At 60.8% G+C, this 54,604-nt stretch carries 57 protein-coding genes and 1 tRNA gene (2 of these 58 cut by a window edge); 33 read left to right on the plus strand and 25 right to left on the minus strand.

Annotated features, from left to right (window positions below; translation table 11 throughout):
* A protein-coding gene (locus IF204_RS01940) for a copper chaperone PCu(A)C (RefSeq protein ID WP_194094233.1) crosses the window boundary here: on the plus strand, positions 1-481 show its 3' portion. 26 nt of this gene lie to the left of the window's left edge; 481 of the gene's 507 nt are visible here — the last part of the coding sequence; its start codon lies off the left edge, out of view; the stop codon is at positions 479-481.
* A gap of 72 nt (positions 482-553) precedes the next feature.
* Positions 554-973 carry a low molecular weight protein-tyrosine-phosphatase gene (locus tag IF204_RS01945; protein WP_194094235.1) on the plus strand — a complete coding sequence of 140 codons (420 nt, stop codon included), beginning with the start codon at positions 554-556 and terminating at the stop codon, positions 971-973.
* On the opposite strand, the gene IF204_RS01950 is transcribed toward IF204_RS01945, so the two are convergent.
* Together IF204_RS01950 and IF204_RS01955 are read right to left on the minus strand one after the other, a co-directional pair.
* Entirely contained in the window at positions 960-1,268 is a 309-nt protein-coding gene (locus tag IF204_RS01950) for an arginine transporter (protein ID WP_194094237.1), read from the minus strand. The two genes, IF204_RS01945 and IF204_RS01950, sit on opposite strands and share 14 nt — an antisense overlap.
* Positions 1,269-1,402: 134 nt before the next feature.
* A complete protein-coding gene (locus tag IF204_RS01955; protein ID WP_194094238.1) occupies positions 1,403-2,011 on the minus strand; it encodes a YdeI/OmpD-associated family protein in 609 nt (202 codons plus the stop codon).
* 142 nt (positions 2,012-2,153) lie between these two features.
* Here IF204_RS01955 and IF204_RS01960 point away from each other — a divergent pair, with 142 nt between their 5' ends.
* The 4 genes from IF204_RS01960 (at position 2,154) to IF204_RS01975 (ending at position 7,451) form a co-directional block, all read left to right on the plus strand.
* Positions 2,154-3,305, plus strand: coding sequence for an MFS transporter (locus IF204_RS01960; protein ID WP_194094240.1), 1,152 nt, complete (start codon positions 2,154-2,156; stop codon positions 3,303-3,305).
* 112 nt (positions 3,306-3,417) lie between these two features.
* Positions 3,418-5,217, plus strand: a complete 1,800-nt coding sequence (gene lepA / locus IF204_RS01965) for a translation elongation factor 4 (protein ID WP_194094242.1) — start codon at positions 3,418-3,420, stop codon at positions 5,215-5,217.
* A 67-nt stretch (positions 5,218-5,284) separates the two neighbouring features.
* Positions 5,285-6,145 carry a hypothetical protein gene (locus tag IF204_RS01970; protein WP_194094244.1) on the plus strand — a complete coding sequence of 287 codons (861 nt, stop codon included), beginning with the start codon at positions 5,285-5,287 and terminating at the stop codon, positions 6,143-6,145.
* A gap of 146 nt (positions 6,146-6,291) precedes the next feature.
* Positions 6,292-7,451, plus strand: a protein-coding gene (locus IF204_RS01975; protein ID WP_194093722.1) for an IS3 family transposase whose coding sequence is annotated in 2 segments (ribosomal slippage) — positions 6,292-6,544 and positions 6,544-7,451 — 1,161 coding nt in all. Because the reading frame shifts where the segments join, the coding sequence is not laid out codon by codon here.
* Between the two features lie 28 nt (positions 7,452-7,479).
* Here IF204_RS01975 and IF204_RS01980 read toward each other — a convergent pair.
* On the minus strand, positions 7,480-7,797 hold the full coding sequence (locus tag IF204_RS01980; RefSeq protein WP_194094246.1) for a hypothetical protein: 318 nt from the start codon (positions 7,795-7,797) through the stop codon (positions 7,480-7,482).
* Between the two features lie 257 nt (positions 7,798-8,054).
* Here IF204_RS01980 and IF204_RS01985 point away from each other — a divergent pair, with 257 nt between their 5' ends.
* A complete protein-coding gene (locus IF204_RS01985) occupies positions 8,055-8,237 on the plus strand; it encodes a CTP synthetase (RefSeq protein WP_194094248.1) in 183 nt (60 codons plus the stop codon).
* Between the two features lie 176 nt (positions 8,238-8,413).
* Here IF204_RS01985 and IF204_RS01990 read toward each other — a convergent pair whose 3' ends face one another.
* Positions 8,414-8,920, minus strand: a complete 507-nt coding sequence (locus IF204_RS01990; protein ID WP_194094250.1) for a pyridoxamine 5'-phosphate oxidase family protein — start codon at positions 8,918-8,920, stop codon at positions 8,414-8,416.
* Positions 8,921-9,048: 128 nt separating this feature from the next.
* Between IF204_RS01990 and IF204_RS01995 the strand changes: the two genes are divergently transcribed.
* Positions 9,049-9,267: a hypothetical protein gene (locus tag IF204_RS01995; RefSeq protein ID WP_194094252.1), complete on the plus strand. Its 219-nt coding sequence runs from the start codon at positions 9,049-9,051 to the stop codon at positions 9,265-9,267.
* A 118-nt stretch (positions 9,268-9,385) separates the two neighbouring features.
* On the opposite strand, the gene IF204_RS02000 is transcribed toward IF204_RS01995, so the two are convergent.
* Together IF204_RS02000 and glyA are read right to left on the minus strand one after the other, a co-directional pair.
* A complete protein-coding gene (locus tag IF204_RS02000) occupies positions 9,386-10,129 on the minus strand; it encodes an alpha/beta fold hydrolase (RefSeq protein WP_194094253.1) in 744 nt (247 codons plus the stop codon).
* A 194-nt stretch (positions 10,130-10,323) separates the two neighbouring features.
* On the minus strand, positions 10,324-11,613 hold the full coding sequence (gene glyA / locus IF204_RS02005) for a serine hydroxymethyltransferase (RefSeq protein ID WP_167637696.1): 1,290 nt from the start codon (positions 11,611-11,613) through the stop codon (positions 10,324-10,326).
* A gap of 212 nt (positions 11,614-11,825) precedes the next feature.
* Here glyA and IF204_RS02010 point away from each other — a divergent pair, with 212 nt between their 5' ends.
* From IF204_RS02010 to IF204_RS02020, 3 genes are read left to right on the plus strand one after another with little or no spacing between them, the layout of a single operon-like run.
* The gene (locus IF204_RS02010; RefSeq protein WP_167637697.1) at positions 11,826-12,584 is read left to right on the plus strand and encodes an NAD kinase; all 759 of its coding nucleotides are present in this window, start codon (positions 11,826-11,828) and stop codon (positions 12,582-12,584) included.
* The gene (gene gloA2 / locus IF204_RS02015; protein WP_194094255.1) at positions 12,584-12,997 is read left to right on the plus strand and encodes an SMU1112c/YaeR family gloxylase I-like metalloprotein; all 414 of its coding nucleotides are present in this window, start codon (positions 12,584-12,586) and stop codon (positions 12,995-12,997) included. The genes IF204_RS02010 and gloA2 overlap by 1 nt, the downstream gene beginning before the upstream one ends.
* A 55-nt stretch (positions 12,998-13,052) precedes the next feature.
* Positions 13,053-13,256: a CsbD family protein gene (locus tag IF204_RS02020; RefSeq protein WP_167637699.1), complete on the plus strand. Its 204-nt coding sequence runs from the start codon at positions 13,053-13,055 to the stop codon at positions 13,254-13,256.
* A gap of 127 nt (positions 13,257-13,383) precedes the next feature.
* Here the strand turns inward: IF204_RS02020 and prpE are convergent, their stop codons facing one another.
* Both prpE and IF204_RS02030 read right to left on the minus strand, forming a co-directional pair.
* Positions 13,384-15,276 (minus strand): propionate-CoA ligase PrpE, encoded by a 1,893-nt coding sequence (prpE, locus tag IF204_RS02025; RefSeq protein ID WP_194094257.1) that lies wholly within the window; start codon positions 15,274-15,276, stop codon positions 13,384-13,386.
* A 202-nt stretch (positions 15,277-15,478) separates the two neighbouring features.
* Positions 15,479-17,758, minus strand: a complete 2,280-nt coding sequence (locus IF204_RS02030; protein ID WP_194094259.1) for an NADP-dependent malic enzyme — start codon at positions 17,756-17,758, stop codon at positions 15,479-15,481.
* A 177-nt stretch (positions 17,759-17,935) separates the two neighbouring features.
* On the opposite strand from IF204_RS02030, the gene IF204_RS02035 reads away from it, so the two are divergent.
* The 6 genes from IF204_RS02035 (at position 17,936) to IF204_RS02060 (ending at position 23,976) form a co-directional block, all read left to right on the plus strand.
* Positions 17,936-18,328, plus strand: a complete 393-nt coding sequence (locus IF204_RS02035; RefSeq protein ID WP_194094260.1) for a cytidine deaminase — start codon at positions 17,936-17,938, stop codon at positions 18,326-18,328.
* On the plus strand, positions 18,328-19,629 hold the full coding sequence (locus tag IF204_RS02040) for a thymidine phosphorylase (RefSeq protein ID WP_194094262.1): 1,302 nt from the start codon (positions 18,328-18,330) through the stop codon (positions 19,627-19,629). Before IF204_RS02035 ends, IF204_RS02040 begins: the two co-directional genes overlap by 1 nt.
* On the plus strand, positions 19,626-20,816 hold the full coding sequence (locus IF204_RS02045) for a phosphopentomutase (RefSeq protein ID WP_194094264.1): 1,191 nt from the start codon (positions 19,626-19,628) through the stop codon (positions 20,814-20,816). The genes IF204_RS02040 and IF204_RS02045 overlap by 4 nt, the downstream gene beginning before the upstream one ends.
* A complete protein-coding gene (locus tag IF204_RS02050) occupies positions 20,813-21,799 on the plus strand; it encodes an adenosine deaminase (protein WP_194094265.1) in 987 nt (328 codons plus the stop codon). The genes IF204_RS02045 and IF204_RS02050 overlap by 4 nt, the downstream gene beginning before the upstream one ends.
* Positions 21,796-22,428, plus strand: coding sequence for a uracil phosphoribosyltransferase (upp, locus tag IF204_RS02055; RefSeq protein ID WP_167637706.1), 633 nt, complete (start codon positions 21,796-21,798; stop codon positions 22,426-22,428). The genes IF204_RS02050 and upp overlap by 4 nt, the downstream gene beginning before the upstream one ends.
* A gap of 99 nt (positions 22,429-22,527) precedes the next feature.
* Positions 22,528-23,976, plus strand: a complete 1,449-nt coding sequence (locus IF204_RS02060) for an SPOR domain-containing protein (protein ID WP_194094267.1) — start codon at positions 22,528-22,530, stop codon at positions 23,974-23,976.
* On the opposite strand, the gene IF204_RS02065 is transcribed toward IF204_RS02060, so the two are convergent.
* The gene (locus IF204_RS02065; protein ID WP_194094269.1) at positions 23,977-24,996 is read right to left on the minus strand and encodes a hypothetical protein; all 1,020 of its coding nucleotides are present in this window, start codon (positions 24,994-24,996) and stop codon (positions 23,977-23,979) included.
* 65 nt (positions 24,997-25,061) lie between these two features.
* Positions 25,062-26,699 (minus strand): AMP-binding protein, encoded by a 1,638-nt coding sequence (locus tag IF204_RS02070; protein WP_194094270.1) that lies wholly within the window; start codon positions 26,697-26,699, stop codon positions 25,062-25,064.
* A gap of 168 nt (positions 26,700-26,867) precedes the next feature.
* On the opposite strand from IF204_RS02070, the gene IF204_RS02075 reads away from it, so the two are divergent.
* Together IF204_RS02075 and IF204_RS02080 are read left to right on the plus strand one after the other, a co-directional pair.
* Positions 26,868-27,527 carry a sulfotransferase family 2 domain-containing protein gene (locus tag IF204_RS02075; protein WP_194094272.1) on the plus strand — a complete coding sequence of 220 codons (660 nt, stop codon included), beginning with the start codon at positions 26,868-26,870 and terminating at the stop codon, positions 27,525-27,527.
* 147 nt (positions 27,528-27,674) lie between these two features.
* Positions 27,675-28,322 (plus strand): Hint domain-containing protein, encoded by a 648-nt coding sequence (locus IF204_RS02080; protein ID WP_167637733.1) that lies wholly within the window; start codon positions 27,675-27,677, stop codon positions 28,320-28,322.
* Between the two features lie 2 nt (positions 28,323-28,324).
* On the opposite strand, the gene IF204_RS02085 is transcribed toward IF204_RS02080, so the two are convergent.
* The 7 genes from IF204_RS02085 to IF204_RS02115 form a co-directional block, all read right to left on the minus strand.
* Positions 28,325-28,921 carry a hypothetical protein gene (locus tag IF204_RS02085; RefSeq protein ID WP_194094274.1) on the minus strand — a complete coding sequence of 199 codons (597 nt, stop codon included), beginning with the start codon at positions 28,919-28,921 and terminating at the stop codon, positions 28,325-28,327.
* A gap of 154 nt (positions 28,922-29,075) precedes the next feature.
* Positions 29,076-31,274, minus strand: a complete 2,199-nt coding sequence (locus IF204_RS02090; protein WP_194094276.1) for a 3-hydroxyacyl-CoA dehydrogenase NAD-binding domain-containing protein — start codon at positions 31,272-31,274, stop codon at positions 29,076-29,078.
* A gap of 172 nt (positions 31,275-31,446) precedes the next feature.
* The gene (locus IF204_RS02095; RefSeq protein WP_194094278.1) at positions 31,447-32,658 is read right to left on the minus strand and encodes an acetyl-CoA C-acetyltransferase; all 1,212 of its coding nucleotides are present in this window, start codon (positions 32,656-32,658) and stop codon (positions 31,447-31,449) included.
* A 399-nt stretch (positions 32,659-33,057) separates the two neighbouring features.
* Entirely contained in the window at positions 33,058-33,270 is a 213-nt protein-coding gene (locus IF204_RS02100) for a hypothetical protein (protein WP_167637737.1), read from the minus strand.
* A gap of 57 nt (positions 33,271-33,327) precedes the next feature.
* Positions 33,328-35,100 (minus strand): acyl-CoA dehydrogenase C-terminal domain-containing protein, encoded by a 1,773-nt coding sequence (locus IF204_RS02105; protein WP_194094280.1) that lies wholly within the window; start codon positions 35,098-35,100, stop codon positions 33,328-33,330.
* 30 nt (positions 35,101-35,130) lie between these two features.
* A complete protein-coding gene (locus tag IF204_RS02110) occupies positions 35,131-35,526 on the minus strand; it encodes a MerR family transcriptional regulator (RefSeq protein WP_194094282.1) in 396 nt (131 codons plus the stop codon).
* Positions 35,527-35,805: 279 nt separating this feature from the next.
* Positions 35,806-36,174: a MerR family transcriptional regulator gene (locus IF204_RS02115; protein WP_194094284.1), complete on the minus strand. Its 369-nt coding sequence runs from the start codon at positions 36,172-36,174 to the stop codon at positions 35,806-35,808.
* A 134-nt stretch (positions 36,175-36,308) separates the two neighbouring features.
* On the opposite strand from IF204_RS02115, the gene IF204_RS02120 reads away from it, so the two are divergent.
* From IF204_RS02120 to IF204_RS02130, 3 genes are read left to right on the plus strand one after another with little or no spacing between them, the layout of a single operon-like run.
* Positions 36,309-36,755, plus strand: coding sequence for a PaaI family thioesterase (locus IF204_RS02120; RefSeq protein ID WP_194094286.1), 447 nt, complete (start codon positions 36,309-36,311; stop codon positions 36,753-36,755).
* The gene (locus IF204_RS02125; protein ID WP_407658937.1) at positions 36,755-37,255 is read left to right on the plus strand and encodes a PaaI family thioesterase; all 501 of its coding nucleotides are present in this window, start codon (positions 36,755-36,757) and stop codon (positions 37,253-37,255) included. Before IF204_RS02120 ends, IF204_RS02125 begins: the two co-directional genes overlap by 1 nt.
* Entirely contained in the window at positions 37,248-38,546 is a 1,299-nt protein-coding gene (locus IF204_RS02130) for an MATE family efflux transporter (protein WP_194094290.1), read from the plus strand. The genes IF204_RS02125 and IF204_RS02130 overlap by 8 nt, the downstream gene beginning before the upstream one ends.
* A gap of 64 nt (positions 38,547-38,610) precedes the next feature.
* Here the strand turns inward: IF204_RS02130 and arsC are convergent, their stop codons facing one another.
* The 3 genes from arsC to IF204_RS02145 are packed head-to-tail and all read right to left on the minus strand — an operon-like array spanning position 38,611 to position 40,327.
* A complete protein-coding gene (arsC, locus tag IF204_RS02135) occupies positions 38,611-38,946 on the minus strand; it encodes an arsenate reductase (glutaredoxin) (protein ID WP_194098120.1) in 336 nt (111 codons plus the stop codon).
* Entirely contained in the window at positions 38,943-39,995 is a 1,053-nt protein-coding gene (locus IF204_RS02140) for a quinone-dependent dihydroorotate dehydrogenase (protein ID WP_194094291.1), read from the minus strand. The genes arsC and IF204_RS02140 overlap by 4 nt, the downstream gene beginning before the upstream one ends.
* Positions 39,992-40,327, minus strand: coding sequence for a DUF952 domain-containing protein (locus IF204_RS02145; protein WP_194094293.1), 336 nt, complete (start codon positions 40,325-40,327; stop codon positions 39,992-39,994). Before IF204_RS02145 ends, IF204_RS02140 begins: the two co-directional genes overlap by 4 nt.
* A gap of 182 nt (positions 40,328-40,509) precedes the next feature.
* Here IF204_RS02145 and IF204_RS02150 point away from each other — a divergent pair, with 182 nt between their 5' ends.
* The 4 genes from IF204_RS02150 (at position 40,510) to IF204_RS02165 (ending at position 43,567) form a co-directional block, all read left to right on the plus strand.
* Positions 40,510-42,072: a bifunctional metallophosphatase/5'-nucleotidase gene (locus tag IF204_RS02150; RefSeq protein ID WP_194094295.1), complete on the plus strand. Its 1,563-nt coding sequence runs from the start codon at positions 40,510-40,512 to the stop codon at positions 42,070-42,072.
* Positions 42,073-42,144: 72 nt separating this feature from the next.
* Entirely contained in the window at positions 42,145-42,594 is a 450-nt protein-coding gene (locus IF204_RS02155) for a GFA family protein (protein WP_194094297.1), read from the plus strand.
* The gene (locus IF204_RS02160; protein ID WP_194094299.1) at positions 42,594-42,893 is read left to right on the plus strand and encodes a DnaJ family domain-containing protein; all 300 of its coding nucleotides are present in this window, start codon (positions 42,594-42,596) and stop codon (positions 42,891-42,893) included. The genes IF204_RS02155 and IF204_RS02160 overlap by 1 nt, the downstream gene beginning before the upstream one ends.
* Positions 42,893-43,567 carry an SOS response-associated peptidase gene (locus IF204_RS02165; RefSeq protein ID WP_194094301.1) on the plus strand — a complete coding sequence of 225 codons (675 nt, stop codon included), beginning with the start codon at positions 42,893-42,895 and terminating at the stop codon, positions 43,565-43,567. Before IF204_RS02160 ends, IF204_RS02165 begins: the two co-directional genes overlap by 1 nt.
* Here IF204_RS02165 and IF204_RS02170 read toward each other — a convergent pair whose 3' ends face one another.
* Positions 43,568-43,957 (minus strand): cupredoxin domain-containing protein, encoded by a 390-nt coding sequence (locus IF204_RS02170; RefSeq protein ID WP_194094303.1) that lies wholly within the window; start codon positions 43,955-43,957, stop codon positions 43,568-43,570.
* Positions 43,958-44,103: 146 nt separating this feature from the next.
* On the opposite strand from IF204_RS02170, the gene IF204_RS02175 reads away from it, so the two are divergent.
* From IF204_RS02175 to IF204_RS02185, 3 genes are all read left to right on the plus strand, one after another.
* Positions 44,104-44,177, plus strand: a tRNA-Gly gene (locus IF204_RS02175).
* Positions 44,178-44,263: 86 nt separating this feature from the next.
* Positions 44,264-46,057 (plus strand): ABC transporter transmembrane domain-containing protein, encoded by a 1,794-nt coding sequence (locus tag IF204_RS02180; protein ID WP_194094305.1) that lies wholly within the window; start codon positions 44,264-44,266, stop codon positions 46,055-46,057.
* Positions 46,058-46,155: 98 nt separating this feature from the next.
* Positions 46,156-48,045 (plus strand): acyl-CoA synthetase, encoded by a 1,890-nt coding sequence (locus IF204_RS02185; RefSeq protein ID WP_194094307.1) that lies wholly within the window; start codon positions 46,156-46,158, stop codon positions 48,043-48,045.
* Between the two features lie 175 nt (positions 48,046-48,220).
* Here the strand turns inward: IF204_RS02185 and metG are convergent, their stop codons facing one another.
* Positions 48,221-49,933 (minus strand): methionine--tRNA ligase, encoded by a 1,713-nt coding sequence (gene metG / locus IF204_RS02190; RefSeq protein WP_194094309.1) that lies wholly within the window; start codon positions 49,931-49,933, stop codon positions 48,221-48,223.
* A 129-nt stretch (positions 49,934-50,062) separates the two neighbouring features.
* Between metG and IF204_RS02195 the strand changes: the two genes are divergently transcribed.
* Positions 50,063-50,521, plus strand: a complete 459-nt coding sequence (locus tag IF204_RS02195) for a hypothetical protein (RefSeq protein ID WP_194094311.1) — start codon at positions 50,063-50,065, stop codon at positions 50,519-50,521.
* Between the two features lie 34 nt (positions 50,522-50,555).
* Here IF204_RS02195 and IF204_RS02200 read toward each other — a convergent pair whose 3' ends face one another.
* A complete protein-coding gene (locus tag IF204_RS02200) occupies positions 50,556-51,302 on the minus strand; it encodes an SDR family NAD(P)-dependent oxidoreductase (protein WP_194094313.1) in 747 nt (248 codons plus the stop codon).
* Between the two features lie 186 nt (positions 51,303-51,488).
* On the opposite strand from IF204_RS02200, the gene IF204_RS02205 reads away from it, so the two are divergent.
* Complete coding sequence (locus tag IF204_RS02205) at positions 51,489-52,526, plus strand: aldo/keto reductase (protein ID WP_194094315.1); 1,038 nt, start codon at positions 51,489-51,491, stop codon at positions 52,524-52,526.
* Here the strand turns inward: IF204_RS02205 and IF204_RS02210 are convergent.
* A complete protein-coding gene (locus tag IF204_RS02210) occupies positions 52,523-53,206 on the minus strand; it encodes an NUDIX hydrolase (protein ID WP_194094317.1) in 684 nt (227 codons plus the stop codon). The genes IF204_RS02205 and IF204_RS02210 overlap by 4 nt on opposite strands.
* A gap of 12 nt (positions 53,207-53,218) precedes the next feature.
* A complete protein-coding gene (locus IF204_RS02215; protein WP_194094319.1) occupies positions 53,219-53,617 on the minus strand; it encodes a DUF983 domain-containing protein in 399 nt (132 codons plus the stop codon).
* Between the two features lie 213 nt (positions 53,618-53,830).
* Here IF204_RS02215 and IF204_RS02220 point away from each other — a divergent pair, with 213 nt between their 5' ends.
* The gene (locus IF204_RS02220) at positions 53,831-54,391 is read left to right on the plus strand and encodes an EF-hand domain-containing protein (protein ID WP_194094321.1); all 561 of its coding nucleotides are present in this window, start codon (positions 53,831-53,833) and stop codon (positions 54,389-54,391) included.
* A gap of 73 nt (positions 54,392-54,464) precedes the next feature.
* Positions 54,465-54,604, plus strand: the 5' portion of a protein-coding gene (locus tag IF204_RS02225) for an RNA polymerase sigma factor (RefSeq protein WP_194094322.1). 448 nt of this gene lie beyond the right edge of the window; the window shows 140 of its 588 coding nt (coding positions 1-140); it begins with the start codon at positions 54,465-54,467; the stop codon falls past the right edge of the window.

Consider the following 54,604-nt stretch of genomic DNA (forward strand, 5'->3'; position numbering starts at 1 on the left):
TGCCGCAACCCTTTTCGCATCGGCCGCTGCCGCTGACATCGAAGTGCACCACGCCTACGCGATCCAGTCGAGCCCCGTTGCCCCCGCTGGCGCAGCCTTCATGGTCATCATGAACACCGGCGATGCGGACGACCAACTGATCGCGGCGACCTCCGAGGTCTCGGCCCGCACCGAACTGCACACCCACATCATGGAAGACGGCGTCGCCAAGATGCGTCAGGTCGAAGGCGGCTTCACCATCCCCGCGCAGGGCCATCACGAGCTTGCGCGCGGCTCTGATCACGTCATGTTCCTCGGTATCAAAGAGCCGTTCGAGGACGGCGATATCCTCCACGTCACGCTGACCTTCCGCGATGCGGGCAACGTTGAGGTCGACATTCCCGTGGACCTTGGCCAGCTTTCGAACATGAACAGCATGAGCCATGACGAGATGATGGAAAGCGAAGAACACGAGATGGAACACGGCTCGGACAGTCACTAACCATCACGAGCGGCGGGGGTGACCCCGCCGTTTCCGTTTGCGCCCCGCGCCGCCGCGATTATGGTGCGGCACATGACCCAGCCTTCCGTTCTTTTCGTCTGTCTCGGCAACATCTGCCGCAGCCCCGCCGCCGAAGCCGTCGTCCGTTCGCTCGCGCCCCATTGGACGCTGGACAGTGCAGGGACGGGCCGCTGGCATATCGGAGAGCCGCCCTACACCGCCATGCAGGACGCCGCCCGCAAGCGCGGCATCGACATGAGTGACCTACGCGCCCGCCAGTTCACCCGCGCGGACTTCGGCCGGTTCGATCTGATCCTGTGTATGGACAGCGATAATCTGGAAACCGTGCTGGACATGCAGCCGAAAGGCGACACCACCGAGGTGCGCCTTTTTGCAGATGGTCCCGTGCCGGACCCCTATTATTCGCGTGATTTCGAAGGCTGCCTGAACATCATCCAGCAAGCAGCCGAAAAGCTCGTCAGCGGCAGATAGCTTCGGCGGTCGCAACGAACGCCTTATAGCGCAGCCAGAACGCCTCGTGACCCGAGTTGTCCGACTGGCGCATGTCCTGCGCTTTCTGCGGATCGGCAAAGAACTCCGCCGCGCGCGCCTGATCCGACCCGCGCAGGGTCACGTTGGCAGCGCGCTGGACGCAGGAACAAAGCTCAGGATTGGCTTGCGACCGGCCCGCGCTCATACACGCTTTCCCGACATCACCACTGACGCGGCTTCCGCCACATGAGGTCAGAGTCAGTACAGCTAAAGCCGCAAAAATGAAGCGCGTCATGGATCGTCCTGCTGATGTCGTGACCTGCGCCCGAGTTATCCGGTGTCATCAGGTCTGGTGCCTTACTTAACACTGCCAGAACGTGTGACCACTGTCTACGTGCGCAAAAGGATGCCTCACATCCGCGCGAGCGCTCAGCGATCCTGCATTCCTTTGCCAGCGCGGATCTTGTCTTCGTACTTGTCTATTCTATTTGTGCGGGTCTGCGATTGCTTCGCCCCGACGAAAAAGATCAGATACCCACGCTTCCGGCCGGGCGTAAGTGCTTCGAACGCCTCGGCAAAATCGGGATCGGCTTCCATTTTTGCGATCAGCTCTTCGGGATAGTCGACCTCGCGGTGCTGCTGGAAGTCCACCTTCTTCCCATCGCGGTGCAGCCCGAAAACCTCCTGAATCGTTGCGCGGATCAGCGCGTCATTTTCACGGATCGCCTCCAGACTCGTGAAGCGCAGAAAACGACCGGCGCGCGAGTGCTCGCCCGGCACGATCAGCACGCCTTCGGGATCGGATAGCAGCGCCCCGCGAAACAGGTTCAGCGTCGCCCCGTCCTTGAAGCTGCTCACCACCATCATATTGGTGCCGTCAGGGTCCCACGTAAAACACGGCTGCGACCACTTCAGCGCCTCCGACACAGGCTCGCCCTCGGCCTCTTCCTGAACGATCTTGTAGAGCGCCAGCATCTCTTCGCGCCACGTTGTCGCTTTCTCGAAATACGCGTCGATGCTCTTGATGGACCTGTCCATGAGGCTCCCCCCTGTCTCTCGCCGTACAATGATCGCCAATCAGGGCCAAAGCAACAGAACGCTGTGCGGTTCTGTGGATTGACAGAATCCGGCCTTTGTCTACCACTGGTTGCCGCGCCCGTTGCCAGGAGGGGGCGGAGCTATGACGATGACCGCCCCTATGATGGACGAAAGCGCCGTCCGCCGCCGTATGCTGATGGTCTTTGCCGTGCAGGGCATCATGGCCGCTGCGCTCAACATGCGTATCCCCGATATCCAACTGTCGCTCGGCCTGTCGGAATCGCAGCTTGGCTACATCCTCGCCTTCGGCACCATCGGCGCGGTGATCGTCTTTGTGCTGTCGACATCGCTGGTGGACCGGTTCGGCACCCGACGCCTGATTATCGGCACCAACCTCATCATGCTGGGCGCGATCCTCGGTGCGGCTATAGCGACCTCGGGCGCGGTTCTGGCCGCGTCGCTGCTTGTGTTCGGCGCGATGATGTCGCTCTCCAATATCGGCATCAATGTCGAGGCTGACAGGGTAGAGGCCGCCACCACCGGCCGCCTCATGAACCGCTGCCACGGGCTCTGGAGCGTGATGTTCTTCGCCTCCACCGCAGCCTCCGCTGCGATCCGCGCGCAGCACATCTCTCCGTTCATCCATTTTCTGATCTTCGGCGCGATCTACGCGGTCCTCACCGTTGCCCTCGCCGGTCCCATGACCGAATGCCCACCGCGAGAGGTCCAGTCCGGCCCCAAGCGCCGCTTTGTCCTGCCCACGCTCGCGGTCTTCGGCCTTCTGGCCTACGCGGTCGGCGGCGACCTTCTGGAAGGCGCGAGCCGCACGTGGTCGACAATCTACATGCGCGACGAATTCGACATCTCCCGCGCGCTGGAAGGCGTCGCTGCCCCGACCGTTGTCCTCGCCATGGCGCTCGTTCGCCTGACCGCCGACCGTCTGGTTGAACGGATGGGCGCGCCCGCGATGGGCCGCCTTGCTGCAATCACCGCTTTCGTAGGCCTCCTGATCGTCACCATCGCTCCGAACGCCTACATCGCGATCCTCGGTTTCGCCCTTGTCGGCATGGGCATCGCGCCGGTTTATCCGCTGACCATTTCCGCCGCCGCACGGCTTGGCGATCGCCCCGCAGCCGACAACGTGGCCGCCGTCGCCCTGGTGTTCCAAGGGGTCATGCTCTTCGCGCCGCCGGTCATCGGTTTCGTCGCCGAAGGCTTCGGCATCCGCACCGCTTTCGGCCTCTTCCTGCCGCTTCTGCTGCTCAGCATCCTTATGGCCCGCCGCCTGAAGTAAGGGCAGGGGAGGACTGCGCGTCACCGCGTCCGTATTCCGCGTTCACCCCTTGCAAAAAGTGGCGTTCGGCCTCATAGGAAGCCGTTAATCCACCCCTATAGGGCTGACTACGATGACCGAGCTGAAGAACATCCGCAACTTCTCGATCGTTGCGCACATCGACCATGGTAAATCCACTCTGGCAGACCGTCTGATCCAGATGACTGGTACCGTGGCCGAACGCGACATGAAGGCACAGATGCTCGATGCGATGGACATCGAACGCGAACGCGGCATCACCATCAAGGCGAACTCCGTCCGTATCGAATATCCTGCCAAGGACGGTGAGACCTACATCCTCAACCTGATCGACACTCCTGGTCACGTCGACTTTGCCTACGAAGTCTCCCGCTCCATGCAGGCGGTCGAAGGCTCGCTGCTGGTTGTCGATGCCTCGCAGGGCGTCGAGGCGCAGACCCTCGCGAACGTCTATCAGGCGATCGACGCTGGCCACGAAATCGTGCCCGTCCTGAACAAGGTCGACCTTCCCGCCGCCGAGCCCGAGCGCGTGAAGGAAAACATCGAGGACGTCATCGGCATCGACGCTTCCGAAGCGATCCCGATCTCCGCCAAAACCGGCCTCGGCATCCCCGAAGTGCTCGAAGCCATCGTCCAGAAGCTGCCCGCCCCCACCGGCGACCGCAACGCGCCGCTCAAGGCCATGCTGGTCGACTCGTGGTACGACCCGTACCTCGGCGTTGTCGTCATGATCCGCGTCATGGACGGCGTCATCAAAAAGGGCGACCGCATCAAAATGATGCAGACCGGTGCCGTCTACGGCGTCGACAAACTCGCCGTCCTCAAGCCCAAGATGGTCGACATCCCCGAGCTTGGACCGGGCGAGATCGGCATCTGGACCGGCTCCATCAAGCAGGTCCGCGACACCCGCGTCGGCGACACCATCACCCACGAGAAAAAAGGCACCGACAAGCCGCTGCCGGGCTTCAAACCCGCCCAGCCGGTCGTCTTCTGCGGCCTCTTCCCCGTGGACGCCAACGACTTCGAAGACCTGCGCGACGCGATCGAGAAACTCGCCCTCAACGACGCCTCCTTCTCCTACGAGATGGAAACCTCGGCCGCTCTGGGCTTCGGCTTCCGCATGGGCTTCCTCGGCCTCCTCCACCTCGAGGTCGTCCGTGACCGCCTCGAACGCGAATACGACCTCGACCTGATCACGACCGCCCCCTCGGTGGTCTTCAAGATCCACCTGCGCGACGGCGAGGTCCGCGACCTGCACAACCCCGCCGACATGCCCGACCTCACGCTGGTCGAACACATCGAAGAGCCGCGCATCAAGGCCACCATCATGGTGCCCGACGAATACCTCGGCGACGTGCTCAAGCTCTGTCAGGACCGCCGCGGTGTGCAGCTCAACCTCACCTACGCGGGCACCCGCGCCATGGTGGAGTACGATCTGCCGCTGGCCGAGGTCGTGTTCGACTTCTACGACCGCCTCAAGTCGGTGACCAAGGGCTACGCCTCCTTCGACTACCAGATGCTCGAATACCGCGAGGATAACCTCGTCAAGATGTCGATCCTCGTGAACGAAGAACCCGTGGACGCGCTGTCGATCATGGTCCACCGCGACCGCGCCGAATCCCGTGGCCGCGTCATGTGCGAAAAGCTCAAGGACCTGATCCCCCGCCACATGTTCAAGATCCCCGTGCAGGCCGCCATCGGTGGCCGCGTCATTGCCCGCGAGACCATCGCCGCCATGCGCAAGGACGTGACGGCCAAGTGCTACGGCGGCGACGCCACCCGTAAGCGCAAACTGCTCGACAAGCAGAAGGCCGGTAAGAAGAAAATGCGCCAGTTCGGCAAAGTCGAAATCCCGCAGGAAGCCTTCATCAACGCGCTGAAGATGGATAATTGATCCACCTCCAGTTGTGATGCTACAAAAAGCCGTCCCGATGTGGGGCGGCTTTTTTGTTTGGGTTGGCATGATTGAACTTATTAGCCAGAGTTTGTCGTATGGTTTGCAAGATTTAGATTTGCACAGTCCTTCGTCTTGGGTCCTCTCAGACGCAATTATAGATAATGAAAGAATAAACTATTGGGATTGGGCTGCGGCCAATGCGTCTGCCTTCGGTGGGTTCTTCTCAGGTTTGGCATCCGGGGCTGCAGCATATTTCATTTTCCGCCAAGGTATAAAAACAGAAAGAAAAAAACAGTCTATTGCGGAAAGAAAAATTCAATCTCAAAAAGCGCTTTCGGCATTTATGAAAATTAGGAAATACGTAGACAGCGCAGTCAAAATTCGTCACCAGCAAAGTCTTGAATATCCAGTAAATATAATGGGGCCAAGCGATATTCCAATGCGACCTTTTTCGGTTTTGCCGGCTGAAAATCACGATTTTCAGTTTGAGCAAATATTAGTTGATGAGGTCATATTTTTGGCAAAGTCTTCATCCAGCGAGTTTTTACTGAACGATGTATTCGATTTAGAGGCTTGGGCACGTCGGAGAGCTGCGCTTTGTTCTGAGTATAGCAAGCTCCGGCATGAATGGGATCAATGGTTTTCAAATCTAATCCCATTGCAGGCATACTTATTGGGCAACAAAAAAAGTCCACCGGGATTGACCGGTTCGATGATATTAGAAGCAAAAATACGTATGTCGAAAATGAATAGTCTTCTAAGCGGAATTCTTGATGATCACCTTGGTGCAGATAGACAATATGTTGAGGTCTTGGAGCAATATCACATACATGCTTCGGCCGAGTTTGAGGGTGATTTCCCCCTTGGTATGGAGATCAGCGAGCTTTTGGCTATGGTGTTGCGGATCGAAGGCGCCCCTAGCTAGGGCGCCGCTGCGTCGTCGGGTTTCATGCCGATCGACTCACTCCCCACTCAAAGCCTGTCGCACCCTGTGACCTGCCCCCAAGAAACTGGGCCATTCAAAAGGAGAGTTTGTTCTCGTAACGTTCGAAGCAACGAGGAGAACAAAGAATGCGTAAATCACGTTTCACGGAAGAACAGATTGTCCGGATTTTGCAGGAATATACGGCCGGGGCGAAGGTCGCGGAGCTGTGTCGCAAGCATGGCATGTCGGATGCGACGCTCTACAAGTGGAAGAGCCGGTATGGGGGCATGCAGGTTTCCGAACTGCGCCGCCTGAAAGATCTGGAAGCCGAGAACGCTGAACTCAAGCGGCTTCTGGCGGATGCCATGCTCGACAATTCGGGTCTGAAAGGGCTGCTGGCAAAAAACTCCTGACGCCTGCACACCGCCGGGATGCCGTGAAGACGCTGATGGCGGATCATCAGTTCACGGAGCGGCGGGCGTGCAGGCTGGTCGGGATTTCGCGGTCGAGCCTGGCCTATCGGGCACGGCCAGACCGCCATGTGCGACTTCGAGAACGCCTGATCACTCTTTCAGGCAAACACAGGAGGTATGGTTATCGCATGCTGCATGCCAAGCTTGTCCGCGAGGACTTCAAGGTGAACGTGAAGGTCGTCGAGCGCCTCTATCGGGAGGAGCGCCTATGGCTGCGCCGGACGAAGCGCAAGAAGATCCCGCGCGAGGCGCGTGAGGGCAGTTGGTGCCCGATCGCTGCCAACCAGCGTTGGTCGCTCGACTTCACCAGCGATGCGTTGGCCAATGGCCGGAAGTTCCGCACCGCCAATCTCAAGGACGATTGCACCCGCGAATGCCCGGTGATCGAGGTGGACTTTTCTCTGCCTGGTGAGCGGGTTGTGGAAATGCTGGAGCGGGTTGCCCGGGAGCGAGGATACCCCGATATCCTGGTCGTTGATAACGGCCCGGAACTTCGTGGTCGGGCCATGGACAGATGGGCCGATGATCACGGCGTGCAGCTGTATTTCATCGACCCGGGGAAACCTACGCAGAATGCTTACATCGAGAGCTTCAACGGGCGGTTCCGCGAGGAATGCCTGAACCAGCACTGGTTCACGAGCATCGGTGAAGCCCGAGAGATTATCGAAGAATGGAGGGCCGATTACAATACGGAACGCCCGCACAGCAGCTTGAAGTATCAGACGCCGGAGGAGTTCGCCGCAGCGCGGCCCTTCGACAAAACGCAATGGGCACCGACGCTTGAGCTACCTGATGGCTCCGCGCCTGCGCCCATTGCTCACGCAGCCGAATGATGGCACACAAAAGGGGAACAGGCTCTTCTCACAAGTGGCCCTGAGAAAAGGGGCAGGTCAGTAGGACTCTCTCGGCCTCTTGGGTTAGTTCGTAGTGTTCGATGTGGAGTTTGGCGAAGCGCCAGTCCTGTAGGATGCGTTCCATCTCGCTTTCGTGCTGGTCCATCGGTTTGCCCATCATCCGGTCGAGCGCGCGCATGTGGTGGGCGGGGACGACGCCTGCGGCGGGGCGGCCGTGTTTGAGCAGCCAGATGTGGGCGTTGTTCTCTATGACCCAGTTCACATTTTTTGACGCGTGGATGCGAAAATCTGTGAGGGAAAGCTTGCGTAACGGTGCCACGCCCATGGGCATCTCCTTTTTGCGGCGGTGATCGCACCTTTTTCTGGGGCGGTTAGGGTGCGAAGTGCGGAATTCAGGTGCAATCGCCCGATTCACAAACCTTCCGATCGCACCCTTTTCGCGCCCCGATAGGGTGCGGACTCAAGCTATCGCACCCCCGCGAAAACGCCCTTAACGCACCGTCCGCAGGGGTGGTTGACCTACCTCAAGGCGGGCTCTGTTAATTTATGAGATTATCGGGATGTAACAGGAAAGGGCCCCAAATGCTCCGTCTCGCATCCGTTTTGTACTCCCTGATCTCCACCACACTCGCCGGCACCTTCGTCGTGGCGGCCTTGGTGATGGGGCAGGACACCCTTCAACCCATTGTAATCGCAGCAGCTTTGGGTTTTGTCGCAGCACTGCCAGTTACGTGGCTCGTCGCCAAAGCGATGGTCGAGCGCTGACCCGCGACGGAATCCCCGCGCACGTCCGTATTACTCCCAAACCAAAGGAGTTAACGATGACCTACGTCTCAGCCACCTACCTGATTTTCCTGGGATTCCTCACCGCTACCGCACTAATTTCGGGCGTCGGCATCTAAAAAGGCCGCCCCAGTGGGACGGCCCTTAAAAGGTAAATGTTAAGCCGCGAAGCGGAAGGTCTTGTGGACCCCGACGTCCGGCAGATGGTCCTCATCCATGTTCGCCCGCGCGATCTCAAAACCGAAACGCAGGGAGCTTTCGGTCGAGCCCCAGACCGAGGCGTCAGCCAGCGTCAGGCGCAGCAGCGTGACCTTCGGATCCTCGCGGCCCTTCTCGAACCACGCGCCGGCAACGGGCGACCACAGCTCGTCCAGTTTCGCTTGGTCCTCGACCTGCTCAAGCGTACCTGCGAGGCAGGCGTGGAAGTCCTGATCCTTGCCGACAATGCAGTAATGCGCGCGGCCACCAAGGCCCACAGCGCGGACCAGATCGGTGTCCGAAGAGGTAATGAAATAAAGGGTATTGGTGTCCCAATCGGTGAAGTGGGTCATCGGCTGCATGTGCTGCGACGAGCCTTCGACGCCCAGCATACCAACGCGGACATCGTCCATTTTCTCGATGAGAGCGTGGCGCGGATCGTGTTCGATTTCTTTGCGGATAGACATGGTTTTGCATCCTTTCAATTGCTTGCCAATCCAACGCCGTAGGCGGCGCGCGGTTCCGTCACGAACACGTCACGGAACGAAGCCCGCCTTTTGCACGTTACTCTCCAAAGCTTAATGAGGAGCAAGTTATGCGTGCTTTACTTTGGGTCGTCGCCCTGATGACCGCTTCCGCCCTCGCCGGCGCCGCCATCATCATGGTTCTCGCTCTGGGATTTTATACGGGCTACGCGTTAACGCTGGCTGTAGTGACCGGCCTGATCATTTCCATTCCGGTAAGCTGGGTCGTCACCCGCGCCATCGGCAAATCCGACCCGCACTGGTCGGTCAAACGCGATGCAAAGATCTAACACTATGAAGACACTGTATTTTAGCTACATCATCGCCATGGTCGGCCTCACCAGCCTCGCACTGATGACATCGAACTTCATCTAAACGAAAGGGCCGGATCACTCCGGCCCTTCGCTTCTATGCATTCAGGAAACTGCGCACCGCTGCCTCGAATTCCCGAGGCTTCTCGGCATGAAGCCAGTGTCCCGTGCCCGGAATTTTCGCGAAAACGGCGTTCGGGAACAGCTCTTTGATCCGCGCACGATACTCCGGCAGAACGTAAGTCGACTCGGCGCCTGACAGGAAAAACGCAGGTCCCTCGAAACGGCCGCTGACCTCAGGAAAACCGATGATCGCATCCATGTTCGCTTCCAAAGCGTCAAGGTTCAGCTTCCAGCGTTTCTCTTTCAGATCAAGGCTCTGGAGGAAGAACGCCTTCAAACCGTCGTCGATATCACCAAACTGCGCGACCGCATCAGACCGCTGGTCGACCGTCGATAGATCCACCCCCCGCATCCGCTCGATATTGTCACTCTGGGTATGCGCATAGCCCACAGGCGCGATGTCAGCGACAATTAGCTTGCGCACTTTCTCGGGGTGTTTCAGCGCCAGCATCATCGACGCCTTGCCGCCCATTGAGTGACCCAGAACATCCCACTGTCCGTCGATCACCTCGGCCAGATCGTCCGCCAGATGCGGGTAATCATGCACGTCCGACCATTCGCTGCTACCGTGGTTGCGCATATCAACAGCCACAACGCGCCGCTCATCCGATAGCCGCTTGGCAATGACGCCCCAGTTGCGGCCCGATCCGAACAGGCCATGGGCGATCAGCAGATCGGGATTGCCGGTTTTTTCACCGTGGAGAATGGTATTCAGCATCGTTCACCTCTTCCCCGCAGCTATACCAGCCACAGGGCAAAGCAACACCCCGCCGCTTTTCATTCTGATTAAAATACCTCGGGGGTGAATGCCCGCAGGGCAGAGGGGGCAGCGCCCCAATGCGCCGCGCCAGCGGCCAACGAAAAAGGCCGCAGCGCGATGCTGCGGCCCTATTCAATTCAGTCCGAAACAGATCAGAGTGTCGGGTAGACCGGGAACTGCTTGCAGAGGGCTTCGACCTCGGCTTTGACCTTTTCTTCGATCTCGGCGTTGCCTTCAGCGCCGTTGGCAGCAAGGCCGTCGACAACTTCGACGATCCAGCGGGCGATCTGGCGGAACTCTTCTTCCTTGAAGCCGCGGCTGGTGGCAGCCGGCGAGCCCAGACGGACGCCCGAGGTAACGGTCGGCTTTTCGGGGTCGAACGGGATGCCGTTCTTGTTGCAGGTGATGTGCGCACGGCCCAGAGCTGCCTCGGTCTCGTTGCCCTTCACGCCTTTGGGGCGCAGGTCGACGAGCATCAGGTGGCTGTCGGTGCCGCCGGTAACGATGTCGAGGCCACCCTTCATCAGCTCGTCAGCCAGCGCCTGAGCGTTGGCGACAACCTGCTTCTGGTAGTCGACGAATTCCGGACGCAGCGCTTCGCCAAAGGCAACGGCCTTTGCGGCGATGACGTGCATCAGCGGGCCACCCTGGATACCCGGGAAGATGGCCGAGTTGACCTTCTTCGCGATGTCGGCGTCGTTGGTGACGATCATGCCGCCACGCGGACCGCGGAGAGTCTTGTGGGTGGTGGTGGTCGCAACGTGAGCGTGCGGGAACGGCGACGGGTAGATGCCTGCAGCGACGAGGCCGGCGAAGTGCGCCATGTCGACCATGAGGTAGGCGCCGACCTTGTCAGCGATTTCGCGCATACGGGCGAAGTCGATGATACGCGGGATGGCCGAGCCACCTGCAACGATCAGCTTGGGCTGGTGCTCTTCTGCGAGGGCTTCGATCTGATCATAGTCGATCTGCTGGTCCTGCTGGCGAACGCCGTACTGGACTGCGTTGAACCACTTGCCCGACTGGTTCGGACGTGCGCCGTGGGTCAGGTGACCACCAGCGTCGAGCGACATGCCGAGGATGGTATCGCCCGGCTTGATGAGCGCCTGGAACACACCCTGGTTGGCCTGAGAACCCGAGTTCGGCTGGACGTTGGCGAATTCACAGCCGAACATCTTGCAGGCACGTTCGATCGCGAGGTTCTCGGCGATGTCGACGTACTGGCAGCCACCGTAGTAGCGCTTGCCCGGGTAGCCTTCGGCGTACTTGTTGGTCATGACGGAGCCTTGGGCTTCCATCACGGCTTTGGAGACGATGTTCTCCGAAGCGATCAGTTCGATCTCGTGACGCTGACGACCCAGTTCCTTCTGGATGGCGTCGAACAGGTCGGGGTCGCGGGTTTCAAGGTTTTCGGTGAAAAAGCCGTTATCGGTGGCGGTCATGAAGCGGGACCTCTGACAAGCGTTGCGTTGGGCCTGTGTTTAGTGGGGCGGCGTCGTTACGTAAATGCGCGAAAGCGTCATAATGAATATGAAAACGAAGCGAATAGGTGTTCCACCGCCGAACCGGCGGATTTTTCGCTTTGAAAGGGTTTTCGGCACTGTACCTTCGCTAAACCTTTGTTACCCATAGGGGCGAAGACACGGAGTGCCCGATGAACAGGATCGCGTTTGTTGCCAGCGAAACGCCGACCGCGCAAAACGCGCTGGACCGGCTTGTGGGGCGTTACCGTAACCGACCGATGGAAGAGGCCGAGGTCATCGTTGCCTTGGGCGGTGACGGTTTCATGCTGGAAACGCTCCACGCGACCGAGCATCTGACTGTGCCGGTCTACGGGATGAACCGCGGCACGGTCGGATTTTTGATGAACGAATACCACGAGGAAGATCTGTTGTTCCGTCTAGCGGCGGCGGAGGAGGAGCACTTCAACCCGCTCTCCATGACCGCTTGGAACAACAAAGGCGAGGTGCGCAAGGCGCTCGCTATCAACGAAGTGTCTCTGCTGCGGGAAGGCCCGCAGGCCGCGCGTCTGCGCATCACCGTCGATGGGCGTATCCGTCTGCCTGAACTGGTTTGCGACGGCGCGCTGGTTGCCACGCCTGCAGGCTCGACCGCCTATAACTATTCCGCGCACGGGCCGATCCTGCCGATCGGTGCCGATGTTCTGGCGCTGACCGCTGTGGCCGCGTTCCGTCCGCGCCGCTGGCGCGGTGCGCTGCTGCCGAAAAAGGCTGTGGTGCAGTTCGATGTGCTCGACCCCGTGAAGCGTCCCGTCATGGCCGACGCCGATGGCCGTTCGTTCCGCGATGTCAGCCGCGTCGAGATCCGCAGCGAGAACAGCGTGACCCACCGTATCCTCTTCGATCCCGGTCACGGGTTGGAAGAGCGTCTCATTCAGGAGCAATTCGTCTGATGCTACGCGGCGTCCACCATATCGCCATCATCGTGTCCGACTACGAACGGTCGAAGGTTTTCTATAGTGAAAAGCTTGAACTGCGGATCGTGGCCGAAACCCACCGCGCGGAGCGGGACAGCTGGAAGCTGGACCTCGAACTGCCCGACGGCACCCAGCTGGAGATGTTCACCTTCCCCGGCGCGCCCGAGCGCCCGAGCTATCCCGAAGCGCAGGGCCTCCGCCACATCGCATTCCGCGTCGGTGATGTCGCCGCCACCAAGGAATGGCTGGAGGCAAAGGGCATCGATGTCGAAGATGTGAGAATTGACCCAGTCACCCGTAAACGCTTTGCTTTCTTTGCTGATCCTGATGGTTTGCCGCTGGAAATCTATAGCGACGAGAAGGCGTTCGACGGAACCATTGCGCCCTGAAACGGTTGTCTCTCCAAGCGCGGCAAGGAGCCGCAATAGCATTGGAGGATCAGTTATGAACTGGAACCAGATCGAAGGTAATTGGAAGCAATTCAAAGGTTCGGCCAAAGCCCAGTGGGGCGACCTGACCGACAACGAGCTGACCGAAGCCGAAGGCAATCGTGACAAGCTCGTCGGCAAAATTCAGGAGCGTTACGGTATCGCTCAGGAAGAAGCCGAGCGTCAGGTAGATAGCTTCGCAGCTGGCCTGAAGCACTAACGCTTCCGTTCCCAGAATAGAAAAGGCCTCCCGGTTCGCGCTGGGAGGTCTTTTTGTTTGGCGGGGAGGGGGCTCTGCCCCCGCGGCTATGCCGCTCCCCCGAGATATTTTTTGGCACAAAGGCAGGTTAGCCCTTCGCGTAGCCGAGGCCTTGGAGCGAGAGTTTGATCTCGTCGAGGATGGCGGGATCGTCGATCGTGGCAGGAACTTTGAAGTCCTGATTGTCGGCGATTTTGACCATCGTGGCGCGCAGGATTTTGCCCGAGCGGGTTTTCGGCAGGCGGTCGACGACGGTTGCCAGTTTGAAGGCCGCGACGGGGCCGATCTGCTGGCGGACCATGGTGACGACTTCCTTGACGATCTCGGCATGCTCGCGGTTGCAGCCTGCGTTGAGACACAGGAAGCCGAGCGGAAGCTGGCCTTTGAGGTCGTCGCCCACACCGATCACCGCGCACTCGGCGACGTCGGGGTGGGAGGCGAGGACTTCTTCCATTGCGCCGGTCGAGAGGCGGTGGCCCGCGACATTGATGACGTCATCGGTGCGGGCCATGATGTAGAGGTATCCGTCCTCGTCGATCATGCCTGCATCGCCGGTCTCGTAGTGGCCTGCGAAGTTGGTGAGGTATGCTTTCTTGAAGCGGTCCTCTGCGTTCCACAGCGTCGGCAGGGTGCCGGGGGGGAGGGGAAGCGGGGTGACGATGGCGCCAAGTTCGCCGCGCGGGAGTTCCTTGCCTTCGTCGTCGACGATTTTGAACGCATAGCCGGGAAGCGAGACCGACGGGGAGCCGATTTTGACGGGTAGCAGTTCGATGCCGACGGGGTTGGCGACGGCGGGATAGCCCAGCTCGGTCTGCCACCAGTGGTCGATGATTGGCTTGCCCAGCTTTTCCTGCGCCCACTTGATCGTGTCGGGGTCTGCGCGTTCACCGGCGAGATAAACTGTGCGCAGGTTCGACAGGTCGTATTTCTTCACATACTCGCCGGTCGGGTCTTCGCGTTTGACGGCGCGGAAAGCGGTCGGGGCGGTGAAGAACGAGCGGACTTTGTATTCTTCGATGATGCGCCAGAACGTGCCCGGATCGGGGGTGCCGATGGGCTTGCCCTCGAACACGATGGTGGTGTTGCCGTGCACGAGCGGGCCGTAGGTGATGTAGCTGTGGCCGACGACCCAACCCACGTCTGAGGCGGCCCAGAAGGTCTCGCCCGGATTGATGTTGTAGACGTTCTTCATAGTCCAGTTCAGCACGACGAGGTGGCCTGCGGTGTCGCGGACGACGCCCTTGGGCTGGCCCGTCGTGCCGGAGGTGTAGAGGATGTAGGCGGGGTGGTTGCCTTCGACGGGAACGCACTCAGCGGGCTCAACGCCATACTGGAAGCCGTGCCAGTTGTAGTCGCGGCCTTCGACGAGCTGGGCGACTTCCTGTTCGCGCTGGAAGATCACGCAGAAGTCGGGCTTGTGCGAGGCCTGATCAATTGCGGCGTCGAGGAGCGGTTTGTAGTGGACGACACGGCCCGGCTCGAGGCCGCAGGAGGCCGCGATAATCGCTTTCGGCTTTGCATCGTCGATGCGGACGGCAAGTTCGTGCGCCGCAAAGCCGCCGAAGACGACCGAGTGGATCGCACCGAGGCGGGCACAGGCCAGCATGGCTTCGAGTGCTTCGGGGACCATCGGCATGTAGATGATGACGCGGTCGCCCTTTTCGATGCCTTTGGCGCGCAGCGCACCGGCGAGGTTGGCGACGCGGTTGCGCAGTTCCACGTAGGAAATCTGGCGCTTGGTCTGCGTGATCGGGCTGTCGTAGATGATCGCGGTCTGTTCACCGCGGCCGTTTTCGACGTGGCGGTCCACGGCGTTATAGCAGGCGTTCACCTTTGCATCGGCGAACCATTCGTACATCGGAGCATTGTCGTCCCAGAGAGCCTTGCTCGGTGGCTCGACCCAGTCGATGGCCTTGGCCTGCTCCATCCAGAACCCCTCGGGGTCCGATTTCCAAGCGTCGTAGACGTCCTTGTATCCCATGCTTCGAGCTCCTCCTCTCGTTACCTCATAGGTTTAGGCGACGAGCGAAGAGGCGGGCAACATTGTTAGCGATAAGTGTGGCGCTTTGAGCCAAAAAATTTGCATAAACTCGCTTTCCGGTCTGCAAATTTTTGCAAACCGGCGCGATCTATGCGGAATTACAGAAAAAAGGCCCGACTTTGCAAAGTCAGGCCTTGGTGTCTTAGCTGTAGTGGGCGACCGGCGTGCCCGCGATGGCCGACATATTCAGGAGGCCGCGCGGGGTGATCGAGGGCGTCACGATGTGCGCCTTGTTCTGCATGCCCATGAGGATCGGGCCAACCTCGAGGCCGCCGCCCTTCATCTTGAGGATGTTGCGCACGCCCGATGCCGCGTCGGTGTTGGCGAACACGAGCGTGTTGGCTGGACCGGTCATGCGGCTGTCAGGGAAGATGCGTTCGCGCAGAGCCACGTCGAAGGCCGCGTCGATGTGCATTTCGCCCTCATAGCAGAAGTCTCGCGGCTGGCTGTCGAGGATTTCGAGAGCGGCGCGCATGTTGCGGCCCGACGCGGTGTCGAGGTTGCCGAACTGCGAGTGCGAGCAGAGCGCGATATTCGGGTTGAGGCCGAAACGGCGGACGTGACGGGCACAGCCGACAACGGTTTCCGCGATCTGCTCTGGGGTCGGTTCGGGGTGACATTGAGTGTCTGCCACAAACAGCGGGCCGTCTTCGAGGATCATCATCGACAACGCGCCAACGGGGTGGCGACCTTCGCGGCCGAGGATTTCGTTGACGTATTTGAGGTGCCACAGGAACTGGCCGAAGGTGCCGCAGATCAGGCTGTCGGCTTCACCGCGCTGCACCATGACCGCGCCGATGGCGGTGGTGTTGGTGCGCATGATGGCCTTGGCGAGGTCGGGGGTCACGCCGCGGCGGGCCATCAGGGTGTGATAGGTGGTCCAGTAGTCGTAGTAACGCGGGTCGTTTTCGGGGTTCACGACCTCGAAGTCGATGCGCGGGCGGATCTTCAGGCCGGCACGTTCGCAGCGGGTTTCGATAACCTCGGGACGACCGATCAGGATCGGCGAGTCCGTGGTTTCCTCGATGATCGCCTGAGCGGCACGCAGCACGCGCTCGTCTTCGCCTTCGGAGAATACGATGCGGCGGGTGACTGTGCGGGCGGCTTCGAAAACGGGGCGCATGAGGAGGGCGGACTTGAACACCGAGCCGTCGAGCGACTTCTTGTATTCGGCCATATCCTCGCGCGGACGCTCGGCAACGCCGGTTTCCATTGCGGCCTTGGCCACGCTGGAGGCGACGACGCCCATGAGGCGCGGGTCGAACGGTTTGGGGATCAGATAGTCTTCGCCAAACGCCAGCTTTTCACCTTGGTAGGCGGCGGCAGCTTCGGCAGAGGTCGTCTGGCGGGCGAGGGCGGCGATGCCTTCGACGCAGGCGATCTGCATGTCATCGTTGATCTCGGTCGCGCCGACGTCGAGCGCGCCGCGGAAGATGAACGGGAAGCACAGTACGTTATTCACCTGGTTCGGGTAGTCAGAACGGCCCGTGGCGATGATGGCGTCAGGTTTTACCGCGCGGGCCTCGTCGGGCAGGATTTCCGGCGTTGGGTTGGCGAGGGCGAAGATGATCGGACGGTCCGACATCTTGGCGACCATCTCGGGCTTCAGAACGCCAGGGCCGGAGAGGCCGAGGAACAGGTCAGCGCCTTCGATCACATCCAGCAGGGTGCGCGGCTCGGTGCCTTGCGCGTACTCTGCCTTTTGCGGCGTCATATCGAGTTCGCGGCCATTGTAGACCAGACCCTGAAGGTCGCAGAGGAAGACGTTTTCACGCTTCACGCCGAGTTTGAGTAGCATGTTAAGGCAGGCGATGCCCGCCGCGCCGCCGCCGGTGGAGACGACTTTGACGTCTTCGAATTTCTTGCCCGCAACATGCAGCGCGTTGGTCGCTGCCGCGCCGACGACGATAGCGGTGCCGTGCTGGTCGTCGTGGAATACGGGAATATTCATGCGCTCGCGGCAGATCTTCTCGACGATAAAGCAGTCGGGTGCCTTGATGTCTTCGAGGTTGATCGCGCCGAAGGTCGGCTCTAGCGAGCAGACGATTTCAGCGAGCTTATAGGGGTCGGGCTCGTTCAGTTCGATGTCGAAGCAGTCGATGTTCGCGAACTTTTTGAACAGGACAGCCTTGCCTTCCATGACCGGTTTGGAGGCGAGGGCGCCGATGTTGCCAAGGCCCAGAACAGCCGAGCCGTTGGTCACGACGCCGACGAGGTTGCCGCGAGCAGTGTAGTCGCGGGCGGTGCTGGCGTCGTCCTTGATCTCGATACAGGCTTCCGCAACGCCGGGGCTGTAGGCGCGCGCAAGGTCGCGTCCGTTGGCCATCGGCTTGGTCGCGCGGATCTCCAGTTTTCCCGGCTTGGGGTACTTGTGGTAGTCCAGCGCGGCTTGGCGCAGGTTGTCTTTGCTCTTATCGGTCATCGGGCACCTGATAGTTTAATGCTAAACTAATTTTCTGATTGCGGGTTTCCCTTCCATACATGTCTTTGCGCCTTACTTGCAAATTCATTCGGTCAGGCGCACCCTTCGACGCAGGGTTCCGCTTGCAGCCGCCAACGGCTCGGCTCATATTTTACTGATTGGTCAAAAGGAAATCAGATGTCGCTACTCGATCACGCGCTCAAGGTCCGCGAAAATGCATATGCGCCTTACTCCAACTTCAAAGTCGGGGCTGCGCTGCGCACGGCGGATGACACTGTATATGTGGGCTGCAACGTCGAGAATGTCGCCTATCCCGAAGGCACTTGCGCCGAAGCGGGCGCCATCGCGGCCATGTGCGCGGCAGGCGACCGCGAGTTCGTTGAGATTTCCGTCGTGGCGGACAGCCCGTCGCCGGTCACGCCGTGCGGTGGCTGCCGCCAGAAAATCGCGGAATTTGCCAAGCCAGAGACCAAGGTCAACATGCACACCACCGATGGCAAGGTCATGACCCTGACCGTGGCAGAGCTGCTGCCGGGCGTGTTCGATGCCGGACATATGGCCCGCACCTGATGGATACCCGCACGATCATCGCCAAGGTCCGCGACGGTATTCCGCCGAGTGTGGATGAGCTTCGTTGGTTCGCTGGCGGGCTGGCCACGGGCTCTGTGTCTGATGCGCAGGCCGGTGCCTTCGCGATGGCGGCGCTACTGAACGGTCTGGGCGAGGAGGGGCGCGTGGCCCTGACGCTCGGGATGCGCGACTCCGGTGATGTGCTGAAATGGAAGCTCGACGGGCCGGTGATGGACAAGCATTCCACCGGCGGCGTCGGTGACTGCGTGTCACTGATCCTTGCGCCCGCGCTGGCGGCTTGCGGTGTCTATGTGCCGATGATCTCGGGTCGCGGGCTGGGTCACACGGGCGGAACGCTGGACAAGATGGAAGCCATTCCGGGTGTCAGCATCAACGTGTCCGAGGATGACCTGCACCGCATGGTCAAGGACGTCGGCTGCGCCATTGTCAGCGCCACGGGACAGATCGCGCCTGCGGACAAACGGCTTTATGCGATCCGCGATGTGACGGCGTCTGTCGAAAGCGTCGATCTGATTACCGCGTCGATCCTGTCCAAGAAGCTCGCCGCTGGCCTCGAAGGGCTGGTGCTCGACGTCAAAGTCGGCACGGGCGCATTCATGAAATCCGCCGACGACGCCCGCGCGCTGGCGCAGTCGCTCGTTTCGACCGCGAACGGGGCAGGGTGCCCGACGGCGGCGATGATTACCGATATGAACGAGCCGCTCGCGCCTGCCTTGGGCAATGCGTTGGAAGTGGCGGTCTGTCTGGAGGTTATGAGCGGCAACCGTCTGGCCGCGCCGCGTCTGCATGATCTGACCGTTGCGCTAGGTGGCCGCCTCTTGGCGCTGGCGGGTGTTGCCGAAGGCGAGGGCGAAGAAAAGATCGCCGCCGCGATTGCCTCGGGCGCGGCGATGGAACGCTTTGCCCTGATGGTGCGCGCAATGGGCGGTCCCGCAGATTTGACCAAAGGGTGGGACATGCTGGCCAAAGCGCCCGTAATCCGGCCTGTGCCTTCGCGGGTAAGCGGTGTAATGTCCGGCTGGGACGGACAGGCGCTGGGTATGACAGTCGTCGGTCTGGGCGGCGGGCGGCGTGTGGAAACGGATCGCATTGACCCCGCTGTTGGAATCTCGGACGTGACCCGGCTGGGGCGCATGGTAAACGAAGGCGATCCGATCGCGTTTGTCCACGCCGCCAGCGATGAGGCCGCCGACAACGCAATTGAACAAATCCAGCGTGCGGCAGAGATCGGAGGCACGGACCCCGATACCCCGCTGGTACATGAAAGGATTGATCCATGAGCCGAGCATTCTTGGTCGTCATTGACTCGGTCGGCATTGGGGGCGCCCCTGATGCCGACAAGTTTTTTAACGACGGAAAGCCCGACACCGGAGCGAACACCATCGGTCATATCGCGCAAGAGCGGGCCAAAAGCGGGAAGGGGCTGGTGCTGCCGCTCCTCGACGGGCTGGGGCTTGGCGCTGCGCTGAACCTTGCCTCCGGGCTGGAGGCGCCCGATCTGGGTGCTGCGCCGCTGTGCGCATGGGGCGCTGCGACCGAAGTGTCGATGGGCAAGGACACGCCCTCGGGCCATTGGGAGCTGGCAGGTGTGCCGGTGCCGTGGGATTGGGGCTATTTCACCGACGAAGAAAACAGCTTCCCCGAAGACGTAATCGCCAAGGTCTGCGAGGTCGCGGGCGTTGACGGCATCCTCGGCAACTGCCACGCCTCTGGCACGCAGATCATCGCGGAACTGGGCGAAGAGCACCAGAAAACGGGCAAGCCGATCTGCTACACCTCTGCCGACAGCGTGTTCCAGATCGCGGCGCACGAGGACACCTTCGGCCTCGAGAAACTCTACGATCTGTGTAAGGGCCTCGCGCCGATGCTGCACGACATGAAAATCGGCCGCGTCATCGCGCGTCCGTTCGTGGGTGAACCTGGAAATTACACCCGCACCGCGAACCGCAAGGACTACGCCATCAACCCGCCGTCGCCGACACTGTGCGACTGGGTGAGCGCGGAGCATCGCAAGGTCTACGCCGTGGGCAAGATCGGCGACATCTTCTCGATGCAGGGTATCGACGAAGTGCGCAAAGGACGTGACCACATCCTGATGGATCACCTCGACGATCTGGTGAACGAGGCCGAGGACGGCTCGCTGACCTTTGCGAACTTCGTCGAGTTTGACAGCGAATACGGCCACCGCCGCGATGTAGACGGCTATGCCGAGCATCTGGAGTGGTTCGACGAACGTATGTCGCAGATCATCCCGCGCCTCCGCGAGGATGACCTGCTGGTGATTACGGCCGACCACGGGAACGATCCCACGTGGTTCGGCACCGACCACACCCGCGAACGGGTGCCGGTCCTGATGTATGGTGTGGGGGCAAAAGAGCTGGGCCATATGGCCTTTGTCGATGTCGCTGCGTCGGTTGCGGCCCACCTCGGGGTCCCGTCGCAGGGTGAAGGGAAAAGCAAGATATGAGCTGGCAATCACTGCCCAAAGTCGAACTGCACCTGCATTTCGAAGGCGCCGCGCCGCCGTCGTTCATTCGTGGGTTGGCCAAGGAAAAGAACGTCGACCTATCGAAGATTTTCGACGAGGACGGCGGATATCGCTACGAGAACTTCGACCACTTCCTTGAGGTTTACGAGGCCGCGACGTCGGTCCTGAAAACGCCCGAGGATTTCGCCCGCCTGTGTGACGCCGTGCTCGAACAGAGCCGCGAGCAGGGTGTGGTCTACACCGAAACATTCCTGTCGCCGGAGTTCTGCGGCGGTGCTGACGTTGCCGCGTGGAAGGAATACCTTCACGCCATCGAAGAGGCTGCCGCGCGCGGCGAGGCTCAGGGCATCACGCTCAAAGGCTGCGTGACCGCGATCCGCCACTTCGGACCGGACCGCGCGAAGTTGACCGCCACCTGTGCCGCCGAGACCGCTGGCGATTTTATCACGGGCTTTGGTCTGGCTGGTGCCGAGATGATGGGCCGTCCGGGTGACTTTGCCTACAGTTTCGACATGGCGCGCGAAGCAGGTCTGCGTCTGACCGCCCACGCAGGCGAGTGGGGCGGGCCGGACATGGTTGCCGACACGATCCGCGATCTGAAGGTCGAGCGCATCGGCCACGGGATCAACGCGATCAAGGACGCCTCGCTGGTCAAACAGATCGCGGAGCAGGGCATCACGCTCGAAGTCTGCCCCGGATCTAACGTTTTCCTCAACGCCGTCGAAAGCTGGGACAAGCATCCGATCCAGCGACTGCGCGACGCGGGCGTGAACGTGACCGTTTCGACCGATGATCCGCCGTTCTTCCACACGACGATGACCGAAGAATACAACATGCTAGAGAAGACATTCAGCTGGGCCGAGGATGACTTCCGCGAAGTGAACCGTGTTGCCCTCGACGCCGCCTTCTGCGACAGCGCCACCAAAGAACGTATCGCCAAACGACTGGAGCCCGAGACATGACCGAACACCTGACCGTCGTGAACCACCCGCTGGTGCAGCACAAACTGACCCTTATGCGCGAGAAGGACACTTCCACGGCGTCGTTCCGCCAGCTGCTCAAGGAAATCTCGCTGCTGCTTGCTTACGAGATCACCTCTGAACTGCCGATGACCACGCAGAAGATCGAAACGCCGCTGTGCGAGATGGATGCGCCGGTGATCGAGGGTAAGAAGCTCGCGCTGATCTCGATCCTGCGTGCGGGCAACGGCCTGCTCGACGGTATCCTCGAACTGATCCCCGCGGCCCGCGTCGGTTTCGTCGGCCTCTACCGCGATCATGAAACGCTGCAGCCGGTCGAATACTATTTCAAGGTTCCGCAGAACCTCGAAGACCGCACGGTCATTGTTGTCGACCCGATGCTGGCGACCGGTAACTCTTCGGCGGCTGCGATCGACATGATCAAGAAGGCCGGCGCGAAGGATATCCGCTTCATGTGCCTTCTGGCCGCCCCCGAAGGTGTCGCCCGCATGAAAGAGGCGCATCCCGATGTTCCGATCGTCACCGCGTCGCTGGACGAGAAGCTCAACGAGCTCGGTTACATCGTTCCGGGCCTAGGTGATGCGGGCGACCGCATGTTCGGCACGAAATAAGGCCGAAATCAGGCGCCGAAATGGCTTAGCCCAGGCGTAGACTCTTTACAGAGTCTACTCGCTCGTACATTGTTTCCATGAGATATTTTGGAGACGGGCATGTTGAACTCGCGCTTCGTTGCGGCGGCAGTCATTTCGGTTCTTTCGCAGGTTCTGCCTGCATCTGCACAAAGCAGCATCATGGCCGTTCCCGCCGAAATTCCAGCGGCGAGCTACTCCGGCAGCCAGTATGTCGACAGCAAGGGCTGCGTCTTCATCCGCGCGAACATGGCGGGCACCTATAGCTGGGTGCCGCGCCTGACCCGCGACCGTCAGCAGCTTTGTGGTTTCCAGCCGACCGGCGGCGCGACGCGCTCGATCGAGGCGGCGAATGCGGCTGCCGCGGCGAGCGCCGAGGTCCTGACGCTCGACCTCGATACGCCAACGCCAGCTGCGCCGCCCGCGCCTGTGCAGGTCCAAGTGCAGGCACCCGCACCTGTCCGGACGGCGTCGACCTCGGTCGGTGATCCGATCCGCACGGTTGCGTCGATGACATCGCGTCCGGCCACTCCGCCCGTCGCAGTGTCGGTGACTGTGCCGTCTGTGACCCCGCAGATCGTGGTTGCACCCGAGCCGCAGCGCATGACCCTGTCCGAGATTTGCGAAGGCCGCACGGGTATCCAGCGGTCGTACCTCAATGCCGAAACGGGTCAGCCCGTGGACTGCGGCCCTGCGCCTGTTGCCGTCACTGTCGCGACCGTTGCGCCCGCGCCCGTGGCGAACGGCTGCGATACCTCTGCCCATATGAACTCGCGCTACGCTGTGCGTTGCGGTCCGCAGACCCAGCCGATCCGCGCTGGCGGTGCCACCGTTCCGGCCAGCAATCCCGTGCTCGAATTTAACCGCACACCGCCGAGCGTTTCGACCGTATCGGTTGCGCCGACCGTCGTGGCTCCTGCCGTCACCGTGGCCCCGACCGTGACTGTCACCGCGCCTGTCGTGGTCGCGCCGACCCAAGCTGCGCCTGCGGCTTCCTCGTGCAGCGGCTTCGATGATGTCAGCTCGCGCTACATGGCGGGGTCGGTCCGTTGCGGTCCGCAGACCCTGTCGCCGTCGGGCGGCTCTTCGCTGAGCTACAAGACCTCCGGCCTTTTCGGCACGGATATTCCGGCGTCCAACCCGACTTCAGGAACTTACCGCGTGGGCGACCATCCGGCAGGCTACGAGACCGCTTGGGATGACGGTCGTCTGAACCCGAACCGCGGCATCCCGGCAGCAACGGCGCAGGTCGTCATTTCGACCCGCACGGCTCCGGTCGCGGCTCCTGCAGTTGTTGCGACCTCGCACCGCTTTGTTCAGGTCGGCACCTATGCGGTGGCTGCGAACGCACAGGCTGCGATGGCGCGCCTTCAGTCGATGGGCTATCCGGTGTCGAACGGAACGGTGCGTTCCAATGGCAAGAATATGACCGTCGTCGCAGCAGGTCCGTTCAGCAACGCCGCTGCGCTGCGGGGTGCGCTGCAATCGGTTCGTGCGGCTGGTTACGCCGACGCGTTCACGCGCGGCTGATTACCGACCACAGATATTCTGGAGCGCAACCCAGTCGCCATCCGACAGGATGAGCGGCGCTTGCGCGGCATTTACCGGATCGGCAGCGATCAAGTTGGCGGTCGTATTGCCGGTTTCGTCCACTGCGTAAGCGTAGGGTTTGGTCGAGATCTGGGCATTTTCGAACGCCGCAAGCATCTGGTTCAGCGAGGGCTGGGGCAGGTCTTCGTTCGACATCGACAGCGCGTATTCACGCAGCGCGTTACTGTCGATTTCGCCGGTTGTCAGCAGGTGGAACGTCTCGAATAGGCCGATATGGCTGAGCACTTCGGCCAGCGGATCGTTCTCTGCGCGGATGCGCTCTGCCGCGATCAGGTAGCCAGCGGCAACGGCGGGGTCCTCGTGGTTTTCGACCAGCGAACGGTTCAGCACGGTGATGTTGCCAGGCAGGGCGAGGACGGCGGGCACTTCCTCGGGCAGGATCACAACCTGCGCGTCGGAATTGTTCGGAAGGGCGCGTGACTTCAGACGGTTCAGCGACAGCAGGCCGCGCGGGTTGCGGCACGCAGTGCCAGAGACCCGCTGAAGGTGGCCGAGGATCGTCGCGCCGATTTCCTCACGCTTGGCCATCGGAACGGCCTCGACCGCTTGGTGGCGGAGCAGCGGGGGCAGGGTGAACGCGCCTGCAACGATGGCCAGCAAAAGGATACCCCTGATCCAGCCCTTCCGGCGCGGCGCATTCGTCGGACGGCGGCGGGCGATGCTGTCGCGGACGGTCTCGATCGCCTCGACCATCGTTTCGTCCTCGATCTCCAGCACTTCAAAGGCATCGCTATCGGGCGAATAGAGCGCGGGCATCTCGGTGCCGTTCAGGCGCATCGTGGCGGGCAGGGACCAGTGGGTGAGGGGCTGACCGCTGGTATCGCGGATAATCAGCGACGCATCACCGAACGATACAACGACCTCGAATGGCGCGTCGTCCTTCGACGGGCGCCAGTATCCGGTGCTTTCAAGTCGTGCGTAGCGTGTAAGTGCGGTCATCTGCTTTGTTATTCTTGTCCCACCCCTTTGAAGTGCATCCAACAAGGGGGTGGGTCAAGGGCAGTTTAAGCAGACTCTACCATTGCGCGAGCCTTGGCGCGCAGTTCGAACTTCTGGATTTTGCCGGTCGAGGTCTTGGGAAGCTCCTCGAACAGCACCTTTTTCGGGGTCTTGAAGCCCGCCAGGCGGGAACGGACGTGCGCGATGAGGTCGGCGTCAGTCGCCTCGGCCCCTTCTTTGAGTTCGACGAAAGCGCAGGGCACTTCGCCCCACTTTTCATCAGGCATTGCGACCACGGCGCAAAGGTTGACGGCTGGGTGATGCATCAGCGCGCCTTCGACCTCGACCGACGAGATATTCTCGCCGCCAGAAATGATGATGTCCTTGGCGCGGTCCGCGATCTGCATGTAGCCGTTGGGGTGCTGGATCGCGAGGTCTTCGGAATGGAAGTACCCGCCGCGGAAGGCTTTCTCGGTCGCTTCGGGGTTCTTGTAGTAGCCCTTCATCACCGAGTTGCCGCGCATTACGATCTCGCCCTGCGTGGTGGCGTCCATCGGGATCTGCTGCACGTTTTCGTCGACCACGGTGATGTGTTCGTTCATCGGCATGGAAACACCCTGACGGGCCTTGATCGCGGCCTGTTCGTCGGCTGGCAGGGCCTCCCATGCCGGGTCCCAAGTGCATTCGGTGGCGGGGCCGTAGGTTTCGGTGAGGCCGTAGACCTGCGTGATATTGAACCCGAGCTTTCCGACAGCGGCGAGCGTGGCGGCAGCGGGCGGTGCGCCTGCGGTGAACACCTCGACCGTGTGGTCGAATTCGCGGCGGTCTTCGGCTTTGGCGTTGACGATCAAGTTCAGAACGATGGGCGCGCCGCCAAAGTGCGTGACGCCCTCATCCGCGATGGCATTGTAGATCGCCTTTGCCGTCACATCGCGGCAGCAGACGACCGCGCCGCCGAGGGCAGGGATCATCCAGACGTGGCACCAGTTGTTGCAGTGGAAAAGCGGCACAATGGTCAGGTAGCGCGGGTAGAGCGTCATGCGCCATGAAATCGGCGTGGCCATCGTGATGAGGTACGCGCCGCGGTGATGGTAGACGACGCCTTTGGGGCGGCCCGTGGTGCCGGAGGTGTAGTTAAGCGCGATGCTTTCCCACTCGTCCTCTGGCATGATCCACTGGAAATCGGGATCGCCGGTTTTCAGGAAATCCTCGTAGTCCATCTGGTTGCCGAGGTGCGGCACGCCAGCGACGTCATCGGGCACTTCGATCACGAGCGGGGCGGTGCCCTCCATGCGGTCGATGGCTTCCATGCAGACCGGAATAAACTGGCTGTCACAAAGGATGATCTTCGCTTCGCCATGATCGAAGATGTAAGCGATGGTATCGACGTCGAGGCGGATGTTGATCGTGTTGAGCACGCCGCCCGTTGCGGGGACAGCCCATGTCGCTTCGACGTGGGCGGGGACGTTCGGCAGGATGGTGGCGACTACATCACCGGGTTTGATGCCGGCCTTGACCAGCGCAGAGGCAAGTCGCGTGACCCGCTCGTGCATCTGGGCGTAGGTGTAGCGATGGTGGCCGTAGACGAGCGCATCACGGTCCGCGAATACCCGCTTGGCGCGGGTCAGATGGCTGAGAGGCGTGAGCGGTACATAGTTCGCTTCGCGTTTGTCCAAACCTGTTTCATCGGCCATCCAGCCCATGTCTGCTCTCCCGTACTAGAATGACAACAGACGGCATCCTCCCACGCCGCCCGCAACAATGTTGCCGCAACGCGGCAGTGAAAGCTACTGATGTTTTACGCCCTTCGCCGCGTCAGGCGGACGCATGCACGATTGCGCATAGCTTTGCGGATCGGATAGCAATGCCGCATGATTATCTCGCGCGGGCGCCGCTATATCTTTGTCCACATTCCCAAGACGGGTGGCACCGCGATGGCGCTGGCGTTGGAGCAGCGAGCCAAGGCGGACGACATCCTGATCGGTGACACACCCAAGGCGCTGAAGCGCAAACGCCGGCTGAAGGAACTGACACCTTCGGGACGGCTGTGGAAGCACTCTACGCTTGCGGATATCGACGGTGTCGTTGCGCCGAAAGAGCTGGACGGGATGTTCATCTTTACCCTCGTACGCAATCCGTGGGACCGGATGGTGAGCTATTACCACTGGCTACGGAAGCAGACGTTCGACCATCCTGCGGTCATTGCGGCAAAGGCGGTGGGCTTCGAAGCGTTCCTGCACCGGCCCGAAATCCAAGCCTCCATCGCGGCAAATCCCTACAGTAAATACGTGACGGATGCGACGGGGCGGGAGCAGTGTTCGGCCTGTCTGAGGTTGGAGAACCTCGCCGAGGATATGGCGCCGCTGACGGCTCATCTGGGCTTCACGCCTGACGTTCCCATCGCCAACACATCGCCCCGAAATCCGGATTGGCGACCGTATTATTCCGACGACACGGCTGCAATCATCGCGCGAATCTGTGCGGCAGATGCCCAAAACTTTGGCTACAACTTTGACGGCATTGGTGCGTAAGCACGCTCAATCACCCGATGTTAGCGTGCATCTGTGCAATAAAAGAAACCATTGCCCCGAAAGTGCCAGATTTGCGCTGAATTGCTGACCTACTGAGAGGGTCAACTGGGGTTAACCAATTTTGATTCACATTTAAGGACAATTCAGATGTTCGCCTGGAATGACGAGACGTGGGGCATTGCCGCCAACGTTAATGGTCAATCCCTTACCCTCCCGGAGATCGGTCATGGATTTATGACCGGCTCCACCATCGCTACGCCTAACGGCTGGCGCTTTGTCGAAGCACTCTCGGTGGGAGACGAGGTGATGACCTTCGACGGCGGTGCGCAGCGGATCGTCGATATCCGCCGCCACTATATTTACACTCACGAGAGCCACGACCAGATCGAATACTGGCCGATCCACGTGCCGACAGGCGCGCTTTCGAACCTCAAAGACATGATGCTGCTGCCCAACCAGGCGGTGATGATCGAAAGCGATGCCGCAGAGGAAGTCTACGGCGATCCTTTCGCTCTCGTTCCTGCTGCCTCGCTCGAAGGTCTGCGCAAGATCGCTCGCGTCAAACCGAGCCCGCGCGTGGAGGTCATTTCACTCTCCTGCGCGCGTGACCAGATCCTTTTCACCAACGGCAACACCCTGTGCCTCTGCCGTAAGAGCCGTGACATGATGGACGAGCTGTTCGGACGCGATCAGAGCTACCGCATCCTGCCGATGGATCAGGCCGAACTGCTCGTCGATCTGATGGAAATCGATGACGGTCTTATCGCAAGCGGCCAAGGCCACCTGCGCGCCTGAGCTTAGAACTGGTAGCCGAAGGTTACCGATAGATAAGGTATCGCCGCCATATCGGACAGATCACTGTTCAGGTCGGCGATATCGCTTTGCACAGCCGGATCCGACGAGGTGGACGACGCTTCGAGCTGTGCACCGATGGCACCGAGCTCGCCTGCGAGCGTATAGCCGCTGTTCCACTGCTTGCGGTAGCCTGCGGTGATGACGGGCGCGATGCTGCGGTCGAATGCGATGGTGCCTTTGTAGGTCTCGTCGTCGTAGAAGGTGCCTTCGATCTCGCCTTTGGTCATGAACATGCCGAGCGAGAGACGGAAGCCGCTCTGTTTCCAGTAATAGTCGGCCATCAGGCCGTAACCGCCGAGGCTGTCGTTGCCCTCGACCAGAACGCTGTCGCCGTCGTCCTCGTAGGTTTCGCTGGTCGACATGGTCAGAACGCCCGCGCCGAAACCGCGCAGGTCGAGACCCGGCTGGATGGCGTAGGTGCCTTCGACTTGGGTGCCGAAAGACGAAATGCCGCTGGCGTAGCCCCAGTCTTGGATGCCTTGGGCGTGGATGGTGGTTGCAGCCATGAGCGCGGCTACCGTAAATGCGGCACGTTTCATGCTCGGTCCCTCACATTTTCTTTTTATTGATGAGAAGGATTAGTCTGCGCCGTGCCTGTTGAGTACAGGTTTGAGTTGCGCACTCATAGAAACCCTATTCTTGTGGTTTCCACGCCATAGCAAAAGGGCGGCCCGTGGGCCGCCCTTTGTTTCTTTATGCCGCTTGGGCTTTAGCTGCGTTGCCGTAGAAGGTCTGATCCTTCTCGGCCATATCACGCAGTAGCTGCGGGCAGGCGAAGCGGGGGCCATAGGTCTCGGCCAGCTGGTCGCAGCGCTCTGCCGCGTAGGGCGAGCCCAGCATGTCCAGCCACGAGAACGGACCGCCCGACCACGGAGCATAACCCCAGCCGAGGATCGCGCCGACGTCGCCTTCGCGGATGTCCATCAGCACGCCTTCTTCGAGGGCGCGAACAGCTTCGAGGGTCTGGACGAACATCAGGCGGTGCTGCACTTCGATCAGATCGGGCTGCTCTTCGGCGACAGGGTACTTGGCCTCAAGGCCATCCCAAAGACCGGTGCGCTTGCCCTTTTCATCGTAGCCGTAGAAGCCCGAACCGGACTTGCGGCCCAGACGGTTCTGATCGGCCATCCAGAACAGCACCTCGTCCACTTCGCCGTCGGGGTAGTCGTCACCCATCGCAGCGCGGGTCGCCTTGGCGATTTTCACGCCGAGGTCGATGGAGGTCTCATCCACCAGCTGAAGCGGGCCGAGCGGCATCCCCATCAGCTTGGCAGCGTTTTCGATGAGGGCGGGCTCGACGCCTTCCTTCACCATGCGGATGCCTTCATTGATGTAGGGAATGATGCAGCGGTTCGCGTAGAAGAAGCGCGCGTCATTGACCACGATCGGGGTCTTGCGGATCTGGCGCACGTAGTCGAGCGCTTTGGCCGTTGCGCGGTCGCCGGTTTCCTTGCCCTTGATGATCTCAACCAGCAGCATCTTGTCGACGGGGCTGAAGAAGTGGATGCCGATGAACTGCTCGGGACGGCTCGATGCCTTGGCGAGCATGGTGATCGGCAGGGTCGAGGTGTTGGTCGCGAAGATGCAGTCATCACCGACGATGGCTTCGACCTTCTGGGTCATCTCGCCCTTGATCTTCGGGTCTTCGAACACGGCTTCGACGATCAGGTCACAGCCCTTGAGAGCGTCGAGGTCGGAGGTCGCGTTAATGCGGCCCAGCACTTCCTCTTTCTTCTCGGCGGTGACCTTCTTGCGGCTCATGCCCTTGTCGAGGATGCCTTCGGCGTAGGATTTGCCCTTGTCGGCGGCTTCCTGATCGCGGTCGATCAGCACGACCTCGATACCCGCGTTAGCCGAGACGTAGGCGATGCCCGCACCCATCATGCCCGCGCCCAGAACGCCGACTTTCTTGACCTTCTGGTCGTCGACGGCGGGACGGTTCGCACCTTTCTCCAGCGCCTCTTTGTTGATGAAGAGGCTGCGGATCATGTTGCCCGACGATGGGTTCATCAGGATGTTGGTGAACCAGCGGGCTTCGATCTTGATCGCGGTGTCGAACGGCACCAGCGCGCCTTCGTAGACCGCCGAGAGCAGCGCCTTGGCAGCAGGGTAGACGCCTTGGGTGTTGCCGTTGACCATCGCGGAGGCACCGACAAAGGTCATGAAACCAGCGGGGTGGTAGGGCGCGCCGCCGGGCATTTTGTAGCCCTTGGCATCCCACGGTTTGACCAGATCGGCGTCCTTGGCGTTCAGAACCCATTCCTTCGCCTTGGCGATCAGTTCGTCAGCGGGGACTACCTCGTCGACGATACCCATCGACTTGGCTTTCTTCGGATCGCTCAGCTTGCCTTCAAGCAGGATCGGCGAGGCACCCATGGCGCCCAGCTTGCGTGACAGACGTGTGGTGCCGCCAGCGCCCGGGAAGATGCCGACCTTGATTTCCGGCAGGCCGATCTTGGCCTTCGGGTTGTCGGCGGCAAAAATGCGGTGAGTGGAGAGCGGCAGTTCGAGACCGATGCCGAGCGCGGTGCCGGGCAGGGCGGCTGCAATCGGCTTGCCGCCTTTCTTGGTCTTCGGGTCCATGCCCGCCAGTTCCATTTTGCGCATGATGGCGTGGATGCGCATGATACCGTCGAACAGGCCCTTGGCCGGATCGTCGCCCGCCATTTCCTTCATCTTGGCGATGACGTTGAGGTCCATGCCGCCCGCAAAGGTGTCTTTGCCCGAGGTCAGGACGATCCCCTTGACCGCCTCGTCAGCCAGTGCGGCGTCGAGCAGCCCTTCGAATTCGTCCCAGCCGTCCAGCGACATGACGTTCATCGATTTGTTGGGCACGTCCCACGTAATGACGGCAACGCCATCACCGTCTACGGACATCGTAAATTCGTTCATGATTTCCTCCCGAAGTCAGGATCTGAATTTGAAAGCGCCGTCGCCCCGCCGCGGATATGCCGGGCTTGGGGCTGCGCTGAAATATTGGTCGATGCGGCGGTGGCGCGCGGCAGCCGTCCTGCGGTGAAGTCACCGCTGAGCAGGGCATATGAACCGCGCACGCAGGCCACGATCAGATACGCTCGATAATGGTAGCCGCGCCCATGCCGGACGCGATGCACAGGGTCGCAAGGCCAGTGCCCTTGCCCGAGCGCTCCAGCTCGTCCAGCAGGGTGCCGATGATGATCGCGCCGGTCGCGCCCAGCGGGTGACCCATCGCGATCGAGCCGCCGTTGACGTTGACTTTGCTGTCATCGACGTCGAACGCCTGCATGAAGCGCAGAACGACCGATGCGAAGGCTTCGTTCACTTCGAACAGGTCGATGTCGTTGATCGACATACCGCTGTCCTTGAGGATCTTTTCGGTCACCGGAACCGGACCCGTCAGCATGATGGTCGGGTCGGTGCCGATCTTGGCTGTGGCACGGATGCGGGCGCGAGGCTTCAGGCCCCACTTTTCACCGAATTCCTTGTTGCCGATCAGAACACCTGCGGAGCCATCCACGATGCCCGACGAGTTGCCCGCGTGGTGGATGTGATTGATGCGTTCAAGGTGCGGGTACTTCATCAGCGCGACCTTATCGAAGCCGGGCATCACTTCGCCCATTTCCTTGAACGACGCTTTGAGCGATCCGAGCGCTTGCATATCGGTGCCAGGGCGCATGTATTCATCATGATCAAGGATCGCGATGCCGTTCTGGTCGCGGACCGTGATGACCGACTTGGCAAAGCGGTTGTCATCCCAAGCGGCCTTCGCGCGGCGCTGGGATTCAACGGCTAGCGCATCGGCGTCGTCACGGCTGAAACCGTACTCGGTCGCGATAATATCGGCCGAGATGCCCTGCGGCACGAAATAGGTGTCCATCGCAACGCTCGGATCGACAGCAATCGCTGCACCGTCCGACCCCATGGCCACGCGGCCCATCATCTCGACACCGCCCGCGATATAAGCTTCGCCTGCGCCGCCTTTGATCTGGTTGGCAGCGAGGTTCACGGCTTCCATGCCCGAGGCGCAGAAACGGTTGATCGCCAGACCCGGAATGGATTGATCAAGGTTCGACGCCAGAACAGCAGTACGGGCCAGACAGCCGCCCTGTTCGGCGACTTGGGTGACATTGCCCCAGATCACGTCTTCCACCGCGTGACCTTCGAGGCCGTTGCGTTCCTGAAGCGCGTTGAGCACCTGCGACGACAGACGGACGCTGGTCACCTCGTGTAGCGCGCCATCCTTGCGGCCCTTGCCGCGCGGCGTGCGAACAGCGTCATAAATATAGGCTTCGGTCATAAGTTCCTCCTCAGGCCCGCGCGGGAATTAGAGCGGCGGGCGTAAATGGATCGTTCGATTTGTCTGCCGGCGTGCGGCGGTCTGCTATCTGCGGACCACTCCGCTGCCGGAAAAGGAGAGTCGGGGGTTTTCCACCCCCGGACCCCCGGAAGGTATTTTTGTCAGAATGAAGAGCGCCTTGACCCTTCATTAACCTCGCCCTGCCATAGTCGGCTTGCGGTACAGGCCGAGGGGCCGATGACCGTTCAGAGTGAAGCTCTGCCTCGCGCGCCGCCTGTAGGTTCCGGCGTTGCGGGGCAGGGTGCATCCTCGTCTTCATTCTGACAGAAATACCTCGGGGGACGCCTCCGGAGGAGGCGGGGGGCAGAGCCCCCATCGAGGTATCAATCTGTCCGAAGTTCACCGTTTTCGTGCCTCGAGTTCAGAGTTGAACAAACGCAGCCGCGCGGCGAGGTTTTCGCCGTTCGTGACGCTTTCGAAGTTCTCGAAGAGGAACGAAAGCGCCTCGCCTTCGTCCAGACCTGCCTGCTGCGCGAACTTGCGCAGGCGGCGGTAGCCGTCCTCGGTCATGGACACCGGAAAGCGGCGGGTCAGGCGGAAGCGTTTGGGCATGGGCGTCTCCTTTGATGCATTGGCGGGCCGGAGGGGACTCGGGCCCGCCTTTCCACCTTAGAAGTGGTCTGCGGACAATGCCATGACAGGCTCTGCACCGCTTTCGATGCGCGAAAGGTGCATCGCGCAGGCGGGCAGGTGGCGTGCCATGTAGTATTTGCCGGTCGCGATCTTGGTCTCGTAGAAAGCGGTGTCCGATGCGCCGCCGTCGAGCGCTGCATAGGAGGCAGCCGCCATACGGGTCCACATCAGGCCGAGGCAAACATGGCCCATCATGGTCATAAAGTCGTACGAGCCGGCGAGTGCATTGTTCGGGTTCTTCATGCCGTTCTGCATGAAGTACATGCCCGCTGCCTGAAGCTGTTTCGATGCGACTTTGAGCGCATCGGTGAACGGCTTCATGCGTTCGTCCTCGTGGGCTTTGCACTCGGCTTTGATCATTTCGAAGAACGCCATGACGTGCTTGCCGCCGTCCTGCGCCAGCTTGCGGCCGACGAGATCAAGGGCCTGAATGCCGTTCGCGCCTTCGTAGATCATGGTGATACGGGCATCGCGGGCGTATTGGGACATGCCCCATTCCTCGATGTAGCCGTGTCCGCCGTAGACCTGCTGGGCCTGGCTCGCCATTTCAAAGCCTTTGTCGGTCTGGAAGCCCTTGATGACCGGCGTCAGCAGCGACACGAGGCCCAGAGCGTCCGCGTCACCCGAGCGGTGCGCTTTGTCGATCAGCATGGCGCCCCAGTAGGTCAGTGCGCGCGCGCCTTCGACGAAGGACTTCTGGTCCATCAGGTTGCGGCGGATGTCGGGGTGGACGATCAGCGGATCAGCCGGACCTTCGGGGTTCTCTGCGCCGGTGACGGCACGGCCCTGAAGGCGGTCCTTGGCGTAGGCAACCGCGTTCTGGTATGCGATTTCGGCCTGTGCGTAGCCCTGCAGACCGACGCCCAGACGGGCTTCGTTCATCATGGTGAACATGGCACGCATACCCTTGTGGGCCTCGCCCAGAAGGTAGCCGGTCGCACCGTCGTAGTTCATCACGCAGGTGGCGTTGCCGTGGATGCCCATTTTCTCTTCGATCTTGCCGACCGATACCGCGTTGCGATCACCGAGTGAGCCGTCCTCATTGACCATGAACTTGGGCACGATGAAGAGCGACACGCCCTTGATGCCCTCGGGGCCGCCGGGGATCTTGGCGAGAACGAGGTGGATGATGTTGTCGGCCATGTCGTGGTCGCCGGCAGAGATGAAGATCTTCTGGCCAGTGACTTTGTAGCTGCCGTCATCCTGCGGTTCTGCCTTGGTGCGCATCAGACCCAGATCCGTGCCGCAGTGCGGCTCGGTCAGGTTCATGGTGCCGGTCCATTCGCAGGTGACCATCTTGGGCAGGAATTTCGCCTTCTGTTCATCCGAGCCGTGGGCATGGATGGCAGAGTAGGCGCCGTGGGTCAGGCCCTGATACATGTTGAAGGCCATGTTGGCCGACACGAACGGTTCCTGAACGGCGGTGTTCATCAGATAGGGAAGGCCTTGGCCGCCATATTCCGGATCGCAATCCAGCGCGGTCCAACCGCCTTCCTTGATCTGTTCGAAAGCCTCTTTGAAGCCTTCGGGGGTGCGGACGACGCCGTTTTCCAGCGTCACGCCTTGCTGGTCGCCGATGACGTTCAGCGGTGCCAGAACCTCGGAAGCGAGTTTGCCTGCTTCTTCGAGGACGGCCGCTGTGAAATCGCGATCCAGCTCGTCGTATCCGGGGGTGTCTTGCTCCGATGCCTTGAGCAGATCATGCAGTACAAACTGGATGTCCTTGGTCGGTGCGGTAAAGCTGGGCATTCGTTCCTTCTCCTCGCCTTGCGGGGAAGGTTACGCTGCCTCCCCCCCTTTGAGTTTGGCCAGATGTTCGCGGCCCCACTCGATCTGTTGTTTCAAATCCTCGATGGCTGTTTCGAGCTCAGCCTTCTGGGATTCCATTTCCGCAAGATGACGCTTGGCCACCTCGTATGTCCGTTCGAGCTGCGTCTCCTGCTGGTCGTCCAGTTCGTACAGGTCCAGAAGTTGCCGGATCTCTTCGAGAGAGAAACCGAAACGCTTGCCACGCAGAATGAGTTTCAGGCGGGCGCGGTCTCGGCGGGTAAACAGGCGTTTCTGGCCTTCGCGGATCGGGAACAGCAGCTCCTTTGCTTCGTAGAACCGCAGGGTGCGCGGAGTGACGTCGAACGCCTCGCACATCTCACGGATCGATAAGATCTCTTCAGTCATCATATGTCGTCTCACAGATGTTTAGCGATGAAGCCGGTCATCTGCTGCCGACATCACCATCCTACAAGTCAGGTTTACCCGAACGTAAACGAAACGCTGCGTCACAAACTCGAGTGACGAAAGGTCACAAAAGGTACCGTAGGGGAATGCGAAATATCATGAGTGCGCGAAAGCGCAATATTTGCGGGTGAAACAAGATTCTCACGATTGCTCGATCAGTCGGGCACCCCTCGGACGGCCGCGGCCGTCTCGATTCGCAACATGCCAGATAACCTAGGGTCAAGAAAGGCTGGCAGCCGTCTCGTTCCGCAGGGCTTCGAGCTCGTTGATGGTTTCTTCGAGCTGGATTTTCTGCTCGGCCAGTTCTGCCAACTGTCGGTCTGCCATCTCGACCCAGACACGCATCTGCGCCGAAGTGCCTTCTTTTTCATAGATAAGCAGCCACTGGCGGATGTCTTCGAGGGCAAAGCCGAACTTGCGTCCACGCAGGATGAGCGTCATCCGCGCGACTTCCTTCGGGCCATAGAACCGCGAGCGGCCGTCCTTCTCGGGCGACAGCAATTCAATGTACTCGTAGTAGCGAAGCGTGCGCGGCGTCACGTCGAACTTGGCGCACATCTCTTTGAATGAAAGGCGGCTTTCGGTCATTCAATCCTCCAGTTGACGCACAAGTTAGGTCGAAACGTGCGCTTCGGCAACACGACTTGCGCCGCGTTGGGTGTGACGAGGGGTTGCACCCCGATGAGGATTGTTGAACCTATCCGCCAGTACAGGAGCACCCCATGACCGACTCTGCACAGGACCGGAAAACCAAGATGGCGAGCCAGTTCATCGGCGCGCTTCCCCATGCCAAGGCGCTGGGGCTGACCATGACGGAAATCGGTGACGGACGCGCCGTGATCGAGATGCCGTATGACGAGCAGCTCATCGGTGATCCCGAGACGGGCGTCGTGCATGGCGGTGCGGTTTCGGCCTTGATGGACACCTGCTGCGGCGCGGCGGTGATGGTGCATCCGTCGTCTCCCGGCGGGACGGCGACGCTGGGTCTGCGCATCGACTATATGCGCCCCGCCACCCCCGGTCAGACGATCACCGCATGGGCCGAATGCTATCACGTGACACGTAGCGTGGCGTTCGTCCGCGCGACCGCGATGGATGATGACGGTGAACGCCCCGTGGCGACCGCGACCGGCACCTTTACCGTCGAACGTCCGAGAAAGGCCGAATGATGCGCAAGCCCGAACCAGTCCAGATCGTCAAACAGCGCCGCGATGCCGCGCTCGAACGGCTCGTCGGCGGTGTGCCTTACATCCGCTTTCTAGGGATCAAGTTCGACCGCCGCGGCGACGAGCTGACCGCGATCATGCCGTTCGACGACAAGCTGATCGGCAACCCGATGTTGCCCGCGCTGCATGGAGGTGCAACGGCGGCTTTCCTTGAGACCACAGCGATTGTCGAGCTTGCTTGGGCGATGCTTTGGGAAGACATGGAAAACACGGAAGGGCAGGATTTCGAGCCGCAGCTCTTCACACCGCGCCTGCCGAAGACCATCGACTTTTCGGTCGACTATCTGCGTTCAGGTCTGCCGCGTGACGCCTATGCTCGTGCCCGCGTGAACCGCTCGGGTCGCCGCTATGCCTCCGTCCATGTCGAGGGGTGGCAGGATAACCGGTCCCGCATGTTCGCACAGGCGACGGGCCATTTCCTGATGCCGTCCCGCGATGAGTGAGATCACGCACGCCCGCGTTCTGAAAATTGCATTTCCGATTGTTCTGGCGAACGCCACGGTGCCGCTGCTGGGGCTCGTCGATACCGGCGTGGTCGGGCAGCTTGGCGCGGCGGAACCCATCGGCGGCGTGGCCATCGGTGCGCTCGTTCTGTCGTCGATTTATTGGGTCTGCGGGTTTCTGCGGATGGGCACCACTGGCCTGACCAGTCAGGCGCTGGGCGAAGGGCAGAGCCGCGAGGTCGCCTCGCTCTTGCTGCGCGGATTGCTGATCGGCGGCGGGTTCGGCCTTTTGGTAATCCTGCTGCAATTGCCGCTGATCGCCGGAGCCTTCGCGATTTCACCCGCCAGTGACGAGGTCGAGAGCCTCGCCCGCGAATACATGACGATCCGCGTCTGGTCCGCACCCGCGGCAGTGTCGATGTACGCCGTGACGGGCTGGCTGATCGCGCAAGAGCGGTCGCGGGCTGTGCTGGTCCAGCAGATATTCGCGAACGGCATCAATATTATCCTCGATATCCTCTTCGTGTTGGTCTGGGACTTCGGCGTCAAAGGTGTCGCGATGGCGACCTTTATCGCGGAGTGGGGCGGGCTGCTGCTGGGGCTTTGGCTCTGCCGCGATGCGTTCGCGGTGAAGCTGCGCTGGCCCGAGATCCTCGACCCTGCGCGGCTGAAACGTATGGCGGTCGTGAATACAGACATTCTGATCCGGACGTTGCTCCTTCAGTCAATCATCATCCTATTCGTCATGTGGGGAGCGCGGTTCGGCGATGTGACCTTGGCCGCCAATGAAGTGCTGATGCAGTTCGTGACACTGACCGCCTTTGCGCTGGACGGCTTCGCTTTTTCGGCCGAGGCCTTGGTCGGGCAGGCGCTGGGCCGAAAGGACAAGCCGATGCTCCGCCGCGCGGCTTTGCTAACGTCATACTGGGGGTTCGGAGCCTGCGTGGTGTTCGCTGTGTTCTTTGCCATTGGGGGCGGCACGATCATCGACATCCTGACAACGGCGCCCGATGTGCGTAGCCATGCGCGCGAGTTTCTGCCGTGGATGGTTGCGGGGCCGGTGATCGGCGTGTCGGCATGGATGCTGGACGGCATTTTCATCGGTGCGACCCGCAGCCGCGACATGCGCAACATGATGCTGATCTCGTTCGTGATCTATGTCGCGGCAGCCATTCCGCTTATGACGGCGTTCGGCAATCACGGCCTCTGGGCCGCGATGCTGGTGTCATGGATCGCGCGGGGCGTGACGTTGGGCCTACGCTATCCGGCGCTGGAGCGGTCGGCGATCTGAGGAGGGGCGCTGCCCCTCTGGCCTGCGGCCATTCACCCCGGGATATTTGGAGCACAAAGGCAGGTCAGAGGATGGCGAGCATGTTTTCCGGCGGGCGGCCGATCGCAGCTTTGCTGCCGTTGATCAGGATCGGTCGCTCGATCAGGCGGGGATGCGCGATCATTGCGTCGATGAGCGTGGCTTCGTCCGCGGCGGCGAGGTTCAGATCCTTGAACTCTTTCTCCTTTTTCCGCGCGAGGTCGTTGGCAGTGATGCCGAGCATTGTCAGCAATTCGCGCAGTTCGTCCGCGTCCGGCGGTGTTTCAAGGTATAGGCGTATCGAGGGATCAAAGCCGTTGTCCTTGAGCAGGGCGAGGGTCTCGCGGCTTTTGGAGCAGCGCGGATTGTGCCAGAGGATCATGTCCAATCGCTCCGTCCTGTGCCGATGGCATCTGCTATGTTCGCAAAACCGTCGCGAGCAAGGAGTTGGTCGAGGCCCTTGGTGATCTCGTCCACGAGGCTGATGCCGCCGTAGACCAGCGCGGTATAGAGCTGGACCGCCGACGCGCCGGCGCGGATTTTCTGGTAGGCCTGTTCCGCCGAGCCGATGCCGCCGACGCCGATGATCGGCAGGGTGGTCATGCCCGAGAGCGCGGCGAGGATGCGGGTCGACTTTTCGAAAAGCGGCTGGCCGGAGAGGCCGCCTTTTTCATCGCGGTGCACGCTGGCGAGGCCGTCGCGCGACAGGGTGGTGTTTGTCGCGATGATGCCTGCGATGCCGGAGGTGTTCGCCACATCGGCCACGTCGGCAAGCTCGTCCGGCGACAGGTCGGGGGCGATTTTCAGGAAGACGGGCAACGGTCGGGCGAGGCCGGCGTTGGTTTCCAGAACGCCGTTCAGCAGCGCGGAGAGGGCGGCTTTGCCCTGAAGGTCGCGCAGTTTTTCCGTGTTCGGGCTGGAGACGTTGACGGTGGCAAAGTCGAGGTGTGCACCGCAGCGGTCCAGTACCTTGGCGAAGTCGGAGGCGCGGTCCTCGCTGTCCTTGTTCGCGCCGAGGTTCAGACCGATGATGGCGTTCTGAGGGCGTTTGGACAGGCGATCAGCGGCGGCTTCCATGCCTTCGTTATTAAAGCCGAAGCGGTTGATCGCGGCTTCGTCCTCGGTCAGGCGGAAGAGGCGCGGTTTGGGGTTGCCAGGCTGCGGGCGGGGCGTGATGGCGCCGACCTCGACAAAGCCGAAGCCGCAGCGGGCGAGGGGATGCAGCACCGTCGCGTTTTTATCGAACCCAGCGGCGAGGCCCACGGGGTTGGGCAGCGCAAGGCCGGCCACGGTCGTTTTCAGGCGCGGCGTGGAATAGGGGCCGGATTTCGGGCCAAGGCCCATTGACAGCGATTTGAGGGCGATGCCGTGGGCGGCTTCGGGATCGACGCTGCGCAGCGCCTTCATACCAAGCTGTTCGATCAGGCTCATGCGAGGTCCGGAAACTGGTGCGTGCCGTCGACCAGCGGCAGGGGCTTCTGCCAGATGATGTCGGTCAAACGCAGGTTGCGATAGATGTGCGGGAAAAGCTGGCCACCACGGGAGGGCTCCCACTTCAGCTCGTCGCCGAAGCTGTCGGACTCGAGCGCGAGGAGGACCAGACCGTCTTCGCCAGCGAAGTGCTTGGCGGCGGTTTCCTTGGCCTGCTCGGCGGTCGAGGTGTGGACGTAACCGTCGGTGATATCGATCGGCGCACCGGCGGTTTCACCGTTCGCTTGAAGGGCGGCCCATTCGTCCGCGCGGAAGATTTTGTAGATCAGCATGAGACGTCTGATGCATGGAGTGCCTCTTTTGGTCAAGTTCACCCGACGTCACTGCCCGAAAAAGATGCGCCGCTGTTTACGAGACTGTCGCAATCGTTGCGTAGTCGATCATACGAAGACGGTTTGTTTGACTTGTTAGTCAAATCTGACAAAGCTGTCCGTCATTCCAACAGGAGGTTTCCATGATTGCACGTATTCTCGCGTCGAGCTGTGTTCTGGCTCTGAGCGCAGGGGCGGCGATGGCTGATTATTCGCTGACCATTCTGCACACCAACGATTTCCACGCTCGTTTTGAGCCGATCTCGAAGTACGATTCGACCTGTTCGCCCGATGCGAACGCCGAGGGCGAATGCTTTGGCGGTACCGCACGTCTCGTAACTGCGATCGAAGCTGCGCGTGAAGAGTTCCCGAACAGCATCCTCGTCGATGGCGGTGACCAGTTCCAGGGCACGCTTTTCTACACCTACTATAAAGGTGCGATGGCTGCCGAATTCATGAATAAGCTCGGCTACGACGCGATGACTGTGGGCAACCACGAATTCGACGACGGCCCCGAAGTTCTGCGCGGTTTCATGGACGCACTCGACTTCCCGATCCTGATGTCGAACGCTGACGTTTCGGCAGAGCCGCTGCTCGCCGACACCCTGATGAAGTCGACCATCATCGAAAAGGACGGCGAGAAGATCGGTCTGATCGGTCTGACCCCGCAGGACACCGACGAACTGGCAAGCCCGGGCAAGAACATCACGTTCTCCGACCCGTCTGAAGCCGTTCAGGGCGAAGTCGACAAGCTGACCGCCGAAGGTGTGAACAAGATCATCGTGCTGTCGCACTCGGGCTACGGCGTTGACCAGACCGTTGCTGCCAACACCACCGGCGTTGACGTGATCGTCGGCGGCCACACCAACACCCTGCTGGGTGACATGGAAGGCGCCGAAGGCCAGTACCCGACTATGGTTGGCGACACCGCCATCGTTTCGGCCTACGCCTACGGCAAGTTCCTTGGTGAGCTGACCGTCACCTTCGACGACGAAGGCAAGATCATCGAAGCTTCGGGTCAGCCGCTGCTGATCGATGCTGCGATCGAAGAAGACGAAGCCACCGTTGCACGTATTGGCGAGCTAGCTGAGCCGCTCAACGAAATCCGCAACAAGGTCGTTGCCGAGACCGCCGAAGAAATCATTGGCGTTCGCGAAGACTGCCGTGCGCGTGAATGTGCGATGGGTTCGCTGATTGCAGACGCCATGCTTGACCGCGTTGCCGATCAGGGCATCCAGATCGCGATCCAGAACGGCGGCGGTATCCGCTCGTCGATCGACGCTGGCGAAGTCACCATGGGCGAAGTTCTGACCGTTCTTCCGTTCCAGAACACCCTGTCGACCTTCCAAGTTTCGGGCGCAACCATCGTTGAAGCTCTCGAAAACGGTGCATCGCAGTACGAAGAAGGCGCTGGCCGCTTCCCGCAGGTTGCTGGCATGACCTTCACCATCGACCCGTCGAAGCCCGCTGGTGAGCGCGTTTCGGACGTCATGGTCGGCGGCGAAGCCATCGACACCGAAGCCACCTACGGCGTTGTTTCGAACAACTACGTGCGTAACGGCGGCGACGGCTTCTCGATGTTCGTCGAAGCAGAGAACGTCTACGACTACGGTCCGGACGTTGCTGACGTACTGGCAGAGTACCTCGCAGCGAACACTCCGTTCACTCCGTACACCGACGGTCGCATCACCATTGTGGGCGAATAATATCGCCTGACTGGTAAAGTCATCGGGCCCCCGCCATAGTGCGGGGGCCTTTTTCGTTTCGGGAGGAAAACCATGAAGGGTCGCTGTACTTGCGGTGAGGTGTCGTTCGAGCTCAAAGCCGCGCCGATGTTCGTTCATTGCTGCCATTGCACGTGGTGCCAGCGGGAGACGGGTACAGCCTTTGCGCTGAACGCTTTGATCGAGAATGCAAATGTCGAGGTCAGCGGCGAAACCGAGGTGCATACTTTGCCCTCGGCGAGCGGGGGCGGGCAGATCGTGCACCGCTGCCCGACGTGCAAGGTCGCGCTCTGGTCGCACTATTCCAATCCGAAGATGGCCTTTGTCCGTGTCGGAACGCTGGATGACGCGGCGAAAGTCGCGCCGGACGTTCACATCTACACCACGACCAAACTTCCATGGGTGAATATCGAAGGCGGAGCCCCTATATTCGAGGCGTACTACAAACCGCGCGAGCTTTGGTCCGCCGAGGCGCAAGCGCGCTACAAGGCTTTGCTGGACTGATGGATCACCCGCTTATCGACCTCATCTCTGCCAAAATTGCGGCTGCGGAAGCTGCAGGTGAATTCGACAACCTTCCGGGCGCGGGTAAGCCGCTGCCCGAATGTGATGACCCCGAAAATGCGCTGCTGAACCGCGTAATCAAGGAAAATGGCGCGATCCCCGAATACGTGAGCCTCAGTCGCGAGTTGGCGAAGCTGCGTGAAGAACTGGCTGAGACGAGTGACCGTATCGAGCGGGTTCGGATCATGAAAGAGATGTCGATGATGGAGGCTAAGATCGGCTTGGCCCGCGGCCGCTAATGTGCGGCCGTATGGCGATCACGCTGCCGCACGATGCCATGGTGCAGATGTTCGATGCGGCACCCTCGAATGACCTTCCCGCCGATACGGCCAACTACAACGTTTGCCCGACGAATACGCTGGCGGTCGTGACGTCTCAGGACGATACCCGCCGCCTGCGCCCGATGCGTTGGGGCTTCATTCCGCATTGGTACAAAAAGCCGAACGGTGGCCCGCTCCTGATCAACGCGCGGTCGGAGACTATCGCCGAGAAGCCTGCCTTCCGAGATGCCTGCCGCAATCGCCGCTGCCTGATTGCCTGCGACGGATTCTATGAATGGAAGCGCGAAGCCGACCAGACGCCGTTGCCCTATTGGGTCACGCGCACAGATGGCCAGCCGATGGTATTTGCGGGCATCTGGCAGGACTGGGGGCAGGGGGACGATCTGATGTCGACCTGCGCTGTCGTCACTTGCGATGCGAACGCCGATATGGCGCCAGTGCACGACCGTTTGCCAGTGGTGCTGGAGCCCGAAAACTGGGCGCTTTGGCTGGGCGAGGAAGGTCACGGCGCAGCGCCGCTCATGAAACCGGCAGAGCAGGGCGTTCTGCAGTTGCGCCGCGTCGGTACGGCCGTCAACTCCAACCGCGCGAGCGGGCCGGAGTTGATCGAGCCGTTGGTGGTCGACGAGTGATTATTCGACGATGATCTCGTCGCCTTCGGAAATATCGTCCGCTTCGAAGTCGTCTTCGAACGGCGGTTCATCAAAGCTGAACGAACCGATGTCGGCCATGTCCACGGCTGTGTGGAACTCCATCACCGTCAGGGGCGTGACAATGATCGAGAACGACTCGCCGTGTTCCAGCTCTCCCGAGGTCCATTCGAGGATGTCTTCGTTCGCCGCTTCGAGCGACGAAACCGTGCGGACAGTGGTCGCCTGATTGTTGAACGTGACTGTATCACCCACGTTGATGTAGGAGATCATCGGAAAGAAACCGAGGTCGGTAATCAGAACTTCGTTGAATTCGGCGTGTGCAACCTGTCCGCTCATCACGAACAGCGCAGCAATCAAGGCGCGTTTCATATGCAGTTTTCCCCAATCAAAGTACAAGCCGTGCATTGCGGCATCAGGTTCGTGCTTAACGGGCGATGATGACCGAAGTTGGGCTGCAAAAAGGCATCTGTAACCGCTTGAAGTCCCCCACGGCATCGGACTATATGAGGCGTAGCGCGGGTGTTGTGTAATGGTAAGACCTTAGCCTTCCAAGCTAATGATACGGGTTCGATTCCCGTCACCCGCTCCAGACTCCCCCACATTTCCTGACCGTCATATGCTTGTACCGCTGGTGCGCGAGCGTTATCTGAGCTTGTAACTGAGGGACGAGGGATCATGGCTAAAGCACCGGTCGCCAACGAGCAGGATCGCGAAGGGTCCAAACGAATCTCCGCGCTGGGCGGTCTGTGGCCGTTCATTCGTCCCTACAGCCGGATGCTGGCAGCGGCTTTCGTTGCGCTGACGGTGACAGCAATGGTGTCGCTCGTGATGCCTTTGGCCGTGCGTCAGGTCGTCGACAATTTCCAAGCTGGCGCCTCCCCCATCCTCGACCAGTATTTCGCTGCGGCGCTGGTCATCGTGGCGTTCCTCGCCGTGGGGACGGCGGTGCGCTATTACCTTGTCACGAGGCTGGGCGAGCGCGTGGTGGCCGACATCCGCAAGGCGGTCTTTGACCGTATGATCCACATGAGTCCCGCGTTCTACGAGCGCATCATGACGGGCGAGGTGCTGAGCCGCATCACCACCGACACGACGCTGATCCTGTCGGTCATTGGCTCGTCCGTGTCTGTGGCCCTGCGCAACGTGTTCATCTTTTTCGGCGGTCTGATCCTACTGTTCCTGACCTCGGCCAAGCTGACGGGCCTTGTTCTGCTGATCGTGCCTGCCGTGATCGTACCAATCGTCGTTCTGGGTCGCCGCCTGCGCAAGCTGGGCCGTGAGAACCAGGACTGGATTGCGAACTCTTCGGGCTCCGCCTCCGAGGCGCTGCTGTCCGTCCAAACCGTGCAGGCATTCACGCAGGAGGTCCGCACCGCGCTCAAGTTCAGCCAAGTGACCGAGCAGAGCTTTGTGTCGGCCAAGCGCCGCATCGCGACCCGCGCGATGATGACGATGATCGTGATTTTCCTGATCTTTTCGGGCGTTGTCGGCGTCCTGTGGATCGGTGCGCGTGACGTGGGTGCTGGCGAGATGTCGATTGGCGAGCTGGTCCAGTTCGTCATTTACGCCGTCATGGTCGCTGGCGCGGTCGGTGCTCTCACCGAAATCTGGAGCGAATTGCAACGTGCCGCAGGTGCCACCGAGCGCCTTGTCGAGTTGCTGAATGCCGACGACACCGTGAAGGACCCCGCCAATCCCGTAGCCGTTCCCGACATGAACAAAGGCGCGATTGCCTTCGAGGATGTGACGTTCTTCTATCCGACGCGTCCGAACCGTTCGGCTCTCGACCACATCAGCCTTGATGTGAAACCGGGCGAGACGGTCGCGCTGGTCGGCCCGTCCGGTGCTGGTAAGTCCACGATCATCCAGCTGCTGCTGCGCTTTTACGATCCAGCTTCGGGCGCGATCAAAGTCGGCGGCGTTGACCTGCGCGAGATGGACCGCAGTGCGTTCCGCCAGAACATTGCGCTGGTCCCGCAGGATCCCGTAATCTTTGCCGATACTGCCCGCGAAAATATCCGCTTCGGCCGTCCTGACGCCACCGACGCAGAGGTCGACGAGGCCGCCAAAGCCGCCGCCGCATACGACTTCCTCTCCGCGCTTCCCGAAGGGTTCGAAACCTATGTGGGCGAACGTGGTGTGATGCTCTCCGGCGGCCAGAAACAGCGCATCGCCATCGCTCGCGCCATCCTGCGCGACGCGCCGATCCTGCTGCTTGATGAGGCGACCAGCGCGCTCGACGCGGAAAGCGAACGCCTCGTGCAAGGCGCGGTCGATGACCTCGCCAAATCGCGCACGACCCTGATCGTTGCCCACCGCCTCGCGACCGTCAAAAAGGCCGATCGCATCGTCGTCTTTGACGAAGGCCGCATCGTCGCGCAGGGAACGCATGATAGCCTCGTGGCCGAGGGCGGGCTCTATGCACGCCTCGCGCGACTGCAATTCACCGAAGGCGTCGCGGCGGAATAGGCGAAATTTCGCAGCGTCATACTTGCGTCCATAAACCATTCTGACCCATCCTCGGATCAAGAGATGCGCCCCACAGGCGTAAAAGGGAGGGAGACGGCATGACCTATGCCACAATCGCGGACCGCGATGCGATCACGGCTGAAAAGCTTTGGAACGAAAGAAATCAGCCGAAAACGACGTACGAGCTGATCACCCGCACCGCTGGCCAGTTCGGCTCGCGCCCCGCGATTACCTTCCAGCTGTTTTCCGATCCGGATGCGAAGGCGGAGACGCTGTCCTGGACCGAACTGCGCGAGCAGACCATCCAGACTGCGAACCTTCTGCGCTCGCTCGGCGTGGGCGAGAATGACAAGGTCGCCTATCTGCTCCCGAACGCGACAGAGACCGTGCTGACCTACATCGGCGGCCAGATCGCGGGCGTCGTCAGCCCGATCAACCCGCTGCTGGAGCCTGACCACATTGCGGGCATCCTGCGCGAAACGGGCGCGAAGGTACTGGTGACGCTCAAGGCGTTCCCGAAAACCGATATCGCCCAGAAAGCAGCCGAGGCTATCGCGAAGGCGCCGAACGTCGAGCATGTGATCGAGGTCGACCTCGTGCGCTACCTCACGGGCGTCAAGAAGCTGATCGTGCCGTTCATCCGCCCGAAGGTGGCAGCCAAGCACAACGCAAAGGTCCACGATTTCCAGAAGGCGATCAAAGCGCAGCCCAAAGAACTGACGTTCAAAGACGGCGGTGTCGACCGCGTCGCAGCGCTGTTCCACACCGGCGGCACCACCGGCCTGCCGAAGATCGCGCAGCACCGCTATTCGGGCATCGTCTACAACGCATGGCTCGGCGCGCGCCTTCTGTTCAAAGAAGACGACGTGCAGATCTGTCCGTTGCCGCTGTTCCACGTCTTTGCAGCTGTCGTATCGCTCGGCGCATCGCTGGGGTCTGGCGCGCACGTCGTGTTCCCAACGCCCGCCGGCTACCGCGGCGATGGTGTTTTCGACAACTTCTGGAAGCTGGTCGAGCGCTACCGAGTGACCTTTATGATCGCTGTTCCGACTGCGATCTCCGCGCTGATGCAGCGTCCGGTGAACGCCGATATCTCCTCGCTGAAACTGGCGTTCTGCGGCTCCTCGCCGCTGCCCGTGGAGCTCTATAAACGCTTCGAAGAGGCCGCGAAGATCACCATTTGCGAAGGTTATGGCCTCACCGAAGCGACCTGCCTTGTGTCGATCAACCCACCGGACGGCGAGAAGAAGATCGGCTCGATCGGTTTCCCGTTCCCTTATACCGACGTCAAAATTTTCGACATGCACAGCCACGAAGAATGCCCCGTGGACACCATCGGCGAGATCTGCGTCTCGAACCCCGGTGTGTCGATGGGTGACACCTATACCGAGGGTGCGAAGAACAAAGACCTCTACTACCCCGGTTGGCTCGGCGAGCATCAATATCTACGCACCGGTGACCTCGGCCGTTTTGACGAGGACGGGTACCTCTGGATCACGGGCCGCGCGAAGGACCTTATCATCCGCTCGGGTCACAACATCGATCCGGCAGAAATCGAAGAAGCCCTTGCAGGCCACGAAGCCGTTGCTTTCGTCGGCGCCATCGGCCAGCCGGACAGCTATGCGGGCGAGCTGCCCTGCGCTTACGTCGAACTGGTGTCGGGCGCGAGCGTGACGCCGGAAGAGCTCATTGCTTACGCCAAGTCGCATATCCACGAACGTGCGGCGCATCCTAAATATATCGAGATCCTCGATGAACTGCCGAAAACGGCGGTCGGCAAGACCTTCAAGCCCGCGCTCCGCAAGCTTGCGATCACGCGTGTGTATAACGAAGCGCTGGCGTCAGCCGGTCTGAATGCTAAAGTGACCGAAGTGATTGAAGACAAAAAACGCGGTCTGGTGGCCAAGCTGGTCAAAACCGGCGAAGTCGATGAAGCAGCGGTCCAGCAGTGTCTCGGGTCTCATACCAACCCGTGGGATTGGACATAAGGGCAGGGAGGGGCTCTGCCCCTCTGGCCTGCGGCCATTCACCCCGGGATATTTCGGGCACAAAGGCAGAGCAGCGCTGCGCTTCATTTTGACGCAAATACCTCCGCCGGAGGTGACGTCCGCAAAGCGGACCTTAAGAAATAAGCCCGCCGAATGGCGGGCTTTCGTTTTCGTATCAGTCGCGGGTGCCTGCGAAGCGTTGTTGCCAGTCTTCGCGTTCCTCATCCGTGATCTTGCGGAAGAGGTTTTCTGGCACCGCGAAGCTATGCCCTGCGCCGAGTGCGCTGAGGGCTGCCGCGATGTCGCTTGGCCACGCTTTGTCATCCGACTTCATCGCCTCCAGCATCGCGTCCGAAGCATCGGGGATAAACGGTGCCGACAGGATTGCGTAGACGCGGATCAGGTTCAGGCCGAAGCGGACCTGGGCGGCAGCAGCTTCGGGGTCTTCCTTGAAGGTCGACCACGGGGCCGCTTCTTGCAGGTATTCGTTGCCGATTACCCAGATCGCGCGCAGCTCGTTGGCGGCTTTGCGTACCTCAATCGCGTCCATGAAGCCCTCATAGGCTTTCAAGCGGTCGCTGATTTCCTTGATCGCGGCTTCTTCGCGTTCGCCGTAAGCACCGCCCGCAGGGACTTCTTCACCGAACTTGGAGCGGCAGAACTTGGTGATGCGGCTGACGAAATTGCCGAGGACGTCTGCGAGGTCCTTGTTCACCGACTGCTGGAAGTTTTCCCACGTAAACTCGCTGTCCGAGCTTTCCGGCGCGTGGCTCATCAGCCACCACCGCCAGTAGTCTGCGGGCAGGATTTCGAGCGCTTGGTCCATGAACACGCCGCGGCCGCGCGAGGTCGAGAACTGGCCGCCATCGTAGTTCAGGTAGTTGAACGATTTGATGTAGTCGACCAGCTTCCACGGCTCGCCCGAACCGAGGATGGTGCAGGGGAAGGACAGGGTGTGGAACGGCACGTTATCCTTGCCCATGAACTGGGTGTAGGTCACGTCATCGGCGCCTTTGTCGGTGCGCCACCAGCGTTCCCAGTCCTCGCCTTTGCCTGCATCGACCCATTCCTGGCTACAGGCAATGTATTCGATAGGAGCATCGAACCACACGTAGAAGACTTTGCCTTCCATCCCCGGCCAGTCTTCGCCGCCCTTCTTCACCGGCACGCCCCAGTCGAGGTCGCGGGTAATGCCGCGGTCCTGAAGGCCGTCGCCGTCGTGGAGCCATTTCTTGGCGATGGAGGTCGTCAGCACGGGCCAGTCGGTCTTGCTGTCGATCCAAGCGTCCAGCTGGTCCTTCATCTGCGACTGGCGCAGGTAGAGGTGCTTTGTTTCGCGCATTTCCAGATCGGTCGAGCCGGAGATGGTCGAGTGCGGGTTGATCAGGTCGACGGGGTCAAGCTGCTTGGTGCAGTTGTCGCACTGGTCGCCGCGCGCCGAGTCAAAACCGCAGTTGGGGCAGGTGCCTTCGATATAGCGGTCGGGCAGGTAGCGGCCATCGGCGTGGCTGTACATCTGCGTTTCGGACACTTCGCGGATCAGGTCCTTTTCGGCCAGCACGCCGGCGAAGTGCTGGGTCAGCGCCTTGTTCTGATCCGACGACGAGCGGCCGAAGTGGTCGAACGACAGGCGGAAGCCTTCGGCGATCTTGGCCTGAACTTCGTGCATTTCGGCGCAATATTCGGCGACGGGCTTGCCCGCTTTGGTAGCCGCCAGTTCGGCCGGGGTGCCGTGTTCGTCCGTAGCGCAGAGGAACAGGACTTCGTTGCCGCGACCACGCTGGTAGCGGGCAAAAAGGTCCGCCGGAAGCTGCGAGCCGACGAGGTTGCCGAGGTGCTTGATCCCGTTGATGTAGGGGATAGCCGAAGTAATGAGGTGCCGTGCCATAATATCGTCCTGTTCGGGGTTAGAAGCCTTTTAGACTCGACAGAACGCGGATGCCAGCACAGAGCGGCTTTCGCCGTTCGTTTGAGTGGGGTATGCAAAAGGTGGAGCAGACTAAAGAGGATCTTCGAAATGAAGACGTTCGTTTTTGCAGTTGCCGTTGCGCTGGTGGGGACCGTTGCGCAGGCACAGGATTTTTATGCAGGCGCGGTTTACGACCTTGTCCTTCCGCACTCGGGTGAGGACGCATCGCCCGTCGACCTGTTGGGCGGTGTGCGTTTTGGTGACGGTCAAGTGAGCTACGGCGCTGAGGCCGATCTGGGCCTGTCGGGCGACGCGGAGTATACGCCGATGCGCCTGCGCGGCATCGTTCGCAATGATATGGGTCGCTATGCGCTTTTGGGCAGCATTGGTTACACCAGCTACGATCTGGATGCTGGCGGCACGACCGACGGCTACAACTTCAGCCTGGGTGGCGATATCGAGATCACTCCGATGATCGACCTGCGGCTCGAAGTCATGCGGGATATGATGCCCGACTATTCGACCAACGTGACCAACGTGCGGATCGGGTCGGTCTACAATTTCTGAATGAAAACGGGGCGCCAGTGGCGCCCCGCTTTCGTTACTGGGCTGTGTAGCCGCCATCGACGAGGTGGTAACTGCCAGTGATGAAGCTGGCATCGTCCGACAGCAGGAAGCAGGTCAGATTGGCGACCTCCTCGGGCGTGCCCAGGCGCTTCATCGCGTGCTGGTTTGCCAGATAGTCCATGGTGTCCTGATCGAGGTTCGCATCGAGCAACGGAGTCTTGATAAAGCCTGGTCCGACCGCGTTGATGCGGATGCCTTTGTCGCCGTATTCGAGCGCCGAGGATTTGGTCAGGCCGAGCAGGGCGTGCTTCGTGGCGACATAAGCGCTGGAGCCAGCGATACCGACAGAGCCGAGGATCGAGGCCATGTTCACGATGGACCCGCCGCCTGCTTTTTGCATCGCGGGGATCGCGTAGCGCATTCCGTAGAAAACGCCGTGCAGGTTCACGTCGATGACCTTTTTCCAGCTATCGACCGGATATTCGCCGACGGGGGCGTTTGCGCCGCCGATGCCTGCGTTGTTGACCAGCAGATGCAGGCCGCCGCCGAAGTCCTCGGCTGCTTTGACCATCGCCTCAACCGAGGCGGCATCGCCGGTGTCGACTTTCGCCGCTTTGGCGTTTTCGCCGACTTCAGCGGCGATCTCTTCGGCATTTTCCATGCTGATGTCGGCCACGATGACCTTCGCACCATCGGCTGCGAGCTTTTTGACGATCGCTGCACCGATACCCGAGCCACCGCCGGTGACGATCGCAGTTTTTCCTTTGAAATCATAAGTCATTCTGAAAATTCCTGTCTTGGGAGTGACAGGATTTACCTAGGTGCTAACCCCGTTTCGGACCATGATCTGGATCATGTCCCTTGCACACAGCGCATGTTCGCACAGGACTGGAACACATTCGGGCACTTGCGCCTCGTGCCTGCGGGGTTAGGCTGCGCGCAAAGTTTAGCTGCAAGGAATTTCCCAATGAAAATGATCCCGCTTGGGAACACCGATGTCATGGTTTCGGACCTCTGCCTCGGTACGATGACCTATGGCACCCACACGCTCGACGATGATGCGCACCGCCAGATCGACATGAGCCTCGACGCCGGTATCAACTTCCTCGACGTGGCCGAGATGTATCCGGTCAATCCGGTGAAGAAAGAAACAGCCGGCATGTCCGAAGAAACGCTGGGCCGTTGGTTCAGCAAGACCGGTCGCCGCGAAGAGGTCGTGCTCGCCACCAAAATCTCCGGCGACAGCGCGATACTGCGTCCGGGTGGTTTCAGCAAGGCCAACATGCGCGAAGCAGTCGAGAATTCGCTGCGCCGTCTGGAGACCGATTACATCGACCTCTACCAGCTGCACTGGCCGAACCGTGGCAGCTACGCATTCCGCCAGAACTGGACCTTCGATCCGTCCAAGCAGGACAAGGAAGCCGAGTGGGCGAACATGATCGGCGTCATGGAAGCGGCCAAGGAACTGGTTGCCGAAGGCAAGATCCGCCACATGGGTCTGTCGAACGAAAGTGCGTGGGGCACGATGAAGTGGCTCGACGCGGCCGAGGAAACTGGCGGCCCGCGTATGGTGTCGATCCAGAACGAATACTCGCTGCTCTACCGCATGTTCGACACCGACATGGCCGAGGTTTCAGTCCACGAAGACGTCACGCTGCTGTCCTATTCACCGCTGGGCTGCGGTCTGCTGACGGGCAAGTACCAGAACGGCGCGCTGCCGGAAGGCTCGCGCATGTACATCAACGGTGATCTCGGCGGCCGCAAGACCGACCGCGTGTTCGATGCGACGCAGGCGTATCTCGATATCGCGGCAAAACACGGCCTCGATCCGGTGCAGATGTCGCTGGCGTGGCAGGCAACCCGTCCGTTCCCGATTTCGGCGATCTTCGGCGCGACCAATGTCGGTCAACTCGAAGTCATCCTCGCAGGTAAAGATCTGGTGCTGTCGCAGGATGTCATCGACGACATCGAAGCCGCCCACAAAGCGTGGCCGCTGCCGTACTAATCAAGCTCTCGACCGAGGCGCGCCACAGCGTGCGCCTCGTCATCATTCTTGAAGAACGGAATATCCTCGGGCGGGCCGTCATTGCCGATGGTCCGCTCGAGCTCCGCTAGCACCACCTCGGTGATGAATGGCAGGTCGAACTGACGCGCGTTCTCCAGCGGCACCCACTGCAAATGTCCCAGCTCGTCCTCCGCCCGCGAAAAATCGTCGGGGTCGGTGGCAAGCCGTTCGGCATCCGCCACAAAGAACCGCGCATCGAAGCGGCGGGGGCGGCCTTGGGGCGTCACGGCGCGGAAGAAATAGGTGAGGGCAGAAGCGTCGGGCAGATAGCCCGCCTTGGCAAAGCCGCGCCACCCTTGCGGTGCGTCCGGCCAATCGCCGCGCTGCCCTATGATGTGACCGGTTTCTTCCCAAAGCTCGCGGATCGCGGCGGCGGCGAGCGTGTGCGGGCTGGCGCTGCTCGCCTCCATCAGGCGCTTTTCACAAACCGGAGTCAGGGGGGCGGAAAATGACACCGTGCTGTCGTTGGGATCGACCGCACCGCCCGGGAAAACAAATTTCTTGGGCATGAATACCGCGCCTTCGCCCCGCTGCCCCATAAGCACCGAGGGTCGGGTATAACGGTCGCGCACGATGATAATCGTTGCGGCGTCGCGAATTGCGGTCTTGTCGATGGTCATTGCCCCTCCCGTTCAGGATGAGGCGCTGGCTCCGAAACCGTGCATGCGCTTGGCCCATTGGATCGCAACGATCAGGCCCTTCATCCTTGGCAAAAGGTAGAGTGAAAGCGCAACGCATCCAACCGTGAAAATCGTGGCCAGCACCAGCGGTTCAGGGCGGAATTTCTCGAAAACCCACAGGATCGTCGGGGCCATCAGGTGACCCACGATCAGGATGGTCAGATAGGCAGGGCCGTCATCCGCGCGGTGGTGCGACAGCTCTTCCTGACAGGACGGGCAGCGGTCGGTCACTTTGAGGTAGCCGGTAAACATATGTCCTTCACCGCAGTTGGGGCAACGGCGGCGCAGTCCGCGCAGAAGCGCGGGCTTCATGGGGCGTTCTTCCAGATCGGTCATGGCGGCGAGTGTCATCCGGTTCTCCTGCGATTCAACCCAAATGCTATTTCTTGGCTGCAAAATAAAGGGGGCAGACCGTCGCCGCGTCCGGATGTCGCAAACCTCCGCTGATTTGCGGGTGTGTGAAAAAAAATTCAGGTCAATGCGACGGAAGTCGTAGGGACCCCCGTTCTAAGGGCACCTTGGGAGTTGAGGCCCGGGGTTCAGACAACCTCGAAAGGGAACAAAATGAAGAACAAGATCGTAATCGCATCCGTCGTTGCCGCTCTGCTTGGCACTGCTGCCTTCGCTGCCGGCCCGAACGGTATGCGTGGTCACGCGCCAATGGACTTTGCGACGCTCGATGTGAACGGCGACGGATCGGTGACGCTCGAAGAGCTGGAGTCGATCCCCGCCACCAAGTTCGCCGAAGCGGACACCGATGGAGACGGTGTCCTGTCGCAGGCTGAACTCGAAGCCATGATTTCGGCGCAGATGGCCGAAATGGCGACCAACCGCGCCGCAATGATGCTGGAGCGGATGGATACTGACGGCGACGGTGTCCTGTCGGCTGAAGAAATGCAGCCCGCAGATGGACGCGGTCCCGCCGCCATGTTCGAGCGTGTGGACGCTGATGGCGACGGCGTTCTGACCGAAGAAGAGTTTGCAGCGGCTACCGAGCGCATGGGCGGTCACGGTGGCGATCGCGGCAAGGGCCACGGCCCGCGCGGTGATCACGGCGAGCGCGGTGAAGGTCATGGCCTCCGCGGTCAGGCCGATGTCGACACCGACACCGAAACCACTGAGTAACACCAATAGTCAATCGGCGGTGCTTGCGCCGCCGATTGCGCCGGAGCGTGAAGACGTTTAGCTCTGACGGACGATGGATATGGCCTTTGACCACTTTGCCGGTGCGCCCGATGAGGCACTTCTGGTCGCCTTCGCAAACGGCGATCAGACCGCTGCCCGTTTGCTGGCGACACGGCTCGCGCCGCGCGCGATAGGTCAGGCGTTCCGTTTGCT

The organism is Marivivens aquimaris, assembly GCF_015220045.1.
GTDB lineage: Bacteria > Pseudomonadota > Alphaproteobacteria > Rhodobacterales > Rhodobacteraceae > Marivivens > Marivivens aquimaris.

Excerpts from the sequence above, each read along its gene's own strand:
- IF204_RS01945 (WP_194094235.1), top strand. The coding sequence starts at position 554 with ATGACCCAGCCTTCCGTTCTTTTCGTCTGTCTCGGCAACATCTGCCGC.
- IF204_RS01950 (WP_194094237.1), bottom strand. The coding sequence starts at position 1,268 with ATGACGCGCTTCATTTTTGCGGCTTTAGCTGTACTGACTCTGACCTCA.
- IF204_RS01955 (WP_194094238.1), bottom strand. The coding sequence starts at position 2,011 with ATGGACAGGTCCATCAAGAGCATCGACGCGTATTTCGAGAAAGCGACA.
- IF204_RS01960 (WP_194094240.1), top strand. The coding sequence starts at position 2,154 with ATGACGATGACCGCCCCTATGATGGACGAAAGCGCCGTCCGCCGCCGT.
- lepA (WP_194094242.1), top strand. The coding sequence starts at position 3,418 with ATGACCGAGCTGAAGAACATCCGCAACTTCTCGATCGTTGCGCACATC.
- IF204_RS01970 (WP_194094244.1), top strand. The coding sequence starts at position 5,285 with ATGATTGAACTTATTAGCCAGAGTTTGTCGTATGGTTTGCAAGATTTA.
- IF204_RS01980 (WP_194094246.1), bottom strand. The coding sequence starts at position 7,797 with ATGGGCGTGGCACCGTTACGCAAGCTTTCCCTCACAGATTTTCGCATC.
- IF204_RS01985 (WP_194094248.1), top strand. The coding sequence starts at position 8,055 with ATGCTCCGTCTCGCATCCGTTTTGTACTCCCTGATCTCCACCACACTC.
- IF204_RS01990 (WP_194094250.1), bottom strand. The coding sequence starts at position 8,920 with ATGTCTATCCGCAAAGAAATCGAACACGATCCGCGCCACGCTCTCATC.
- IF204_RS01995 (WP_194094252.1), top strand. The coding sequence starts at position 9,049 with ATGCGTGCTTTACTTTGGGTCGTCGCCCTGATGACCGCTTCCGCCCTC.
- IF204_RS02000 (WP_194094253.1), bottom strand. The coding sequence starts at position 10,129 with ATGCTGAATACCATTCTCCACGGTGAAAAAACCGGCAATCCCGATCTG.
- glyA (WP_167637696.1), bottom strand. The coding sequence starts at position 11,613 with ATGACCGCCACCGATAACGGCTTTTTCACCGAAAACCTTGAAACCCGC.
- IF204_RS02010 (WP_167637697.1), top strand. The coding sequence starts at position 11,826 with ATGAACAGGATCGCGTTTGTTGCCAGCGAAACGCCGACCGCGCAAAAC.
- gloA2 (WP_194094255.1), top strand. The coding sequence starts at position 12,584 with ATGCTACGCGGCGTCCACCATATCGCCATCATCGTGTCCGACTACGAA.
- IF204_RS02020 (WP_167637699.1), top strand. The coding sequence starts at position 13,053 with ATGAACTGGAACCAGATCGAAGGTAATTGGAAGCAATTCAAAGGTTCG.
- prpE (WP_194094257.1), bottom strand. The coding sequence starts at position 15,276 with ATGGGATACAAGGACGTCTACGACGCTTGGAAATCGGACCCCGAGGGG.
- IF204_RS02030 (WP_194094259.1), bottom strand. The coding sequence starts at position 17,758 with ATGACCGATAAGAGCAAAGACAACCTGCGCCAAGCCGCGCTGGACTAC.
- IF204_RS02035 (WP_194094260.1), top strand. The coding sequence starts at position 17,936 with ATGTCGCTACTCGATCACGCGCTCAAGGTCCGCGAAAATGCATATGCG.
- IF204_RS02040 (WP_194094262.1), top strand. The coding sequence starts at position 18,328 with ATGGATACCCGCACGATCATCGCCAAGGTCCGCGACGGTATTCCGCCG.
- IF204_RS02045 (WP_194094264.1), top strand. The coding sequence starts at position 19,626 with ATGAGCCGAGCATTCTTGGTCGTCATTGACTCGGTCGGCATTGGGGGC.
- IF204_RS02050 (WP_194094265.1), top strand. The coding sequence starts at position 20,813 with ATGAGCTGGCAATCACTGCCCAAAGTCGAACTGCACCTGCATTTCGAA.
- upp (WP_167637706.1), top strand. The coding sequence starts at position 21,796 with ATGACCGAACACCTGACCGTCGTGAACCACCCGCTGGTGCAGCACAAA.
- IF204_RS02060 (WP_194094267.1), top strand. The coding sequence starts at position 22,528 with ATGTTGAACTCGCGCTTCGTTGCGGCGGCAGTCATTTCGGTTCTTTCG.
- IF204_RS02065 (WP_194094269.1), bottom strand. The coding sequence starts at position 24,996 with ATGACCGCACTTACACGCTACGCACGACTTGAAAGCACCGGATACTGG.
- IF204_RS02070 (WP_194094270.1), bottom strand. The coding sequence starts at position 26,699 with ATGGGCTGGATGGCCGATGAAACAGGTTTGGACAAACGCGAAGCGAAC.
- IF204_RS02075 (WP_194094272.1), top strand. The coding sequence starts at position 26,868 with ATGATTATCTCGCGCGGGCGCCGCTATATCTTTGTCCACATTCCCAAG.
- IF204_RS02080 (WP_167637733.1), top strand. The coding sequence starts at position 27,675 with ATGTTCGCCTGGAATGACGAGACGTGGGGCATTGCCGCCAACGTTAAT.
- IF204_RS02085 (WP_194094274.1), bottom strand. The coding sequence starts at position 28,921 with ATGAAACGTGCCGCATTTACGGTAGCCGCGCTCATGGCTGCAACCACC.
- IF204_RS02090 (WP_194094276.1), bottom strand. The coding sequence starts at position 31,274 with ATGAACGAATTTACGATGTCCGTAGACGGTGATGGCGTTGCCGTCATT.
- IF204_RS02095 (WP_194094278.1), bottom strand. The coding sequence starts at position 32,658 with ATGACCGAAGCCTATATTTATGACGCTGTTCGCACGCCGCGCGGCAAG.
- IF204_RS02100 (WP_167637737.1), bottom strand. The coding sequence starts at position 33,270 with ATGCCCAAACGCTTCCGCCTGACCCGCCGCTTTCCGGTGTCCATGACC.
- IF204_RS02105 (WP_194094280.1), bottom strand. The coding sequence starts at position 35,100 with ATGCCCAGCTTTACCGCACCGACCAAGGACATCCAGTTTGTACTGCAT.
- IF204_RS02110 (WP_194094282.1), bottom strand. The coding sequence starts at position 35,526 with ATGACTGAAGAGATCTTATCGATCCGTGAGATGTGCGAGGCGTTCGAC.
- IF204_RS02115 (WP_194094284.1), bottom strand. The coding sequence starts at position 36,174 with ATGACCGAAAGCCGCCTTTCATTCAAAGAGATGTGCGCCAAGTTCGAC.
- IF204_RS02120 (WP_194094286.1), top strand. The coding sequence starts at position 36,309 with ATGACCGACTCTGCACAGGACCGGAAAACCAAGATGGCGAGCCAGTTC.
- IF204_RS02125 (WP_407658937.1), top strand. The coding sequence starts at position 36,755 with ATGCGCAAGCCCGAACCAGTCCAGATCGTCAAACAGCGCCGCGATGCC.
- IF204_RS02130 (WP_194094290.1), top strand. The coding sequence starts at position 37,248 with ATGAGTGAGATCACGCACGCCCGCGTTCTGAAAATTGCATTTCCGATT.
- arsC (WP_194098120.1), bottom strand. The coding sequence starts at position 38,946 with ATGATCCTCTGGCACAATCCGCGCTGCTCCAAAAGCCGCGAGACCCTC.
- IF204_RS02140 (WP_194094291.1), bottom strand. The coding sequence starts at position 39,995 with ATGAGCCTGATCGAACAGCTTGGTATGAAGGCGCTGCGCAGCGTCGAT.
- IF204_RS02145 (WP_194094293.1), bottom strand. The coding sequence starts at position 40,327 with ATGCTGATCTACAAAATCTTCCGCGCGGACGAATGGGCCGCCCTTCAA.
- IF204_RS02150 (WP_194094295.1), top strand. The coding sequence starts at position 40,510 with ATGATTGCACGTATTCTCGCGTCGAGCTGTGTTCTGGCTCTGAGCGCA.
- IF204_RS02155 (WP_194094297.1), top strand. The coding sequence starts at position 42,145 with ATGAAGGGTCGCTGTACTTGCGGTGAGGTGTCGTTCGAGCTCAAAGCC.
- IF204_RS02160 (WP_194094299.1), top strand. The coding sequence starts at position 42,594 with ATGGATCACCCGCTTATCGACCTCATCTCTGCCAAAATTGCGGCTGCG.
- IF204_RS02165 (WP_194094301.1), top strand. The coding sequence starts at position 42,893 with ATGTGCGGCCGTATGGCGATCACGCTGCCGCACGATGCCATGGTGCAG.
- IF204_RS02170 (WP_194094303.1), bottom strand. The coding sequence starts at position 43,957 with ATGAAACGCGCCTTGATTGCTGCGCTGTTCGTGATGAGCGGACAGGTT.
- IF204_RS02180 (WP_194094305.1), top strand. The coding sequence starts at position 44,264 with ATGGCTAAAGCACCGGTCGCCAACGAGCAGGATCGCGAAGGGTCCAAA.
- IF204_RS02185 (WP_194094307.1), top strand. The coding sequence starts at position 46,156 with ATGACCTATGCCACAATCGCGGACCGCGATGCGATCACGGCTGAAAAG.
- metG (WP_194094309.1), bottom strand. The coding sequence starts at position 49,933 with ATGGCACGGCACCTCATTACTTCGGCTATCCCCTACATCAACGGGATC.
- IF204_RS02195 (WP_194094311.1), top strand. The coding sequence starts at position 50,063 with ATGAAGACGTTCGTTTTTGCAGTTGCCGTTGCGCTGGTGGGGACCGTT.
- IF204_RS02200 (WP_194094313.1), bottom strand. The coding sequence starts at position 51,302 with ATGACTTATGATTTCAAAGGAAAAACTGCGATCGTCACCGGCGGTGGC.
- IF204_RS02205 (WP_194094315.1), top strand. The coding sequence starts at position 51,489 with ATGAAAATGATCCCGCTTGGGAACACCGATGTCATGGTTTCGGACCTC.
- IF204_RS02210 (WP_194094317.1), bottom strand. The coding sequence starts at position 53,206 with ATGACCATCGACAAGACCGCAATTCGCGACGCCGCAACGATTATCATC.
- IF204_RS02215 (WP_194094319.1), bottom strand. The coding sequence starts at position 53,617 with ATGACACTCGCCGCCATGACCGATCTGGAAGAACGCCCCATGAAGCCC.
- IF204_RS02220 (WP_194094321.1), top strand. The coding sequence starts at position 53,831 with ATGAAGAACAAGATCGTAATCGCATCCGTCGTTGCCGCTCTGCTTGGC.